The sequence below is a fragment of the Pedobacter sp. R20-19 genome (assembly GCF_000708265.2).
GTDB lineage: Bacteria > Bacteroidota > Bacteroidia > Sphingobacteriales > Sphingobacteriaceae > Pedobacter.
This window is the reverse complement of the sequence record NZ_JCKI01000005.1, coordinates 230,687-288,357: the sequence shown is the minus strand read 5'-3', so window position 1 is coordinate 288,357 and position 57,671 is coordinate 230,687. Positions and strand designations below refer to the sequence as shown.

Annotated in this window: 44 protein-coding genes (2 of these 44 running past the window's edge); 17 read left to right on the top strand and 27 right to left on the bottom strand. The window is 36.6% G+C overall.

Features of this window, described 5'->3' with window-relative positions; translation table 11 throughout:
* Both AN34_RS13075 and AN34_RS13070 read left to right on the top strand, forming a co-directional pair.
* Window positions 1-1,307, top strand: partial view of a lipopolysaccharide biosynthesis protein gene (locus AN34_RS13075; protein ID WP_029286125.1) — the 3' portion only. 220 nt of this gene lie to the left of the window's left edge; 1,307 of the gene's 1,527 nt are visible here — the last part of the coding sequence; its start codon lies beyond the left edge, outside the window; the stop codon is at window positions 1,305-1,307.
* The gene (locus AN34_RS13070) at window positions 1,304-2,035 is read left to right on the top strand and encodes a glycosyltransferase family 32 protein (RefSeq protein WP_029286124.1); all 732 of its coding nucleotides are present in this window, start codon (window positions 1,304-1,306) and stop codon (window positions 2,033-2,035) included. Before AN34_RS13075 ends, AN34_RS13070 begins: the two co-directional genes overlap by 4 nt.
* A 91-nt stretch (window positions 2,036-2,126) precedes the next feature.
* Here AN34_RS13070 and AN34_RS13065 read toward each other — a convergent pair whose 3' ends face one another.
* Complete coding sequence (locus AN34_RS13065; RefSeq protein WP_051666524.1) at window positions 2,127-3,962, bottom strand: hybrid sensor histidine kinase/response regulator; 1,836 nt, start codon at window positions 3,960-3,962, stop codon at window positions 2,127-2,129.
* A 620-nt stretch (window positions 3,963-4,582) separates the two neighbouring features.
* Here AN34_RS13065 and AN34_RS13060 point away from each other — a divergent pair.
* The 3 genes from AN34_RS13060 (at window position 4,583) to AN34_RS13050 (ending at window position 10,780) form a co-directional block, all read left to right on the top strand.
* The gene (locus tag AN34_RS13060; protein ID WP_029286121.1) at window positions 4,583-4,987 is read left to right on the top strand and encodes a response regulator transcription factor; all 405 of its coding nucleotides are present in this window, start codon (window positions 4,583-4,585) and stop codon (window positions 4,985-4,987) included.
* A complete protein-coding gene (locus tag AN34_RS13055) occupies window positions 4,987-6,171 on the top strand; it encodes a sugar transferase (protein WP_051666520.1) in 1,185 nt (394 codons plus the stop codon). Before AN34_RS13060 ends, AN34_RS13055 begins: the two co-directional genes overlap by 1 nt.
* 247 nt (window positions 6,172-6,418) lie before the next feature.
* Window positions 6,419-10,780, top strand: a complete 4,362-nt coding sequence (locus AN34_RS13050) for a PAS domain S-box protein (protein ID WP_036677154.1) — start codon at window positions 6,419-6,421, stop codon at window positions 10,778-10,780.
* Window positions 10,781-10,842: 62 nt separating this feature from the next.
* On the opposite strand, the gene AN34_RS13045 is transcribed toward AN34_RS13050, so the two are convergent.
* Complete coding sequence (locus tag AN34_RS13045) at window positions 10,843-11,682, bottom strand: PRC-barrel domain-containing protein (protein ID WP_157263306.1); 840 nt, start codon at window positions 11,680-11,682, stop codon at window positions 10,843-10,845.
* 383 nt (window positions 11,683-12,065) lie between these two features.
* Here AN34_RS13045 and AN34_RS13040 point away from each other — a divergent pair, with 383 nt between their 5' ends.
* From AN34_RS13040 to AN34_RS13030, 3 genes are all read left to right on the top strand, one after another.
* Entirely contained in the window at window positions 12,066-12,635 is a 570-nt protein-coding gene (locus AN34_RS13040) for a Crp/Fnr family transcriptional regulator (protein ID WP_029286113.1), read from the top strand.
* 79 nt (window positions 12,636-12,714) lie between these two features.
* Window positions 12,715-13,644 (top strand): alpha/beta fold hydrolase, encoded by a 930-nt coding sequence (locus AN34_RS13035; RefSeq protein ID WP_029286111.1) that lies wholly within the window; start codon window positions 12,715-12,717, stop codon window positions 13,642-13,644.
* 15 nt (window positions 13,645-13,659) lie between these two features.
* Window positions 13,660-14,556, top strand: coding sequence for an NmrA family NAD(P)-binding protein (locus tag AN34_RS13030; protein WP_029286108.1), 897 nt, complete (start codon window positions 13,660-13,662; stop codon window positions 14,554-14,556).
* Window positions 14,557-14,719: 163 nt separating this feature from the next.
* Here AN34_RS13030 and AN34_RS13025 read toward each other — a convergent pair whose 3' ends face one another.
* The 9 genes from AN34_RS13025 to AN34_RS21670 form a co-directional block, all read right to left on the bottom strand.
* Window positions 14,720-17,149 (bottom strand): outer membrane beta-barrel protein, encoded by a 2,430-nt coding sequence (locus tag AN34_RS13025; RefSeq protein WP_029286106.1) that lies wholly within the window; start codon window positions 17,147-17,149, stop codon window positions 14,720-14,722.
* Window positions 17,130-18,434: a radical SAM protein gene (locus tag AN34_RS13020; protein WP_082468398.1), complete on the bottom strand. Its 1,305-nt coding sequence runs from the start codon at window positions 18,432-18,434 to the stop codon at window positions 17,130-17,132. Before AN34_RS13020 ends, AN34_RS13025 begins: the two co-directional genes overlap by 20 nt.
* 22 nt (window positions 18,435-18,456) lie before the next feature.
* Complete coding sequence (locus tag AN34_RS13015) at window positions 18,457-18,987, bottom strand: hypothetical protein (protein WP_029286102.1); 531 nt, start codon at window positions 18,985-18,987, stop codon at window positions 18,457-18,459.
* A 9-nt stretch (window positions 18,988-18,996) separates the two neighbouring features.
* Window positions 18,997-21,192: a peptidase domain-containing ABC transporter gene (locus AN34_RS13010; RefSeq protein WP_029286100.1), complete on the bottom strand. Its 2,196-nt coding sequence runs from the start codon at window positions 21,190-21,192 to the stop codon at window positions 18,997-18,999.
* The gene (locus AN34_RS13005; protein WP_082468397.1) at window positions 21,185-22,465 is read right to left on the bottom strand and encodes a radical SAM protein; all 1,281 of its coding nucleotides are present in this window, start codon (window positions 22,463-22,465) and stop codon (window positions 21,185-21,187) included. The genes AN34_RS13010 and AN34_RS13005 overlap by 8 nt, the downstream gene beginning before the upstream one ends.
* Window positions 22,466-22,479: 14 nt before the next feature.
* The gene (locus AN34_RS13000; RefSeq protein WP_082468396.1) at window positions 22,480-23,742 is read right to left on the bottom strand and encodes a radical SAM protein; all 1,263 of its coding nucleotides are present in this window, start codon (window positions 23,740-23,742) and stop codon (window positions 22,480-22,482) included.
* Window positions 23,743-23,826: 84 nt separating this feature from the next.
* Complete coding sequence (locus AN34_RS12995; RefSeq protein WP_029286094.1) at window positions 23,827-24,213, bottom strand: hypothetical protein; 387 nt, start codon at window positions 24,211-24,213, stop codon at window positions 23,827-23,829.
* 8 nt (window positions 24,214-24,221) lie between these two features.
* On the bottom strand, window positions 24,222-25,256 hold the full coding sequence (locus AN34_RS12990; RefSeq protein WP_051666518.1) for a 2OG-Fe(II) oxygenase: 1,035 nt from the start codon (window positions 25,254-25,256) through the stop codon (window positions 24,222-24,224).
* A gap of 72 nt (window positions 25,257-25,328) precedes the next feature.
* The gene (locus AN34_RS21670) at window positions 25,329-25,505 is read right to left on the bottom strand and encodes a hypothetical protein (protein ID WP_157263305.1); all 177 of its coding nucleotides are present in this window, start codon (window positions 25,503-25,505) and stop codon (window positions 25,329-25,331) included.
* Between the two features lie 220 nt (window positions 25,506-25,725).
* On the opposite strand from AN34_RS21670, the gene AN34_RS12985 reads away from it, so the two are divergent.
* A complete protein-coding gene (locus AN34_RS12985) occupies window positions 25,726-26,448 on the top strand; it encodes a LytTR family DNA-binding domain-containing protein (protein ID WP_029286092.1) in 723 nt (240 codons plus the stop codon).
* Between the two features lie 195 nt (window positions 26,449-26,643).
* Here AN34_RS12985 and AN34_RS12980 read toward each other — a convergent pair whose 3' ends face one another.
* Window positions 26,644-26,910 carry a hypothetical protein gene (locus tag AN34_RS12980; RefSeq protein ID WP_029286090.1) on the bottom strand — a complete coding sequence of 89 codons (267 nt, stop codon included), beginning with the start codon at window positions 26,908-26,910 and terminating at the stop codon, window positions 26,644-26,646.
* A gap of 213 nt (window positions 26,911-27,123) precedes the next feature.
* On the opposite strand from AN34_RS12980, the gene AN34_RS12975 reads away from it, so the two are divergent.
* Entirely contained in the window at window positions 27,124-27,837 is a 714-nt protein-coding gene (locus AN34_RS12975) for a DUF3891 family protein (protein ID WP_029286088.1), read from the top strand.
* Between the two features lie 89 nt (window positions 27,838-27,926).
* Here AN34_RS12975 and AN34_RS12970 read toward each other — a convergent pair whose 3' ends face one another.
* From AN34_RS12970 to AN34_RS12930, 9 genes are all read right to left on the bottom strand, one after another.
* A complete protein-coding gene (locus AN34_RS12970) occupies window positions 27,927-29,882 on the bottom strand; it encodes a glycoside hydrolase family 97 protein (RefSeq protein WP_029286086.1) in 1,956 nt (651 codons plus the stop codon).
* A 230-nt stretch (window positions 29,883-30,112) separates the two neighbouring features.
* The gene (locus tag AN34_RS12965) at window positions 30,113-31,306 is read right to left on the bottom strand and encodes a glycoside hydrolase family 76 protein (protein ID WP_231625549.1); all 1,194 of its coding nucleotides are present in this window, start codon (window positions 31,304-31,306) and stop codon (window positions 30,113-30,115) included.
* Between the two features lie 146 nt (window positions 31,307-31,452).
* The gene (locus AN34_RS12960; protein WP_029286082.1) at window positions 31,453-33,807 is read right to left on the bottom strand and encodes a GH92 family glycosyl hydrolase; all 2,355 of its coding nucleotides are present in this window, start codon (window positions 33,805-33,807) and stop codon (window positions 31,453-31,455) included.
* 21 nt (window positions 33,808-33,828) lie between these two features.
* The gene (locus AN34_RS12955; RefSeq protein WP_029286080.1) at window positions 33,829-35,037 is read right to left on the bottom strand and encodes a glycoside hydrolase family 76 protein; all 1,209 of its coding nucleotides are present in this window, start codon (window positions 35,035-35,037) and stop codon (window positions 33,829-33,831) included.
* A gap of 49 nt (window positions 35,038-35,086) precedes the next feature.
* Entirely contained in the window at window positions 35,087-36,214 is a 1,128-nt protein-coding gene (locus tag AN34_RS12950; protein WP_029286078.1) for a SusE domain-containing protein, read from the bottom strand.
* Window positions 36,215-36,227: 13 nt separating this feature from the next.
* Window positions 36,228-37,850 (bottom strand): RagB/SusD family nutrient uptake outer membrane protein, encoded by a 1,623-nt coding sequence (locus AN34_RS12945; RefSeq protein WP_029286076.1) that lies wholly within the window; start codon window positions 37,848-37,850, stop codon window positions 36,228-36,230.
* Between the two features lie 23 nt (window positions 37,851-37,873).
* Window positions 37,874-41,026: a TonB-dependent receptor gene (locus tag AN34_RS12940; RefSeq protein WP_051666570.1), complete on the bottom strand. Its 3,153-nt coding sequence runs from the start codon at window positions 41,024-41,026 to the stop codon at window positions 37,874-37,876.
* Window positions 41,027-41,097: 71 nt separating this feature from the next.
* On the bottom strand, window positions 41,098-42,516 hold the full coding sequence (locus AN34_RS12935) for a sugar porter family MFS transporter (RefSeq protein WP_029286072.1): 1,419 nt from the start codon (window positions 42,514-42,516) through the stop codon (window positions 41,098-41,100).
* A 5-nt stretch (window positions 42,517-42,521) separates the two neighbouring features.
* On the bottom strand, window positions 42,522-44,297 hold the full coding sequence (locus tag AN34_RS12930) for a class I mannose-6-phosphate isomerase (protein WP_029286070.1): 1,776 nt from the start codon (window positions 44,295-44,297) through the stop codon (window positions 42,522-42,524).
* Between the two features lie 418 nt (window positions 44,298-44,715).
* Here AN34_RS12930 and AN34_RS12925 point away from each other — a divergent pair, with 418 nt between their 5' ends.
* Complete coding sequence (locus tag AN34_RS12925; RefSeq protein ID WP_029286068.1) at window positions 44,716-45,450, top strand: GntR family transcriptional regulator; 735 nt, start codon at window positions 44,716-44,718, stop codon at window positions 45,448-45,450.
* A 537-nt stretch (window positions 45,451-45,987) separates the two neighbouring features.
* On the top strand, window positions 45,988-46,659 hold the full coding sequence (locus AN34_RS12920) for a hypothetical protein (protein ID WP_029286066.1): 672 nt from the start codon (window positions 45,988-45,990) through the stop codon (window positions 46,657-46,659).
* 14 nt (window positions 46,660-46,673) lie between these two features.
* Here the strand turns inward: AN34_RS12920 and AN34_RS12915 are convergent, their stop codons facing one another.
* Window positions 46,674-47,390, bottom strand: a complete 717-nt coding sequence (locus AN34_RS12915; protein WP_029286064.1) for a DUF92 domain-containing protein — start codon at window positions 47,388-47,390, stop codon at window positions 46,674-46,676.
* A 570-nt stretch (window positions 47,391-47,960) separates the two neighbouring features.
* Between AN34_RS12915 and AN34_RS12905 the strand changes: the two genes are divergently transcribed.
* Both AN34_RS12905 and AN34_RS12900 read left to right on the top strand, forming a co-directional pair.
* Window positions 47,961-48,359: a response regulator gene (locus tag AN34_RS12905; protein ID WP_051666516.1), complete on the top strand. Its 399-nt coding sequence runs from the start codon at window positions 47,961-47,963 to the stop codon at window positions 48,357-48,359.
* Between the two features lie 240 nt (window positions 48,360-48,599).
* The gene (locus AN34_RS12900; protein WP_029286058.1) at window positions 48,600-49,667 is read left to right on the top strand and encodes a PAS domain-containing protein; all 1,068 of its coding nucleotides are present in this window, start codon (window positions 48,600-48,602) and stop codon (window positions 49,665-49,667) included.
* A 165-nt stretch (window positions 49,668-49,832) separates the two neighbouring features.
* Here AN34_RS12900 and AN34_RS12895 read toward each other — a convergent pair whose 3' ends face one another.
* On the bottom strand, window positions 49,833-50,951 hold the full coding sequence (locus AN34_RS12895; RefSeq protein WP_029286056.1) for a Gfo/Idh/MocA family protein: 1,119 nt from the start codon (window positions 50,949-50,951) through the stop codon (window positions 49,833-49,835).
* Between the two features lie 545 nt (window positions 50,952-51,496).
* On the opposite strand from AN34_RS12895, the gene AN34_RS12890 reads away from it, so the two are divergent.
* Window positions 51,497-52,549 (top strand): hypothetical protein, encoded by a 1,053-nt coding sequence (locus AN34_RS12890; protein ID WP_197285516.1) that lies wholly within the window; start codon window positions 51,497-51,499, stop codon window positions 52,547-52,549.
* 194 nt (window positions 52,550-52,743) lie between these two features.
* On the opposite strand, the gene mnmE is transcribed toward AN34_RS12890, so the two are convergent.
* Complete coding sequence (gene mnmE, locus AN34_RS12885; RefSeq protein WP_029286052.1) at window positions 52,744-54,102, bottom strand: tRNA uridine-5-carboxymethylaminomethyl(34) synthesis GTPase MnmE; 1,359 nt, start codon at window positions 54,100-54,102, stop codon at window positions 52,744-52,746.
* Between the two features lie 210 nt (window positions 54,103-54,312).
* Between mnmE and AN34_RS12880 the strand changes: the two genes are divergently transcribed.
* Entirely contained in the window at window positions 54,313-55,434 is a 1,122-nt protein-coding gene (locus tag AN34_RS12880; protein WP_029286050.1) for an AI-2E family transporter, read from the top strand.
* A 22-nt stretch (window positions 55,435-55,456) separates the two neighbouring features.
* Window positions 55,457-55,981 (top strand): hypothetical protein, encoded by a 525-nt coding sequence (locus tag AN34_RS12875; RefSeq protein ID WP_029286048.1) that lies wholly within the window; start codon window positions 55,457-55,459, stop codon window positions 55,979-55,981.
* 64 nt (window positions 55,982-56,045) lie between these two features.
* On the opposite strand, the gene AN34_RS12870 is transcribed toward AN34_RS12875, so the two are convergent.
* The 3 genes in view from AN34_RS12870 to argS are tightly spaced (at most 54 nt apart) and all read right to left on the bottom strand, a layout consistent with a single transcriptional unit that may run on beyond the window.
* Complete coding sequence (locus AN34_RS12870) at window positions 56,046-56,684, bottom strand: DNA-3-methyladenine glycosylase (protein ID WP_029286046.1); 639 nt, start codon at window positions 56,682-56,684, stop codon at window positions 56,046-56,048.
* Window position 56,685: 1 nt separating this feature from the next.
* On the bottom strand, window positions 56,686-57,450 hold the full coding sequence (locus tag AN34_RS12865; RefSeq protein ID WP_029286044.1) for a TSUP family transporter: 765 nt from the start codon (window positions 57,448-57,450) through the stop codon (window positions 56,686-56,688).
* 54 nt (window positions 57,451-57,504) lie between these two features.
* Window positions 57,505-57,671: the 3' end of an arginine--tRNA ligase gene (gene argS, locus AN34_RS12860; RefSeq protein ID WP_029286042.1), read on the bottom strand. It continues 1,606 nt past the right edge of the window; only the last 167 of its 1,773 coding nucleotides appear in the window; its start codon lies beyond the right edge, outside the window — the gene reads right to left on this strand; the stop codon is at window positions 57,505-57,507.

Genomic DNA, 57,671 nt, shown 5'->3' with positions numbered 1-57,671 from the left:
AAAAAGAAATTAAAGCGGTAAATACCTATTTCAATTCCATACTATTTGGCAACTTGCTAATTTCTTTCTTTTTCATTCTCGTAAGTGCATTATTCTGCTATTTCATTAGCCATATTCTCGACATTCCAACCCCTTTGTTTGCAGATGTAAGATTGCTTTTTATTTTCATGTTTATTAGTTTAATCATCAATGTATCATCGGCAGTTTTTTCTGTAACAGCATTTGCCCTCAATAGATTTGACAAGTTAGCATACATTAATATTGCTTCTAATATTATAAAACTTGGCACTATCATACTGCTATTTTATTTTTTCACACCTAAAATTTATTTTCTGGGTTTGGTTACAGCCATCCTATCGCTCTATACACTCATTGCAAACTATAGGCTTACCAAAAAACTACTGCCAGAAATCGCTATTGATTGGGCTTTCTTTTCAAAAAGTACATTATCTATAGTTGTTGGCGCTGGAATCTGGAATTCGATTATGGCCCTGTCCAATGTAATCAACACACAATTGGATTTATTGATTGCCAATCACTTTTTTGGTGCATCAGGTATGGGTTTTTTGTCTCTCACCAAATTTATCCCCAATGCAATTTATATCCTTCTTGGAATTATTGTTCCTATATTTTTACCAGAAATGTTTAAGGCTTATGCCCGAAACGATATGGCTAAGTTAAAGCAAACTTTAGATCAGTCATTTAAAGCCATATTTTTAGTGGTTTTAGTCCCATTGGCTGTCTTCTTTGTTTATGGAGAAGATTTTTTCCGTCTGTGGTTGCCCACTCAAGATGCCAGAGGGCTGCATATTCTTTCTGTTATTACGCTTGTGCCCTTTATTGTTCACGGAACCGTAGAAACTGTATATCATGTTTTTGTCATCACAAATAAATTAAAAATGGCCTCTGTTTGGGGGATTTTTATTTCTGTTTTAAATTATGTTTTAGTTATAATTCTTTGCTTGTACAGTAACTTAGGGGTATACGCTATACCTGTTGCAGCATTAATTAGTGGTGTATTTAGCCACCTAACTTTTACGCCACTGTATGCAGCATACTGTCTAGAAGAAAAGCGATGGTATTTTTTTATCAAAATAATTAAAGGTCTTGCTGGATTTATGCTGCTTTTACTAATCGCATACGGCTGGAAGAAACTAAATTTGTTTACAATTGATTCCTGGATGACGTTTTTAACCAATAGTGTGATTATTGGCGTAATACTTTTCTTAATTTCTCTTATAATTAAGTTTGAGCGTACAGAATTATACGAAGTTTACCAAAAATTAAAAAGGAAAGTTATACAATGATACCCAAAATTATACACTACTGCTGGTTTGGAAAAGGAGAAATGCCTGATCTCGTATTAAAATGTCTGGCCTCATGGAATCGTTATCTTCCTGAGTATGAAATTATGGTTTGGAATGAGGAAAAATTTGATGTTAACCTATATCAATATTCCAGAGAAGCATATCATGAACGTAAATTTGCATTTGTGTCTGATGTTTGCCGATTATATGCGCTTAAAACGATAGGCGGTATTTACCTGGATACCGATGTGGAATTTCTAAAACCATTGGATGATACAATGCTTACCAATGTCGCTTTTACAGGATTTGAAGATAATTTTTTATTGTCATCCGCAATTATGGGAAGCATTAAGGAAGGCTCCTGGATTAATGACTTAATTTCCTATTATAATAACAGAAGCTTTTACAAGGCTAGTGGAGCCTTAGATCTCAATCCAAATACAGAGAGTATAACAGCTTTCATGAAGGCAAAAAAAACACTTAAAACAGATAATACTTTACAAGTCTTGCCAGACTATTGCACGATTTATCCGAGCGATTATTTTAGTCCGAAAAGTTGGAAGACACTAAAAATAAATATCACCAAAAATACTTATAGCATTCATCATTTCGCGGCTTCATGGCTACAGCATTCATCTTACAGCCCATTAGGCAAATTAGCCAACTTTTTATTAGGAAAAAGGATTTCTGATTTTTTAGCTAAATACTATAGAAATCTTATTCGTTAAGAATTATAAAATCTTAATAGATCAGTATATTACCCATATAAACCAACCTCAGGGAACACCAATTAACCATAGATGGGATATCATTAATTGGCTATTGGCATCTTTCTTTTATTTCTAACTGTAATTCATCAAGTACCTGGTTAAGCACATGATTAACCTCATCAATCATTAAAATTAGCTCTGCCCTACTTACGTTTTCGCTCAACTCTTCAATATTTCTGATGGTACTGCGAATAGATTTGATTTCAAGATGATCTATTGTGGATTTTAATTTATGCGCTAATTTTGAAACCTGGGGAAGATCATTTTCCCTGAAAGAGGCATTAAGATTATTTAAGGCTTCAGGAACTTGCACACAAAACAACTCAATCATTTTAGTTACGAAATCTTCTCTTCCTTTACTAATTATCCTAAGGCCATCTAAACTATATAATGGTTCAATAAGCATAGGTTCTGAAATATGAATCTGTATTTTCTTCATCCAGCTATCTATTACGTCCACGAGAATTTCTTCATTAATAGGCTTGGTCAGGTAATCATCCATTCCTGCAGCAATACACCTTTCCCTTTCTCCCGAAACCACAGAAGCCGTAAGGGCGATGATTGTGCCAGGGTATCCCCGTTGCCTCAATATCCTGGTGGTTTCATATCCATCAAGTACAGGCATCTGAATATCCATCAGAATAATATCATATGCACTTTCTTTTACCATTTCAAGAGCCATTTCTCCATGCTCTGCATTTAATACCTGCGAACCATAGCTTAATAAAATTGTACTGGCAACTAGTCTGTTTGTTTCATTATCATCAACAATCAGGATTTTTCTACCAGCAAATAAATCTTCATTGTAATTAGATTTTACCTCTTTCACCAGATTCTTATCTGTTCCCTTTGGTAATTTAATTACAAAAGAAATCGCAGAACCTATCCCCTTTTTACTTTCCACCTTGAAATGCCCGCCCATTTGAGCAACTAGTTTCTGTGAAATGCTCAATCCCAAGCCTATCCCACTATATTGACGGGTTAGGGATTCATGTTCCTGGCTGAAATTATCGAAAATACGGTTTACAAATTCCGGCTCCATTCCGATTCCTGAATCCCTCACTAAAATTTCAATTTCCTGGCTGTTATCGTCATCTTTTAAAACAAAAGCAGTTAGTGATACAGAACCTTTTTCTGTAAATTTAATGGCATTGCTCAATAAGTTCATTATCACCTGGTTGATTCTATGAGGATCACCCATTAATACCGGAGCAATATTAATCTCGTTTGGAAGAATATAATCGATTTCTAAACCTTTTTTTTCAGCTTGATTTATCATTAATTCCATGGCTTCAGAAAAAACCTGAGGAAGATTGAAACCAACATGTTTTAGATCCAATTTTCCAGCGTCAATTTTTGAAAGATCCAAAATATCGTCAAAGATTAATAGAAGATTTTTTGATGCCGTTTGTATGGTCTGTATAAAATAATCCTGTTCATCGGTAAGCATGGTTTTAGAGAGCTGACCAGTCATGCTAATGATTGCATTCATAGGTGTTCTAATCTCATGACTTATATTGACAAGAAAAAGTTCTTTTATGTCTGATGATTTTTGAATCGCTGGATCAGCCGTAATCATTTCCTGACTATTGTTTAGCAAAAATTTTTCTCCGGCAAACAGAAATGAGTTTCCATTATCAAATTCTTCCCATTTTCCAGTCACCCATCCATTTATATCTTTTGAAGAAATCTTGGTATCATTGCCTGCAACTTCTTGATTAAATCGTTCAAAATGATCAGAAAATCTTCCACCAATACAATCTCCGCATTGTACTTTCAATACCTCACCCATTTGAATGATGTTTGAATTTGAATCTATTAACAAAAAGCAAGGAAAAAGTCTGTTTAATTGCGCAAGACTAAGGGATAAAAAATTGTTTTCCATTAATAGATGATTGAAAGATGTCTAAATTTATAAAAATACCAGTGAAATCAGAATTTAAAGAATATAATTCTGCTATACTACCCAAAAAATTATGCACTAAGTGTTTCTGAAAAAGGTTAAAGCAGTGCACAAGGTTCTGAATTTAAATTTAGTAGCATTTTAGTCATTAGCTGAATATCTTTTTGTTCATTTTAATCTATTTAATCAATATTTGACAATAAACAAGAAAGTTAGCTTTTAAGGTTTTTTATTAGTATTATTTTTAACTTTTAAAATACCAATCAAACAGATTCTTTTAATAAATATATTTTTTATGAAGCAAGCATAACTTTGTAATCAATAAGTTTGCTAGTAAATGAATATACTTAACAACTACAAGAAAGTATATTACTCCTTAGCGGAATAATTCAAAGATTAACGAGTAATTTTTCCTTATTATTGTAGTAAAACAGAAAAAGTTAATAGGATTTTCAGATTTTAAATGTATTTATTTACATTACACATTTAGTTGATCCAGATAACTAAAATCAGTTTGAGACTAACTTATTATTTATCACTACTTTACACTTAACTCTTTTTGGCATTTATCTGAAAAAAACTCTATAATACGTCCCTTCCAAATGAGTAAAATTAATAATCCCAGCATACACATCCTCCTTGTGGAAGATGATGAATTCATGCAAGCCGTACTTGACGAAATTCTTAACGTAAATTATCGTATAGATATTAGACCGGATGGCCTGAGTGCTTTAGCCTTTTTACAAGGTGGAAACATTCCAGACTTAATTATTTCGGATCTGAATACGCCAAACATGAACGGACTTCAATTAATAGAGCAACTTAAAGTAAGTGATTTTTTCAGTTCCCTCCCGATCATGATTTTATCAGGTGAAGAAAGTTCTGATAAGCGTATTAAATGTCTTGATGCGGGTGCGGATGATTTCGTTGTTAAGCCCTTTAACCCGGCAGAATTAGAGGCAAGAATAAAGATGGTATTAAGACGTGCAGGAAAAAGTTTGAGCTAATGGCAAATTCTGATATCCAAATCATAGCCCTTGTTGGTTTTGCTGATGATTTTTCACATTCTTTTCTTAAAGATTGTGATTTTGAAGGTAGGCAGCTGGTTCATTTTGATAATGGAATGATGCTTGTACAAGAATGGGAATCAAAAAACCTGGCAATTGTGGCCATAATTTCCAACAGTGAAATCTTATCTAACGGTGGTCTTTCTTTAATAGAAACACTAAAAAATAAGAAAATGCCTTCGGTCCCTTTTTTTCTAGTTTTAAGATATTTCAATCCCAATTTAAGAATATTGGCGCTCACAGCCGGTATTTCAGACGTATTTAAACTTCCGCTAAAAATAGAACGTTTGGAAAAACGTGTACTTTTCTATATTCATAATTGGAATTTACTAATTAAAGAACTACCGTTTCACACCAGGTCTGTCTATCATACTGGTTTGGTTAAGCGTATATTCGATATATGCTTTGCAGGCCTTGCACTAATTATTCTATTTCCATTATTCATTTTGGTGGCGCTTTCTATCCGGCTTGAATCTAAAGGACCGGCATTCTATTATTCCTTAAGAACAGGAACAGGATTTAAGATCTTTAAATTCTATAAATTCAGGTCCATGTATATCGATGCCGATCAGAAAGTTAAAGACCTGATGCATCTTAACCAATACAATATTGATCAGAAAAAGGAATTGGTTAATCAGGCAGATCCCGCACTTTGTGAAGCTTGTATGCAAACAGGGAAATGCCAGTATCCTATTTATGCGGATGGGGCAAAGTGGTGCGAAAAAGATGATGTTTATGTTAACTCTGTAAAAAATGGATCAGCATTTTTTAAAATCAATAACGATCCCAGAATTACGAAGGTGGGTAATTTCATTAGAAATACAAGCATTGATGAATTACCACAACTTTGGAATGTAATAAAGGGTGATATGAGCATTGTTGGCAACCGCCCTTTACCTATCTATGAAGCGGAGAAACTGACAACCGATAAATCCGTACTCAGGTTTGCCGCACCAGCCGGGTTAACCGGTTTATGGCAGGTAGAGAAACGTGGTAAAGGCAAAATGAGTGAAGAAGAACGTTTAATGCTGGATAACACTTATGCAAAAAACCAAAGTTTTATAAACGATATCAAACTTATATTAAGAACAATACCCGCAATTTTCCAGAAGGAAAGTGTATAAACAGATGATTAGCAATAGCATACAATTATTTTATATTTCTTTTTAAAAAGATTATATCATAACCATTTATAAAGCTATACCTATTATACATCAAATAAGTTTGCCAACTATTTTCGCTCTGTAGTTTACTCATCAATCAGTATTGGAATAGATTGGATCATATTAAACATCTGCAAGCTATCTTTTATAAAGCTACTTGCAGATAAATAAATTGGCTTAAATAAGTCGGCAAGTAGTCATTACCACTATGCAAAAAATTGAAATGGAAGAAAATGAATCAGCCCGCCTGCGTGCACTCTATAGTTACGATATTATTGACTCTGATAAGGAGCGTGATTTTGATAGGCTCACTGAAATTGCTGCCTTAATTGCCGATTGCGAAATCTCATTAATGTCCTTTATTGATAAAGACAGGGTTTGGTATAAATCAGCTAAAGGACTTTCGGTAGAGGAAGCACCAAGAGGATTTACTATGTGCGAACGCACCTTATTATCAAAAACGATCTATCTTGTAGAAAATACCCTCGATGACGAAAATTGGTGTACGCATCCCATGGTATTAGAAGGAGTTAAAGTGCGTTTCTATGCCGGATTTCCACTTATTGATCCTAATGGATTTACCCTTGGTTCATTTTGTGTGATCAGCACAAAACCAAAAAAATTATCCTTATCACAGCAACGACAACTTTCACTTTTGGTAGAAGAAGCAATATCTGTAATTGTAGACCGCAGGAAAAAGCATGAATATAAAAGCTTCAGTCGCCTGATTAAAGACTCTGAAGATCTGATCTGTATATTGGGTGAGGATTGGACTTTTAAAATGGCAAATCCATGCTTTAATAACCGCTTCGGTTGGAGCGAAGAAGATTTACAAGCTAAAAATATTTTTGATATTGTTCCACCCGAAGAACAGGATAAAGCGAAGCAATTTTGGTATAACATTAAGAACGGAGCGGTAGAAGAGCACAATACACACCAGGTAGCCATAAAGACAGGCGGATACCGGATGATTGAATGGAGCGCCACTACTGAAAAAACAGAAAAAAATATTTTTGCTATCGGCAGGGATGTTACGGCTGAAATAGAGAAAAACAAAGCCTTAAAAGTTAGCGAACAAAAATTAAAAGCATTTTTTGAAAGTTCGCAAGGGTTACTTTGTACGCATGATATACATGGTAAGTTAATTTCATTTAATCCTGTTGGCGCTAAAACATTAGGATATTCAACAGCAGATCTATGTAATAAAACTCTTTTTGACATTATCCCGGTAGACCGGCATGATGATTTACGTCAATACCTTACCGATATTTTAACAAAGGGCTTTTCTAAGGGCTATATGGTGGTTATACGTAAATCTGGTGAAGAGCGTTTGTGGCTATATGCTAACACACTACAACATGATCTTAATGGTGAGCCCTATATTGTTGGCAATGCTGTAGATATTACAGATCAAAAGAAATTAGAGAACGATCTCATTCATACAAAAAATTTACTGGAAGAAACCAGCTCCCTATCAAAGATAGGTGGATGGGAACTTAATTTGGTTGATCAGCAACTTTACTGGTCTAGTATTACTCGTGAAATCCATTCTGTACCTGATGGGTTTATTCCTACTAAAGAAAGTGCCATTCAATTTTACAAAAGCGGGGAAAGCAGAGATACCATTATGCAAGTGGTTAAAGATTGTTTGCATACAGGTAAAGACTGGGATCTGGAACTTCAAATTATCGATTATAACGGCAAGGAAATCTGGGTACGTACCAAAGGAAATGTACAATTTGTAAAAAATGCTCCGTTTCGCCTTTATGGTACCTTTCAAAATATAGATGAACAGAAACGTGCGCAGATCGAAGTAATTGCTTCTAAAAAACTATTAGATGATGTACTTTCTGCAGCTACGGGTGTGAGCATCATTGCTACCGATTTAGAGGGAACCATAACTGTATTTAATCAGGGATCAGAGCAATTACTTGGCTACTCTGCAGAAGAAATAATTGGAAAACAATCACCAATCATCTTTCACGATCCGAAAGAAGTGGATGAACTTTGTACAGATTTCAGTTCTTCGCTAGATTCCGAAGTTTCAGGATTTGGTTTTTATAAACAATGTGCAGATCACCCTCAAAAGGAAAGAACATTTACGTTTATTACCAAATCTGGAAAACGATTGAGGGTTTCATTATCAATTACGTCTATAAAAGATAGCAAAGGTAATATTATTGGTTATTTGGGTATTTCCATTGATATTACACAAAAAGAAGCGATTGAGAAGGAACTGGCTACAGAAAAGGCAATACTTATTGCTTTTATCGAAAATGCACCTGCATCAGTAGCTATGGTTGATGAAAATATGCACTTTTTAATTGCAAGTAAAACGTGGCTAAAAGACTATACACAAATTGAGGGAGATATTAAGGGATTATCATATTATGATGTTTTCCCTAATTTATCAGATGATCGCAAAGCTGTACACAAAGAAGTTCTCAAGGGAAGAGTAATTAAAAAAGATGAAGATGTATATGTAGACATTAAAACAAATATGCCGCATCATATTGCATGGGAAATGAGGCCGTGGTACAGAGCGGATCAATCTATCGGCGGAATGATGATCTTCACGCACAATATCTCCGCAAGTGTAAAACATCGGGATGAATTGACCGTAGCAAGATTACGTGCTGATCATGCTAACCTTGCTAAATCTGAATTTCTTGCCAATATGAGTCACGAGATCAGAACGCCATTAAATGGAGTGATAGGCTTTACCGATCTCGTACTAAAAACCCAACTAAATTCTACACAACAGCAATACCTGAAAATCGTTAATCAATCTGCTAATGCACTGTTGAGTATTATAAATGATATTTTAGATTTTTCAAAAATTGAAGCTGGCAAATTTGAACTTGATATAGAAAGGTGCGACCTTTATGAGATTGCTGAACAGGCATGTGACATTACGAATTACCAGATTCAGACCAAAAAACTTGAAATGCTGTTAAATGTTCAGCCAAATCTTCCAAGATTTATATGGACTGATGCCCTTCGCCTGAAACAAGTATTAATTAATCTTTTAGGCAACGCTGCAAAATTTACAACTATAGGAGAAATTGAACTTAGAATACAAGCGCTGAGTGAAAGTAATGGTCAGCATATGCTTCGGTTCAGTGTACGTGACACTGGAATCGGAATCGCAAAAGGAAGACAGGCCAAAATTTTTAATGCATTTTCACAAGAAGATTCTTCCACCACAAAAAAATATGGCGGAACAGGATTAGGATTAACGATTTCTAACAAATTGTTAAAAATGATGGACAGTCGTCTGCATCTGGAAAGTTCACTAGGTGAAGGCAGTATTTTCTATTTCGACTTAAATCTGCAATCTGAACAAGGAGATCCAATTGAATGGATAGGCCTCGAAAGTATTAGTAAAGTACTGATTGTAGATGATAATGATAACAATAGAGATATTTTAACTGATATGCTGCTTTTGAAAAACATCCAGTCTGATCATGCCCGAAATGGTTTTGAAGCCCTACAGTTTTTAGCTGAAGGCAGAACCTACGACGCTATTTTAATGGATTATCATATGCAGTATATGGATGGGATAGAAACTGCCGCTAAAATCAGGAATAATTTTATAAGTGCAGATGAGAAACTTCCTGTAATTCTGCTTCACAGTTCATCAGATGATGGCACTATTATTAAGGCATGTAATGAGTTAAAAATTGATAACCAGTTGCTTAAACCCATCAAAATGGACAAGCTTTACCTGGCTTTATCAAGGCTAAAAACAAAGGAAACCACGTTCTCCAAAAACATCGAAATTTCAGCACCATCAATTTCTTACCCAAACCAGGCGCATAAATTTTTGATTGTAGAAGATAATGAGGTCAATAGATTTCTAACCCGTTCATACATCGAAAAACTCTATCCACAAAGCATAATCATAGAAGCTGAGAATGGTTTGATAGGTATAGAACAATTTCAAAAGACGATGTTCAGCCTGGTTTTTATGGATATACAAATGCCAGAGATGAACGGTTATGAATGCTCAAAAAAAATCAGATTAATAGAAAAAGATAAAAGAACGCCAATTATTGCTTTAACTGCGGCAAATGTAAAAGGTGAAAGAGAAAAAAGCATTGCTGCAGGAATGGATGATTTTATTACTAAACCTGTATTAGAAGAGAATATTAAGGCTATATTAAACAAGTGGCTATTGGATACACACGAACTAAAATCAGACAAAAAGGATAGCGAAGCCAATAATGATTTGGTTCATTTTAATATTGAAAAACTGGAATCTTACTTTGGTAAGGATTCTGTAAAATTGAAGAAAATAATCGAAATCACTATTAATCAGCTTAATCTGGCATCTATTCAACTTACCAAAAATATTCAACCAGAGGACTCTGAAATGGTGCTCTCCTTATCACACAAATTGTATGGCATGTCTACCTCTGCGGGATTTATTACTTTAGCAGAAGTAAGCAGAGAATTGCAAAAAGTTGATGTAGCTGATTATTTATCCTTAAAGGCAGGCGCAGAAAACCTCAAAAGAGAAATAAAATTATTGATCTCCATATTGATTAACTATTCGCAGGAAGAGTAAATAATTACGTAAAAAGAAGGGCAAATGCTATAAACAATTGCCCTTCTTTTTGTAATTAAAGACTATAAATGATCTGATGATTCATTATGAACCCTGATGGCTTCACCTATCATCATAACAAATCGGTCGCCTAATTGGTCCATTGTTCTCCACCGTACACCTTGCTCGCCAGGTTCCGCATATATTACCCCAATCTTCTTTTCGTTATCAAAAATCCGGTAAGTACCATTTTCCTGAGGTTCAATACCAAAAGTTCCGTCAGCAGTATCAACTGAAAACTCCTGAAGCGTTGTGGCTAAATTGATTTCGTTTTCCCGGTTTGAAGGTAATATAGTCTCCTCGATATCTGTACGCTGATAAACTGCCTCAGTTTCTAACTCACTTTGATTAGATAATTCATCTACTTTATTGCTACTTGAGGTGTGGCGCTGCGCAACTACATTGCCCCTGTCAAAATGATGGTGGCGATAAAATTCGCCATGTTCTGTTTCTATAATATTATCAGCTACATCTAATGTAGAAGAAGCTGCTATAGCAGATCTGATTTGTAATTCGGTGTCTCTGGTTACCTCACCAATAATATAACGCGGCATAGCGGTAAACTGGCTTTCAGTCATCACCGGCAAAATTACTTCTTTTTTATCTTCTCCAAGACTTGCATAGCCAATAGGAATCAATATTGCTTTTTCATCATCAACTGAAACTGACTTGTCTAAATCTATGATAATATATCGGATCGCATTTTGCAATGGATCAAATAACAAATCTCTTACTTTACCCACTGGTGTACTATTTTCATCTCTTACCGGCCAGCCTGTAATGTCAGTCTCACCATCTATCACCCTATAATCTCCCTGAGATAATTCTTCGAGGTTCACATATTCAATTATTCCTGAATTCATAGTTTTTATATTTTTACGGGAATTCACTTTCCCTCCTCTTTCAAACAACACGTTGAAGAAATGGTTTTGCTTTTTACCCGGTTTCGGGATGTGGTTAGCAATTATGTCTTCTCCTTTTGGGCTATCTCTTTCTATTAAACCAGTGTGTTTATCACCTAAATCATCGATCTTTGTTCATTATGGATTGCCAATGATTACAATCAAATCCAGAACTGCAATAAGAAAAGATTAAAGGTAATAATGCGAGGTAATTAAAAATAAAAGTTGTGTTAAATAGATCTAAAATTGAGCTTTGATTTGCCTAATTTCACCCAATCAAAGCTGATCTTTTTGCACACGCAGCTCTGGTTACCTAACATACTTACACCAGTTTATTAATAAAAATGCAAACCGATAAATTAGTTGCTTTCATCAAAAGAATAGTTGCTATAGAAGAACATGAACTTCAGCTTATAATTTCTAAATGCAGATCAAAGACTATCTCAAAGGGAAAGCTGGTCTTAAGGAGTGGTCAAATTGCTAATCAATATTATTTTATTGTATCTGGTGGTTTACGTTTTTATTACCATTTAAACGATCAGGAAAATACCACCTGGGTATGTTTTCAAAATGAATTTTTCACAGAAATCTCAAGCCTTCACCCACAAAAACCAACACGGTTTAATATACAAGCGGTAGAAGATACCGAACTCATTATCATCGACAAAAAGGAAATGGATTTACTATACGCACACATTCCAGGTTGGGAAGAATTCGGCCGAAAGATATGGGAGGCTACTGCTGCGAGAATGGTAGACCAACTGTTGAATTTCCAAACATTATCAGCAGAAGAACGTTACCTGGAGTTTTTGCAAACACCAGAGTTATTGCAAAAGATACCTGTTAAGCAACTTGCATCCATTTTAGGGATAACACCAAATGCATTAAGCAGAATCCGAAAAAAAATCAGGTAACGATATTTCCTACCATTTGGTAGTTTCATGAATGGGTTGTCAGGCTAACTTTGAATCATCAAAACAAAAAGATCATAACATGATAAATCATTCAAAAATATCTCCAAACCCCCATTCCGATGAGGAGTTGATTAAACACCTTCCAGGATTTACCAACCATTATGCAGAGGTTAATGGAGTAAAACTACATTATGTAGAAGGTGGCACTGGTGCGCCACTCATTTGTTTGCCCGGCTGGCCGCAAACCTGGTATTCCTACCGTTCAGTTGCCATAGAACTTTCAAAAATATATCGGATAATTATTGTTGACATTAGAGGCATGGGAAATTCAGAAAAACCTGTTTCTGGCTTTGATAAAAAAACTATGGCTAAGGATATTATGGAACTGATCAAAGCGCTCCATTTAGAAAAGGTGAACATCATCGGCCATGATATTGGTGGCATGGTGGCCATGAGTCTCGCTTTTAATCACCCTCAATATATAGAAAAACTTATTATTGCTGATGGTATGCATCCCAATGAAGGCATGATGCAAATGCCGTTAATGCCTGCTCCAGGAACTTTTACAGAAAAAATGGATGCCAATATGCCTTATGCCTGGTGGATGAGTTTTAACCAGGTAAAAGGTTTGCCAGAGCAAATTCTCAAAGGTAGATTCAGATATTTGATCGATTGGCTTTTCCAGTATGTTATGATAGAGGATGCTAAAATGAGCGAATTGGAAAGAGCTGTTTATGCTGCTGCTTATAATGATAAAGAAAGTATAAGGGCAGCCAATGCCTGGTATCAAAGTTTTACGGAGGATATGGAAGATGCTAAATCTTATCAACCACTTTCAATGCCCGTATTGGGAATAGGCAGTTATGTAAGTTACAATTATATGAAGATGGCTATGCCGTACGTTTGCAAAAACAGTAATCTTAAAGGTATTCTAAACAGCGGTCATTACATGTTTGAGGAACACCCCGAAATAGTTATCGATCTGATAAAGAATTTTTTAACTGATTAATTTACACTACTGAATATGAAAAAAACAATTTTAGTTGCAGGTGCAACAGGTAATTTAGGATCAATGATCTGCAGTGAGCTGGTGAAACGGGGAGCAGTGGTGAAAGCACTTATCAGGGAAGAAAGTGATTTAGAAAAAACAGCAGTCCTGACTCAGGCTGGCGTAGAAGTAATAGCAGTAGATTATCATAATCCCGAAAGCCTAAAGAATGCATGTATAGGTGCGGACTGTGTGGTTTCAGCATTAGCAGGGCTCGCTGATGTGATTGTAGATACACAAAAGATTCTGCTGGATGCAGCATTAGAGGCAGGGGTCAAAAAGTTTATACCTTCCGATTTTTGTACAGATTACAATGTGTTGGTTCCGGGTGAAAACAGGAATTTTGATTTGAGAAGAGAATTTAAGCAATATATAGATCGCACGGCAATTCAGGCTACATCAATTTTTAATGGTGCATTTGCAGATATACTTAAATATAATACGCCTATCTTAAATTTAAAACATAAAACTATTGCCTATTGGGGTGATAAAGCAGATTGGAAACTTGATTTTACAACGATGGATGATACTGCTGCCTTTACCGCCGAAGTAGCGATGGAAGAGCATAGCCCTCGTTATTTTCATATTGCAAGCTTTCAAATCAGCGCCAATATGTTAAGTGAAGCCATTAAGTTAATTACAGGCCAGCATTTTAATGTTCAAAAGCTTTCGGATATGGATGAGTTTGCTGCAGCAATTAAAAAGCAACGTGCAGAAAATCCATCAGGAGAAATGGAGCTGTATGCCAAATGGCAGCAAGCACAATATATGTATTCCATGTATTCTACCCAACACACAATATTAGATAATGAAAACTATAAGCACATAGATTGGACAACAGCAACTCAGTACCTCAGGTCTTTTGTAAAATAAGGCTCATATTAAAAGCCTGTTGCGTTATTATTTAAGTAATAGATGATCTGAATGGGATTTAGCTTTAATAAGCCAGAAGTGGGCTGTAAAAATATTAAATTTTGAGATCAGGCATTACATAAAAATAAATTATCGCTCTCTTCACGTGCTCATTTCGCCATTGCTAATTTGTTTTTATGCGGCCACGCTCCTCTTTATTCATATTATTGATATTTTTATTTCTAACTTTTTTTGCACCAAAAGTATACGATAGATTTAACAACACACGCCTGGTATCGCGTCCACTTTTTAATTGATAATCCATGTTGGCATAATCAGTAATTACGCGGGTTATCCTGGTTTTAAAAACATCATCAAATGAAAGTTTGGCATTCAGCTTATTAGAAAAGAATTTCTTCTGAAGACCTGTATTCATAAAATACACCGGTTTAAAATAAAAGATTCCATTATAAGCCGCAGATCGGTAATTAAAGGATAAAGTGGCGTAAAAATTCTTACTTATTTCAAAATTTTGCTCCGTAAAAATATTCAATGTAAATTTAGCATTATCTAAAGTTTCACCAGAAAGTTCAGATTTATAATTATTCCTAAAGCCTTCCAGGTAAGTATAACTATCCCACCATTTTGTAAACGCAAAAGGCACCGACATACTTAAACTAAAATTCTTAAGTGTATTCAGGTTTTCTAAGGTTGAATAAGTTATTTTAGATTCATCATCTTGTTGTGTAATCTGTGTAATAACATCTTTGGTATTACTATAACCAGCAGTAAAGGTGATTTCTTTAAAAGTATAACTGAATTGAAAATTATCAGTAAATTGTGGTTTCAGATATGAATTACCTACGGTATAAGTATATTGATCATTATAATAAACAAAAGGATTAAGATCCTGATAATTTGGCCTGTCAATCCTTCGGGAATAGTTTAAATTAATTTGATTATTGGCATTTATTTCTTTTTGAATAAACACACTTGGAAATATATTAGTGTAAGACCGATTAACTTTTGTATCGTTGGTTATTGAATTCGCATTAGAATTGGTATGCTCAAGTCTCAAGCCTAATTGAATAGTATAATTTGCAATTTTCCTCGATAAATTTAAATATCCGGCATAAATATCTTCATTGTATTTAAAGTAATTAGACCGGTTTACATTACGAATAAATTCATTGTTTACGATAGTACCAAATTGATAATTATTGTCTGATTTAACATTAGAATATTTAGCGCCTGTTTCATAAGTAACAGCTAAAGGAAGCTGCCCGTTTAGGTCTGCCTGTGTAGTAAAAATATTAATTTTAGTGGGCGTAATATTTTGAACTAACTCCGGATTTCGCCGTGTATTACCATTTAAATCATAATAACTATTTAACAAGTTGCCTAACCCATCCCTGGTATAATTAGAATAATTAACTTCGGTATGCAGTTTACCCCCGCTGGTGTCAGTCTTAATTTCATAAGTTATTCCAGTCCCAAACAGCCTGGTTTTATTATTTTCTGCATTATTAACCAATATAGATGAATCTAAGCGGCTGGGCGGAGTTGCAATTTGGGTATTATTGATTTCATCAATTTTATTGCTATTGGAGAAACCATCTAAAGAAAATCCAATCTTGTTTTTTTCATTAAGATCAATTGTACCATTAAAATTATAGGTATGACCAGCATCTTTAATCTGGCCTTCACTTAACTGACTAAAATTATAAATGTTTTGGCTGTTTAAAACCCTACGATTTAAATCTGAAAACCGAAAAGTTTTATTATTGGTATAAAAATAAGATCCGGATAGACTAATATTTTTTTGATTTACGGCAAGGCTAATACCTTCATTGTTTAAAAGGTATTGACCAAAACCAACTGTTGAACTGATGGAGGCTGAATAAAGATCCCTGAGATTTTTTTTGGTATTGATGATGATGATTCCTGAATTTCCTGCAGCATCAAATTTTGCTGAAGGGTTAGCTATAATATCAACTGTACTAACGTTCGTGCTTGGCATAGATTTTAACATATTGGCAAGATCTGAAGCAGATAAGTAAGATTGCTTTCCATTGATGTATACCCTCACACCTTGTTTACCTCTCAATGAAATATTCCCGGTTGCATCCACAGTAAGTCCGGGAAGTTTTTGTAGCATGTCAATTACACTGCCACTATTACTCACGGGGCTATTTTCTACATTAACGGTTATCCTGTCATTTTTTTGAATAACAAAACGTTTTTTACCAACTACCTCAACATCCTTTAAAGTCGTTTTCTCTTCTCGTAAAATGATCTTTTCAAAATTTGGCGGATCGGAGATTGTAAAGTTATTGGAAACATAATTTTTGAAACCAACCAATGTAGTTATTAAGTATAATTGCTCTGTTGAACCAGTAGATAAGCTAAGTTGAAAATTTCCTGACTGATCTGTTACCGCATAAGTTACTAATGTAGAATCAGATGTTTTCCTGATGGCTACATTTACGTCTACTAAGGCCAGCCCCAGCCCATCAAATATCTGACCTTTGATAAGTTTTATTTGTGTATAACCTGAAAATGAAAGTGATAGAATAAAAAAAGTTAATAATAGTTTAGGCAATATTCTTCTCATAGATTTGATCGGCTTGTTTAAATTTCTCCAGCAGGGCCAGATAAGTAGGTTCGGCAGTTACATTCATTTTCTTGATGATGCTTTTTCTAACATCAAGATAGGTTAATTTTTTAATTTCCAGAACTGCTGTATCAACAGGATCAAGACAGTCAATAATCGCATTTTGGATATGAGTTATAATTCTCGTGAGGTCTTTGCAATATACGGAAGGGTTGTTAAATCCATTCTGCTTGCTGTATCTGTCAGGCAAAAAGCCACCTCCACACACATTTTTAATTGGGCAACAGCTACATTGTTTACATAACAATTGGTGGCTCATACTATAAACCTGAGCCAGTTCATTTTCCAGAGCTTCGTCAATATCATGTGTGGCTACATTAACGCCATTTTTTGTAAACCCATTTCCGCAGGCTTTTAGCGAATCAACAGCCTCAATCCCTCCGTTGGTTTCGATGACTAAGATTTCGTTTTTTTGTCCGCCCAGATATTCAAATGGCACATCCATACCTAAAATGCAAGCGATTATCACATCAAAAAAACGTATTTCAGGCCTTGGCTTTTTTTCATAGAACCACTGATCGAATATTTTAACGAGCCAATCCCCATATGGTGTAGCTTCGAAATTTATATCACCTTCATAAATACTTAAAGGCTTTTCCTCATGAATTTGATGAGGTAGAATAAAATCAACGCTTTGAACACCAAGGCTTTTAAAATGATTGTATACTTCCGTTGGATCTGATTCAACATTAATAACTGATAAAATATTTGGCGAATAATTTAATGCTTTAGAACGCTGTGCGATTTTTAAACCACTCACTATTGCCTTATATGATCCTCTTCCTGCGTGATCCACTCTAAATTTATCATTCGCCGCTGGTGTTCCATCTAAACTTACGGCTATGAAAATATTAAGTTTAGCGAACAGATCACACCATTCATCACTAATTAAAATACCATTTGTTTGTAAAGTATAGGATATCTGAATATGTGGGGGTAAAATTTCTTTAACTTTCTGAATGAATTTGATAAAAAATTCTGGCCCGGCGAGTAGCGGTTCACCTCCATGAAAACTAAAATCAAAAATCTTAATATCATGTTTAAGACAATGTTTTTTTATTCTGTTTAATAATGCATCTACTGTTTTGTCGGACATTACCTTGGGTTGTTTCTTGTAAGTATCATCCCCAACATTATACATGATACAGTACGAACAATTTAAATTACATCTACTCGCGATCTTTAAAACCACGAAATTACATTTTAACTTTGCTGCCTCTTCCATATTGCGCCTTCCTTAAATTAGTTTACCATAAACTTGCTTCAAGTTTATCTTTAATTGAAAATCTATCATTCGCCAATTCAACTGTAAATAGCTTCTGGGATAACTTACTATCCGTAATCAAAAACTTCTGCAGGTTAGGATTAGGAGTTATTTTTGCATCCGCAAAAATGTAGTTCTCTTTAGTTGATACACTCAGAATATTTCCGAAGAACTGATATTTTCCTGAAACATCTAAAAATGTGATATTTACTTTTTTAATATGACTTAAATAAAGTTTATTAAATTGATTAAGATCAAATTGAAGCTGACAGATTAGATTTTTATTATTTTTATTTAAAAAATCTGAGCCTGATAGGTTTGATTTATTTTTTGAAGTGATTATCCTTGCCTGTACAATAATATTTTTCGGATAGGGTGTAATGGAAATCATGGATCCTACGGCAATAATAGTCGATAATAAAATACCCAGGCAGTACCATAAAATTTTCTTTGGCACTCCCCCAATAAGTTCATTAACTTCATGTGTTGTAAAACTAAGTTTTGAAATTTCCATATGATCATGTTAATTTGCCAGTTCCAGTTGATTTTTTACAAGTTCGTAATAGGCACTGCGTTTGGTGGTTAAGGAAGAATGGTTTCCTTGCTCGATGATTTTTCCTTTTTCCATTACAATAATCTGATCTGCGTTTTTAACAGTACTTAAACGATGAGCTACCACCACAACCGTTCTTCCTTTAAAAAATTGATTTAAATTATTGATGATGACTTTCTCGTTGTTGGCATCCAGCGCATTTGTTGCCTCATCAAATAAGATCACATCAGGATATTTATAGATAGCCCTTGCAATAAGTAAACGTTGAGTTTGCCCCTGGCTAAGCCCTATGCCATCCTGACCTATCCGCGTATTATGTTCCAACGGGAGTGCACATATAAAGTCATTGCAATTGGCCAGGTTAATCGCATTTCTTAAATGATTTTCATTAATATGCTCCTCCAGCGCAATATTTCTTGCAATCGTATCGGCAAAAATAAACCCATTCTGCATCACTACCCCACATTTACTCCTCCATTCCGCGCTATCTAAATGATCAAGTTTGTGATCATCAATGGTGATAAGTCCCTTTTGCGGACTGTAAAATTTCAGAATTAACTTAAGTAATGTAGTCTTTCCACTGCCACTGGTACCCACAATAGCTGTTAATTTCCCTGCCGGAATTTTTAGTGAAAGATTTTCAATTACCGGCTTAGTTTGTCCAGGGTAACTAAAAGATACGTTATTAAAATTGATAGCCTTATGATCAATATCTGAGCTGAATATTGAAGGTAAATTTTCATCTTCCTCATCTTTTTTAAGATGAATTTCGCCTAACCTTTCTAAACTTATCTTCGCATCCTGAAGAGAATAAATGAAATCAATAAGATCATATATTGGTGCACTTATTTGGCCAAGAATATAGATGATGGCCATCATAACTCCAATGGTCATGTTACCATCTATAACCGCTTTTGCAGCAATAAAAGTAGTTAGTATAATCTGGAGCTGACCAATTAATCTTGACCCACCATGCTGCAACTGCTTTAAGGATACAATTTTTAAGTTAGTTTTAAATATTGCAGCTTGAATTTTTTGCCATTGCCAGCGTTTCATGCGCTCAATATTATTTAACTTAATTTCTTGCATACCCGTAATTAACTCAATAAGTATGTTTTGTTCGGAGGTTAATCTGGAAAAGAGCTTATTATTTAAATACCTTCTTTTTTTTAAAGAACTTAATACCAATGCAAATTCAACAACAGTTCCTGAAAACACGATGAGAAAAATAGTAAGATTATAATAAAAAAGTGTTCCACCCAGAACAAGCACAGAAAAAAAGGAGAATATGGATGTTAAAAGATAATTGGTAAAAAAATCTTCAATCCGCTTATGATCTCTGATTCTTTGTGTTAAATCACCTGTTAACTTAACATCGAAAAAAGAGATTGGAAGTTTCATCAGTTTAAAAAGAAAATCCGAAATAATGAAAATATTAATACGGACACTGATATGCACCATGATAATGGAGCGAATATATTCTACAGATACCAAGCTAACAATTAGGATAAGCTGAGAACATAAAATTAAATTGATGAAACCGATATTGCGGTTACCAATTCCATAATCTATAATGGATTGTGTTAAAAATGGAAATACAAGCTGAAGCAGGCTACCAACCAAAAGTGTTAGGCATACATAGATTAATGGTTTCTTAAACTGCATTAAATATTTAAGAATAAAACTGACGTTTGCCTTATTTACTGTTGTTTCTCCTGTTTGAGAAAAGAAATCGGGTGTCGGATCAAGAAGCAGTAGAATTCCCTTTTCAATTCCATGTACAATATCACAGCTCCAGCCTCTTAAGAACTCTTCATAACTGTAAGAAATTAAACCAAATGATGGATCAGCAACGTAAACTTTTTTATCTGATATTTTATAAATAACAATAAAGTGGTTCTGATTCCAGTGTGCAATTGCTGGTAATGGAGCTTCTGCCTTAAGTTTTTCAAAATCTACTTTCACTGCTAATGACCTGAAGCCAACATGCTCTCCAATTTGACTGATACCGTTAATAGATATACCCTCCTTAGAAAGATTTCCTTTTTCACGAAGGGTTTGGAGTGAATATTCCTTTCCATAAAATTTAGCCACCATACGTATACATGTAGGTCCGCAATCCTTAGAATCATATTGTTTATAAAATGGAAATTTCGATTTAAACATATTTATGGCTTTTATTACGGAATCCCATTAAATAATCCGTCCACTCTGGTTCACCTGATATTGCGTTTTTTTGTTCAATCATCAGCTGAGCTTCTTCATATCTTACCAATTGCAGATTTAGTTCTTCAAAAAGATGCGTTGGTATCTCTCCAAAAACTACATTTTGTATATGTGTAATCAACTTAAGCAGATCATTACAATAGATTGATGGATTATTAAACCCATTTTTATTACTAAACCTATGTGCTAAATAACCTCCCCCACAAATGTTTTTTACAGGGCAGTTCATACATTGTTTACAAAGCAATTTATGGCTCAGATTGCAAAGCTGTGCCAGCTCTTTATCAAAAGCATCACTTATTTTGCTGGTTAAAATATTGGCATTTATTTTAGTAAACCCATTTCCGCAAACTTTTAAAGAATCTATAGGTTCTATACCTCCGTCAGTTTCAATAACCAACACCTGGTGACTGCCTACGCCCAATGCGTCATTTCCTTCATCTGTTCCTCTACCTAAAATGAGCATCATAATGGTTTCAAAAAAACGAATTTTTGGCTTCTGGCCTTTCTCAAGAAACCATAGGTCAAATATTTTAATAAGCCAATCTGCATAAGGTGTCTGACTTTCAAGCAGTGAATCCCAACGTGGTGTATTATGCGTGCCATCAGGTAAAATGAAATCGACATAACCGATCTCAATTGATTTTAAGAAATTATAAGTGGTAAGAGGGTTTGTTCCAATATTAATAAATGTAACGATGCCAGGTTTATTATTTAAATAGGTATTGGCAGTTGCATAACCTTTTATAATTGCATCGAACGAGCCATTGCCTTTATGATCAAGCCTGTATTTATCATTCTCATTTTTATCTCCGTCAAGACTGATTCCAATACCGATATTTAACTTTTCAAATAACTCACACCATGCTTTTGTTATAAGCATTCCGTTTGTTTGAAGTTTGAAATTAGTTTTTATACCCTCTGGCAATATCTCTTTGGTATTATTAACAAAAAATTCATACAACTTTGGACTGGCCAGCAAGGGTTCTCCTCCATGAAATACAAAAGTGAATTCATCCAAATCATTTTCAATGCAATGATTTTTCACCTCTTTTATTGTGGATAAAATCACTTCTTTACTCATAAATTTAGGCTGATTTTTATAGGTACTATCACCCATATTGTACATATAGCAATAACTGCAATTTAAATTACACCTGCTGGCTATTTTTATTACAAGATGTTTGCATATTAATTTCCCGGTATTTACCATATTCCTGTGTTTGTTTAACCTGCAAATAATTCTAATTCCTTATCTTCTACTTCAAGCAGGTATTCATTTGCTTTCAACATTTTTTCCGCTTTTTCAAAGCTTAAGCGTATAACACCAGCTTCTTTTAATAATGCTTCAGGAATGGCATCAAATAATTTATTTTGAATGTGAGTTATTAATTTTAGCAAGTCTTTGCAATATATAGAGGGGTTATTAAAACCATTTACCTTGCTAAATCTATGTGGAAGATAGCCACCACCACAAATATTTAAAATGGGGCAAGCTTTACAAAACTGACATGTTTTCTGCCCACTAAGGTGGAATAACAAACCCAAATCGTTATCAAAAGCTTCATCAAGTTCATTACCAATAACATTGATTCCAATTTTGGTAAAACCATTTTTGCATATCTTCAATTGACCAACTGGCTCTATGCCACCATTGGTTTCAATTACCAGCAGTTCTTTGTTTGTACCGCCAAGTATATCGCATTGATCGCCTTTACCTAAGATTGCACTCACTAAAGATTCAAAAAGATTAACACCAAAAGGTTTTTTTTCGGCGAACCACATGTCAAAAATCTGAATGAGCCAATCAGCATATGGCTGATCGGAAAGGTAATCCGGTTTCAATGGAGGACTATCGTAATTGGCATCAGGTATAAGAAAATCTACATTATGTGGATTGATTTTTAGAAAATGATTATATACTTCAACAGGGTTTGATTTGATGTTGATCACCGATAAAAGTCCGGGTGGATTGAGCAATTTATCTGATGCCATAGCCGTTTCAATGCCCTTTATGATATCTTTATATGATCCTTTACCCGCATGATCTATACGGTACATATCATTAATTTCAGCTGTACCATCCAGACTAATGCCCAAATGAATATTTAATGTGCCTAGTAAATTACACCATTCATCATCCAGCAAGGTACCGTTGGTTTGAATGGAGAATATAGGTGTAGTGAAGGGAAGTAATATCTTATTTGCCTTGCTCACAAATTTTTCAAAAAATTGATGCCCTACCAGTAGTGGTTCACCACCATGAAAATTAAAATCGAAGACCTCAATACCATGTTTTACACAGTGATTTCTCACTTTTTCCAGTAAGGCATCAACTACCTGGTCAGACATTATTTTAGGCTGATTCCGGTAAGTACTATCACCAAGATTATACATATAACAATAGGTGCAATTTAAATTGCATCTACTGGCTATTTTTAGTACAAGCAAAGCGCATTTGGTTGCAACAGAACTATCTAAAGCTTTCATAAAATTGCGTTTATTTGGTGATATACAGATATAGAATACTTGTATCTGTAGTTAGAGAGTATTAAATCAGTGCTGAATGGATAACTATTTTGTATCCTTTAATAAGGAGACTTTAATCTGTGTTATAGCCTCGCCATTAAGGTATTTGTCTTTTATAACAGCTGTTTTATAACCATCTGCCGAAACAGATATAGATGTTTTTCCTCTACTCAAAAATAATCTGGTTGAGTGTCCGTATCCGTTATCAATTTTAACACCGTTAATGAATAGTTGATAGTTACCAATAGAGTCTCGTGTTTTTAAATCCACGCAACTTAAGGCAGTATTATAAATACCTAAAGGCTTTTCTCCTGACGATTTTATTTCAATCCGGCTTCCGGTATAATTGCTGACATGAATGGTTTTATTTTGTCCATGACCAAATAGATAGAAGGCAAAAATATTTAATATAGTAAACAGGTATTTCATCATGATTAGTTTTAGTGAAGGGGTTTATTTTTAATCCAGATATTCATCGCATATTTAACGCCTGAAATAACTGGCATTCCGCAATGCGCTGATTCTATTAATGGGTTTTGATTATCATCAAGATTGTAAAAAAGCAAAGCAGTTCCTTTTTTAGGTTTTATCTTTACATCAATCTCTGTAAAGGAAGTTTCACCACCTATAAAATCATCGTTAAGATAGACTAAAATGGTTTTACCCCTTTTATTAAATTGATCTCCATCAAAATGAGTCTTGTATTCTTGTCCGCTTGCATACCTTACACATTGTATTGCTTCCATTTGATGAATAGAAACCTGCGCAAATTCTGCAGCTTTTTCATAAATAAATTGGATAATAGATTGCTTATGATCATTTTTTAATACGGTACTGAAACTTGTTCTCAAAGCAGACTTTTCAGTGCTATCATCCTTATTTAAAAGTTCTACAAGGCTTCGCTCATAACCAGACTGTTCTTCAGAAATCCGAATCACCTCATCACACTCTTCAGTACTTAAAAAGTGATCTGTTAAATTTAATGTTGTGATGTATTTTTTTGCAGATTCATAACCAGGTGTAACGCTGAATTCATCTTCATTTAATCCATTAGACTCGAATTTACAGGTAATTATAAATCCAGTCCATCGCTTTTTCAGTTCGGTAATTGATTCAGTTTTTACAAGATTATCAGGTCCTAAATAAGTAATGTTTAAATCATGAACATGAAGTAACGTAATATATACCCCATTTTTTCCATTACAGGAAATATGCCCAATCGCTGGGAGTGTTTGGGAAAAGATTTCCTGTGTTTGAATCTCTTTCACTTTTGGAATTCCATTACACCTTACAAGCAGTTCTACCATGCTATAGAGCGAAATATTTGGAAAACCTGCTACCTCAATCATATAATTTCTAATTACATAACGAGGAATATGATGCCCGTAAAGAGCTAGTAAGTTATTGATCGCTACATAAGTATCATTAAATATGATATCGGAAGGAATATGAGTTGTTTCAGTATTTAATAACATATGATCAACAAAGCAAGATTTAAAAGATTTTAACAAGCAAGGCAAGTAAATCAGCCTTGCTTGCTGTGGTTCTTAAAGAGCAGTTTCTACTTCTTTTTCTTTTGGTTTAGTACCACTTCCCCAAGAAGCTTCAAACCATGCACCACCAACAACTTTTTCACCAAGATCTCTTAGCGTTTCGTTTTCGAAGGCTGCAAAAACTTTTTTTGCCACATCCTGCTTTTCAGGACTAATTGTGAAATTTTCCATAATTTCCAGTTTAATTAGTTAGGAGATTTATTAATTATAATAAAGATATACCTTCAATAACGTATAGAAAAATTTTGTCGTGAACAGCAATTATTTCAGACTAAAAGGACACAATGTTAGCGTAAAGGGAGAATTTACAAAACAATATTTGTAGTATTTAAATACTATCCATATATTAGTTTAATTCAAATTTGTATTATTATCACTATTTGCAAAGAAAATGAGAAATACATATACAAGTATTATTATAGATGATGAATCTTCATCACTAGATCTGATTTCAGATTATATGAGATCACATAACGATATTAAAGTGATTCATAAATTTAATAATCCATTAATGGCATTAAGTGAAATCAGGAAATTGAGTGCGCCTATTGATATTTTATTTATAGATATTGAAATGCCATCAATGAGTGGTATCGAATTGGCTACGTTGATTAAGCATAAAATCAAAAAACTGATATTTATTACCGCACATACAAAATATGCGTATGATACTTATGAGTTAAATGCAGATGGTTATTTATTAAAACCATTTTCTGAGTTGAAATTCTCACAAATTTTAAACAAAATCTTGCCACCACCTGATGATCAAATATTATGGGCAAAAGAGAACAACAATTTTATTTTACTCAAAGTTAAAAATCAAAGAAATAAGTTAATCAGGATTAACTTAAATGATGTTATTGCCATCGAATCACAGGATAAGGAAATTAAGGTTTATATGATGAATAATGAAGCAATTTTAGCCCGGAGTTCACTTTTACAAATGATTAAATTACTGGAGCATAAAAAGGATTTCATTCGTATTCATAAGTCATTTATCATCTCTCAACAGCATATCAAAGGAATTGAAAGAAAATATGTTTTCCTAAGTATGAATTTAAAACTGCCCATTGGAAGGTTATACAAGGATTTTTACCGTCAAATTTCAAATTGATATAAGAAGAAATTAATAATATTCATTAAAAATAGTCTTAAAAAACATTTAACTAAATTTCCAATCTTGCTAAGATATATCTACCAGTTGTCTTAGGAATTTCCTGACTAACAAGATCTATTATTTATCAATTAAACTGAAGGCTTTTAAAATGATTCAGCCAACCGTGTTTCAGAAGTTTTTTTCGAATTGACATTACTTTTTTCTATTGTCTTTTAATTCCTGAAAAGTCTGATAGAATGTTCCTTTTATCCACTGATTTCGCCTAAGGTCAATAAGATCTGTAGCAATGAGATAATCTCCGTTTTGGGTATTTAAGATTAGGGTAACATTATCACGAATTTGAGTTTGGAATTTTCCATTATCTGCATCGAGTTGTGATTTTGTACCCATTGCAAAAAAAGCGAAGCTGGCTAGTGATAAACCAATAAGTAGAGACTTAGTGTCTATAATAATTTTCATTTTAAACAAAGATTTGCGTGTATACACAAGATATCAAATTTGATTGGCATAATATATAATTCGGCTGAGACATCAAAAAAGTTACTGTTGACTTCAATATTATGGATTTCACTCAGAGTTCTTATTATATAATGATTAACCACTGCAGGCATTTTTTCAATTCCTTAAACTTAAATCTCAAGGTCACTGTTATAGACAGACAGAGGTAAACACATGATTATAAATTATACAGAAAAAGGATGGCAGATTATTACTCAAAGAGGACACGGATTACTTGCAGGGCAAATTTGTGCCAGATGGAAACTATCGGATCAACCTTCGAGATGGACAGAAACGTTAATTGCTACGGCTGAACATGATGATGTATACAATGAGTTTGAGCAAAATCCGCTGATAGATGAGAATGGCGCACCCATTAACTTCATAGAAACTCGGTTTGATTTGGATGCGTCCACACGATTGATGGAAATGGCCCTAACGAAAAACCGGTTCATTGCCCTTCTCATTAACAGACATGTGAGGTTTACCCATGGCCAGGACCCAATGGCTCAGGAATTCATTTCAACACTTAAGAAACAGGAAAGACTCTGGCTAAAAGAAGCTGAAGCTACTAAAAAAGAACTTGATATGGCATACGAGCTTTTGGAGTTTTGTGATGCATTCTCCCTACTCATTTGTCAATCATCTATTCCGCCTGAAGGTCGACGGATCGAAATTAGTTGTGGACCTGATGGCACCCCATATAACCTCTATCAAAATAAAAAATCCATCATCGTAGAACCATGGCCATTTGAAGTTAATCAGTTTGAGGTAAGTTTTGAAACCAGAACAATCAAGAAACTGCAATTCAAAAACGATGAAGAGTTCCGTTTAATGCTCAAAAAGTGTGCGGTTGAAAGGTTAACTATTGTGATCGCAAAAATGTAGTAAAATCTTAGCCTGTATTTAATAAAACTGAAATAATTTTTAACCAAGCGTGGGTGTTTATTTATCAATCATCTTAGTCTTTTCTTTAGTTACATTTCTGTGATCACAGCCGCAAAACCACCATTTCTACTCATTTTAATAGGAATAGCTGAACTAGAGTTTACATTCTGATCACTTTTTTTATAGTCCATTGCCTGACGGTTAGCATTTATTCCATCTGCATATGAAGTCATTTTGTACGGTTTACCTTTTATTAAAAAATTAAGATCAAGGGTAAGATCTCTCTGTTTACCATTAGTGATGCCACCAATAAACCATTTTTTACCTTTTCTTTTGGCTACTACAGCTAATTCACCAACTTCAGCTTTTACCGCTTTTGTTTCATCCCATGTAGTAGGTACCTGAGTAATAAAATCTGTACATTCCTGATTTTTGTAATACAATGTTGGGTTATCACAAAGCATTTGCACACCACTTTCAAAGAGCACAAAAAGTGCAAGCTGATATGCCCGGGTTCCTACACTGGCAGAATTTGGTCGTTTCCCACCGTAAACTTCAGGTTGCATATTAATCATTGCACCAGGTGTAAAATCCATAGGGCCAACTACATTCCTCATAAATGGCAAGTAAATGGTATTATCTGGTTGGCATCCTTCCATTTGTTCCATACCTCTCACGCCTTCATAAGAAATAACGTTGGGATATTTTTGCTCCAATCCCTTTGGACTGAATGATCCATGAAAGTCTACCAGAATGTTATATTTTGCTGCTTCACGTGCCACCCGTTCATAATAGTTCACCATCCATTGATCATTTCTATCCATAAAATCAATTTTTACGCCTTTAATTCCCCATTCTGCAAACCTTTTAAATAAATCCATATTTTTTTCTACAGTAAGCCAGGTTAGCCATAAAATAATATCTACCTTTTTTTCCTTACCATACCGAATAAGTTCATGAAGATCTACTTTTTTGTTTGGGATATAAGGGTTATAAACACTCTCCGCCCATCCTTCATCCATAATGATATAGGGAATGCCACTTTTGGATGCAAAATCAATGTAATACTTGTAGGTTTCCAGGTTAAATCCAGAAACAAAGTTAACGTCATCACCATAAGGAGATGCCGCATTCCACCATTCCCAGCTTACCTGTCCAGGTTTGATCCAATCCGTATTTTTTAATTCGGATTTTGGAGCAAGCTTTACCGGAAGTGTACTTTCCAATAATTCACGATCATCTTTTGAGATGATAAAATATCTCCAGGGATAAGTTCTTGTAGCGTTCGTTTCAGCGATATAATCAGCTTCCTTAGTGATCCGCATAAACCGATCTTCTTCTTGTTTATCTTCAAGTGCTACTTTTGAAAAGGCAGCTTCCATTCCCTTAACACTATTCCCTTTTAAGAAAAGACAAGGATAATCAGTAAGATCTGTTTCTGCAAAGAGGATTTTAAATCCTTTTTGGGTATCTATAAGTGCTGGCAATGTCGCCATTTGGTTAGACACTTTCCACTTTTTAGCAGCGATATGGAGGTAATTTGTTTCGTAATTTGAAGTAAAATCTTTAGCAGGCTGTACATGCAACAGGTAATCATCAGGTAGATTCACCATCAATTCTTCATTCATAATCTTCACCTTTCCATTTTTGTCGCCTTTAAAGTTAGTTATAAAACGATAGGCAATGCCATCATTATAGGCCCGAAACTCTACAGCATATCCATTGTTAAAATTCAACAGCACAGTATTGCACAGGTCATCTATTGTCGAAAATTTCATGGGGACTACAGGATTGAACTTCCGGGATATTTGCGAGAATTTACTACCCTGAACTTTTATGTTTTTGATGGAAGACAGATGACCAGCATCTATACCCAGGTTGCATTTTTCAAGAAGCAGAATATTGTCCCTGTAGATGCTGTAATAAATTCTATCCGATAGATTTATCTCTATCTTTACAGTTCCATCAGGAGATTTCAATTCAACCCCATAAACAGTGATCTTCACCATCACTGAGAACAATAAAAACAATAAAAACTTTTTCATATTGATGTCAACATCATGTATCATAGCATATGAACAACAATGCCAGATTTGATTTTTTACGATTATAAAATTTAATATCTAATTTGTGCTTCTTTAAAAGACCAATAATAATTCTCGGTAATGATTAAAACAAGTTTTAATGATCTCTTAAGCTGTCCTTCACTGTAAAAGTTACATCTATCAGGACCGTAATGTGCAGGTTTGGTTTCATCATACAGTCCACAAATAAATCAATTTTCGGGGGCTAACAAACTCATTCTGGCATACAGCTCTGCAATGCAAGCCTGATCAAGCAACCATTTGGGTCTCTTTTTTGACGCTTCATCAGTTGCCCATTTCGCTGTTAGAAAACCATACTGATCAGCTGATTTTTTCCATGCCTTATCTAAATCTGAGGCTACGGCATTGATGTAAACCTGATTTTGATTAAGGTGATAAAGTGCCTCATAACCGCGAAATAAAACCGTAACAAACCAGGGTAAATCGATATTGAAATGCCTGTCCAGGCTTTTATTCTGATTAGAGAAGAAACGATATGAATTTGCTGCCACGAGTTCAGCTTCCTTTAAATATTTTGATTCTTTGGTGAATTGATAAAGCAGTACGGAAGCTTCCAGCATTGATCCTGTATTGTAAGTATAGTAAACCTCATTCGGCTTACCATCCATTTTAACATCGTTGTAATAGATCCCATCCGGATTTCTAAGCGTATCATGCATCCAGTTATAAAACTTCTTACCCCAATTCAGGTAAACCGGATCATTTGTACATTGATATAGTTTCAATGCAGCCAGTGTAGACATTCCATTGCTGCAAGCTGGCTTCTGGTCTTTATGGCCTTCCAGCCAATACACTCCACCACCCAACTGATCATCCCATCCGCTTAAAATAAAATCAAAAACCTCCTTTGCTTTGGTGATATACTTTTGATCTTTTGTATTTAAATAAGCTTCCAGATAATCGATGCAAACCAGCGCGTTATCATCGTAATACCGGTCTGATTTTTCCAGTGTTGCCGGATAGGCCTGATAACCAACAGGTGTCCGGGTGGTATCACGGTAAGCCCAGACTCCAGTGGTTAGTGTATCCAGGTATTGATTATATTTCTGTTTTAAATCAGGAAACCGCACCAGCACATTTGCTGCGGAGAACATGCCTGAAAATGGCCACAGGAAACTAACCGCTTTGGCGTCTACATTTGCACCCTGAAAGTAATCCAGTGAAACCTTTTTTCCCGATGGATAATTCTCACTGAACAAACCAGGATATTGTTGCACCCGGTAATGCTGCCATATTTTTTGGAACATGGCATCTGCCCTATCTTTGTATAGTGCATTGTGTTTTGTCTCTTGGGCGGCTCCATTCAAGCAAAAAAACAGGCTTAAGAAGAAAAAGAATGGCTTCATCACGGAAATTTTTATCATTTTATGTATCCATTTATATTATGAATATGAATTAAGTTCAAATTCGTCATTGGAGGCACGAAGCAATCTCCTTTATAAGAAAGATTGCTTCGTCGCTGAAAAAGCTTCCTCGCAATGACGATGACAAAAGCATGGAAGCCTGATTTTTATTGTGCTGATGGCGGCGGCAATTTTACTCCCCAGTTTTGATTGGGTTGATTACCCATTTTTAAGGTCAATGTTCCACCCTTCATCAGTTCATCCCGGTAAAGCCATGCATTGTTCAGCACTTTACCGTTCCACGTTGCAGACTGTACATAAACGTTTTGCTCCGAATTATTACTGGTTTTGATCAGGAGTTTCTTCCCGTTACCGAGGCGGATTTCTGACTGATCAAAAACCGGACTTCCAATTTGAATGGTTGGTCGGGCATCGGTTAATCCTTTTACATCGAACAAACCAATGGAAGCCATTACATACCAGGAACCTAACTGACCCTGATCTTCATCCTGTCCATATCCGTAACCATGAATACTTTCGGTTCCATAAAACTCATCACAGATCGCCCTGGTCCATTTTTGTGTTAACCACGGGGAAGAAGAATAGTTAAAAAGCCAGCTGATGTGCAGGTTGGGCTGATTTCCATGATTATAAAGCGATTGAATTCCTGCAAAAGCATCAATCGTTTTGCCACCGCCGAAAGCATTTTTCTGCGAGGTTTCGAAAATATTATTCAGGCGTTCATTAAAAGTTTTTGTTCCTATTTCAGCAATTAGACCTTTTGGATTTTGAGGCACATAGAAAGTATATTGTGTGGCATTGCCTTCCTGAAAACCCCTCCAGGCTTCCAGGGGATTAAAATTATCAATAAACTTTCCATTCTGGTTTTTTGGCCTGATCAGTTTCAATTCCTGATCAAACAGTAATCGCCAGCCGTTCGATAAACCTATCAGCTTTTTATAATCTTCCGGTTTGCCCATTTGCTTGGCCAGCTGGGCCGCAGCAAAGGCACTGTAACTGTATTCCATGGTATGAGAGCCGGAAAAATGCGAACCAGTAGAATCCGTTTTATCGGCATCCAAATAAGGCACATAGCCGTTTTGCACAAAGCTTTTGGTATCGGTTTTCCCTGATCCCACCAACCTATTTTGATAATTCAGTTCATTACCCAATACTGCTTTGTAGGCTAAATTTAAATCATAATCCCGGATTCCGGCCTGATAAGCACCTGCTATAGCCAGACCTACAAAATTGGTTCCTACTCCCGATACAAAATTGCTATTGGCTATTCCGTCACCAAACCAACCGCGTTCTTTATAAATCTCCAGTTGCGTGTGTACAAAATCATTGTAATGCGAAGGATAAGATAAAGCCCAGAGTTGTGTAATGTTCCAAAAACCACCCCAAATGGCATCAGTATTCATAAAATTATAACTGAATTTACCATTTTGATCTTTTGGCAGTTGCCCTATAGTACCATCGTGCCTGGGAAAGTTTCCGTTGATGTCGCTGGCTATTCCCCTTCCCAGTAAGGCATGATACAATCCGGTGTAAAATTTCACCAGATTGGCCTGATTTTTACCTGAGACTTTGATTTTAGCCAACTCATTCTTCCATTCCAATTGAGCAGCTTTTTTAGCCCCATCAAAATTTAAATCAGCAGCTTCAGCCTGCAAATTGAGTTTTGCATTTTCAACCGAGGTATAGGATAAGCCTACTTTGATCTCTACACTTTCATTCGCTTTGGTTGGATAACCTAAAAACAATCCTGCTCCAATCCCTGAAGCTATTTTTGTATTGGTATTGGTTTTCTCCTGGTTGAAAGCACCTACACTGGCTGGCTTTTTATTAAGCTCGCCATAAAAATACATGGCTACCCGCCCACCTTCATCATAAGTTTTAACATATTTTGGATAGGTGATCACGAAACCTTCAAAATGCGTATCATCTGTCATTTTAATGGACGCATCTGTTACCGGACCGCTTTCTCCCTGAATGTTACCAATGGAAAGAATTATCCTCGACTGCTGATTTTCTGGAAAAGTGTACCTGTGGAAACCCACTCTTTTGGTGGCGGTAATCTCTGCCTTTATGTTAAAATCATCAAGCAATACCGCATAATAGCCAGGCTGGGCAATTTCATTTTTACGATCAAAAGCAGATCGATAACCACTTCCAGCCTGATCGAGCAAACCTGGCACCGTTTTGAGTTCACCTGCTGTGGGCATAAAACTTACTCCGCCTACCTGCCATTCGTGAAAATGCACAAAACCTTCAATGGAGTTGTGCCGTGTATCGTAGCCTACAGCTTCCCAGCCTTGCAGGTTTCCATAACTTCCATTCGTAGAAGGTGCAAGTTTAGCCATCCCGTAAGGCACGGCGGCAGGGGTATAAAAAAACCACCTGCTGTGCGCCGTTCCGATATTGGGATTAACATACTTCAATAGATCCTGTGCAAAAGCACACGGCACCACGAAGAGCGAGAGCATCAAAATAAGGAATGTTTTATTGGCCGTTTTCATAAAGTTATATCGTATAAAAAATTAATATTTAGAAAGGAGCGCCTGAATCCGCTGCATCCATGCCTGATCTACTGTTTCAATTTCGGGCGAACGGTTTTGCCCGTCAAAACCAGCGAAAAAATAATATCCGAAGGTAGTTTGATTCCGGTTAGCGATGTTTAACCTGTTGATATTTTCTTTTGCGTAGACCAGCCAGCTTTCATCTTTATCGGCTTCATACAGGCGAATCATGGCCTGCGATCCCCAGGCACACCATGCCGGGTTAATTCTGGTTTCATTGGTATTAAAAATATAACCTTTCCATGCAGCATTCCATAAAGTCATGTTCATGGCTTTTCCCAGGTTTTGCGCCCTGGTAAGATAAGCCGGATCATTCATAATTTTGCTGTACAAAATAAAAGCCTCTACCATGATGGCGTTATCATAGGTAAACTTATCCATATGTTTTTTGCCTTCGCCCGTACCATCAATTTTCCAGATGTATAAACCACTGATCGGGTCATACATTTTCGCATTCAGCCAATCATTCACCTGTTTGGCCCAATCCCGGTAAATGCTTTCTCCTGTTAAACTGTAAAGCTTTAAAAACAACTGCAGTGTGAGTCCATTGGTTTGGGTGGGTTTATCCGGTTTTAAAGTATTCCAGTAAAATCCGCCACCGTACACATTATCCCACAAGCCAGAATTGATTAACCAATCGCCGCAGGCTTTGGCTTTTGCCAGATAAGCTTGTTTGTCTGCGCCTGTCGTTACTTCATAGGCTTCCAGGTAAACCATTCCGCTCAGGGCGTTATCATCTACATATTTATCGCCACCAGCCCCGCTTCCATCCAGATTTACAGAAGCGAAATAGCCACCACGAAGATCTTTTTTATCCCACATGTTCTCCATAAATTTGAAAGTATTATTCATGTAGGCCAGGTGTTTGGTCTGTCCAATCCCTACCATGGCGGCATCAGCATAAATCTGACTCACGTTGTACCATTCATAACAATTGTTGGCATGGGTAGTGGTATTTGCACGGTAGCCGTAACTGGCAGTCAACAAATTATTCGTGGTAAAAGTATGTGTTTCTTGGGCCAGCTTCAGGTAATCAACCGATGCACCCGGGCCTGTAGTGGGTGGCACAACCGGGGGTGGCGTTACCGGAGCAACTGCCGAATCCTTTTTACAGGCGGCCCAAAAAAAGATGGACAAAATCAGCAAGGTATTTAAAATTATTTTTTTCATAAGTAGATTTTTAATCCACCGGTCTAAACCGATGGAGATAAAACATAGGTTATTGCGTAGTCACCGTATGGGTATAAGGTCCATCGGCATTAAGGCTTAGTACGACCTTAACATTCTTGTTATCAGCTGATGGATTAAACTTATAGGTGTTATTCCACTGATCATTGCTCACGGAGTTGAGGTAAAAATAAGCAGCACCCTGTCCCACCGGGCTCACATTATTTACATTACTGCTGCCCAGATAACGAATGCCTGCTGAAGTGTGCATGGCAAATTTATAGCGCTCATCTCTTCCCCATGAGAACTGATAAAATACAACAGGAATATTTCCCGATTGCCAGGTACCGTTGGAGGTATAAGTCAGCTGGCCTATTTCATTGCCGTAAGCCGACATGTATAAACCCAAACCCTGTACCTCAACAGCATCGGCCACGGTAGCCACGTTGAAATCATATTTTAAATAGTAAACTTTTGCAGCTCCGGTAACGGTAATGGTATTTGTGCCTTCTTTTACTAAAGCACCTTCGGTGAAGAATTTTCTGGCTGATGAGGTAGTTTGATCAACCAGTTGATAGGTACCTGGTTTAAGCGTGGTATAAATTTCGAAAATTCCCTCGTCCAGCTTTTTCATTTTAATAGCCTTGGTCTGATCATCGCCTGCTTCAGTCGCAGAGCCCGTGATATACAAGTTTGCGGGTAATTCCGCGAAGCCAGCCGGGCGCTCCACTTGCAGGATCCTGCTTTCCTGCCCGGTCTTTTTGTTGGTGGCTTTAGATGCAATCACCGTCCATTTAATATTTCCGGTACTCGAAGAATTGATCCCGCATAATGCGGCAATTTTGGTCAGGTCTTTATGCGTAATGGTTACCTGGGGTTGAACACCCGCAGCATCTGACAGCACTTTATACGCGGGTTTGGAGAAATCACCACTTTCCTTATCGAAAGCCACTTCGTATAGAATTAAGCCACCATCCTCTGCACTTGCAGCTGTCCATTTAAATTGTTGAGTAGCTTGGGCATCGGCAGGCGTTAATTTGATGCTTTGTTGATTTTGAGGCAAAGTTAAACTCCCTATAGAACTTAGATTTTCATTTAAATCTTTCTCCTCTTTTTTGCAGGAGCTGAGGGCGATAAAGAATAGCGCCAGCAAAACGAATGTTGTTTTCAGATTTTTCATATTGCTTGATATTTTAATAACCAGGATTTTGAGTTAAGTTTTTGTTCAGGCCGATCTCACTGGATGGAATTGCCCATAAATAATCTCTCTGCGGATTAAACTTGCGCTGCTGTGTGCGGATATAGCCATTGTCGATGTTTTGATCGGCAGCAAATTTGGCTCCGTGTGCGAAACCATTCATCGTGGTTTCGGCTAGTTTCCATCTTCTTAGATCATCCAATCTTAATCCTTCCATGGCCATTTCTGCCCGGCGTTCCCTACGGATCACATTGGTTAAATCGCCGCCAGGAAAATTCAATGCGGCAGCATCCGTAAAACCAGCTCTTGCGCGGAGTGCACCGATGGTTTTTGCCCAAACAGCGGCATCCATCTGTCCTAAGCTATTTTTAGCTTCTGCATAGGTAAGCAACACTTCGGCATATCTGAATAAATGCAGGTTATTGCCTGAAACGAAACTCGATAAGGCACTTGGATCGAAATATTTTCTCCAGTAATATGCTGTTGCAGACGCACTTTGCGAACCTGGCGAATATTCATCAAGCCCGGGCTGAACCGGATCGGTACCCGGTTTAATATAAATGGTTTTGGTGCTGTTATTCGGATTCACCCAGCTGTATCGATCATAAACAACAGTAGCCGTAAGCCGCGGATCGCGGTTGATGTAGGGGTTACTTTCCACATATCCAGATCCTGCTTCCTTAATACCTTTTCCGTTAAGCATCACATAGTCGTCTACCAACTCTTGTGTGGGTGCCATGTTGCTCACCCGGCCGCCTACAGTTCTCGGAGCAAAATCCCAGAAATTCTGCCAGGTTCTGATGGTGGGTACATATTGCAGCGATAATATACTCTCGTTATTGGTTTTATTTGTAGCCGGATCGCTAAACAATGCACTATAGTTTGGCGTGAGTGAGTAAGTTCCATAAGTTGCCTGGTTATTGATCAGTTTCTCACAAACCGCAATCACTTCTGCCGTTTTATTCCCTTCATATAATAAAGTTCTCATTTGCAAAGCCAGTGCAGCACCCTTAGTAATTCTGCCATTTTCATTTTCTGGAAGCTGGTCTTTACTCGGAAGATTAGGTATAGCACTTTCCAGCTGACTGATGATAAAAGCATTTACCGCAGCTTTTGATGTACGCGGAATCACCTGCGCTTCTTCAGGGCTCAGGTCATGATCCGGAAGCGGTACATCACCATACCATTTGGTTAAGTTAAACAGTGCGAAAGCCCTCATAAACTGGTTTTCTGCTTTCATCCTGACAATGGTAGCCGCCGGAAGTGTTTTATTCTGATCTACATTTTCCAGAAAAATATTGACCGATTTAATCGTGCTGTAATAACTGGCCCAATCACCTCTGAATTTCCCGGTAAGCGATGTGGCATTCCCGCTGGCAATCAAATTCAGGTCTCCAGAAGGTGAATATGCATTATCAGAAAGTGCTTCAGGCTCAAAGAATAATGAACTGTTGTACAGCAGACTATAATTGTTGTTTAAGGCGTTATTGACGTTTACATCAACCGTCCAGAAAGTTAAATCTGAAAACCGGTCGGTTGGCGCAATATCCAGTTTTTTACAACCCGCAAATACAAAGATTGCGATGGCTGTCAGGAAGATTTTATTTAGGTGTTTCATTTTATTTATGCTAACCATGATCATTAAAAAGTTATATCTAATCCGGCACCGTAAAAAATAGGAAGCGGATATGAGCGGGCACTGTTGGAGCCCGAACCCAAACTTACATTGTTTCCAAATTCTGAAGTTTCCGGATCTATGAATTTAAGTTTACTGAGGGTGAACAAATTTTGCCCGATAAGCGAAACCCTGAAACGTTCGATACCAAATTTCTTCGACACAGTTTGAGGCACCGTATAGCCAATGTTTACATTTTTTAACCGTACGTAAGCGGCATCATATTTATACAGATCTGATCCGGTACGCCAGTTATTGGTATTGGAGGGCGAACCAATATTGGCGAAAATTGGATAACGGGCATCCGGATTGCTGGGTGTCCAGTGATCGGTCATGTGTTCATATACAGTTGCGCCGTATCCATAATGAAAAGGTTCAACCAATTCTCCTCGTAAGAAGGTTTCACGCTTACCTACACCCTGAATAAAGAGTTGAAGATCAAAACCTTTAACGGCTAAACGATAAGTAAAACCAAAAGTATATCTTGGAAAAGGATTACCTAAAACGGTTTTATCATTGGCATCTATAATTCCATCGTTATTCAGGTCTTTGAATTTAACATCGCCAGGCACGACCGGATTGCCGGCAATTTTTGGTGAGTTGTTGATGTCTGTCTGATTTTGGAAAAAACCATTGGTTTCGTAGCCATAATATTGGGTAATGGGTTCACCAATTCTTCTGATCAATTGAAATACATCCTGATTGATGATTTGCTCCGTAGCTCCACCTGATAACTGAAGCAATTTATTCTGGTTATCGGCAACATTTACGCTGAAACTTTGGGTTACATTTTCGCCACGGAGGTTATAGGTTAAGGAAGCTTCCCATCCTTTACTCCTCACTTTAGCCACGTTGAAATCTGGCGTTGCTGCACCAAAAATGGCCGGAATATCTTGTCTGGGTTGTAAAATATCCCGGGTTACCTTATTAAAATAATCAAAAGATGCAGTTAGGCGGTTATCAAAAAAGCCTGCATCAATACCAATGTTTAAGGTTGATGCCTTTTCCCAGGTTAAATCTCTATTGGACAAAAGTGTTCCCGCACCACCAACAGGCACATTATTAAATCCATAAGCACTGGCGTAATTGAAATAGGTAGTCTGGTATTGGAAATTGCCCACATTCTGGTTCCCCAATACACCGTATGATGCCCGAAGCTTTAAATTACTCACTGTATTTTTGAGCGGTTCCATAAAGGATTCCTGGGTAATGATCCAGCCGGCACTTACCGATGGGAAAAAGCTTCCGCGGTTGCCTTTGGCAAATTTTGAAGAAGCATCATACCTCGCTGTAGCTTCAAACAGGTATTTATCCTGGTAGGCATAATTTAATCTTCCGAATAAAGAGAGTAAACTGTTGGAATTGATGGCCAGACTGTTGCTTGAATTGATCGGATCAACCAGTGTTCCGGTAGTTGGCGTACCCAGCAACTGATCCGTTAGTGTTTTCTGCAATTGAAATCCACGCTGAGAAAAGTTTTCACTAGATGCGCCCAGTTGAACTTTAAAATCATGTGCGGCTATTTTTTTACCATACTCCAGATATAACTTCGTATTGAAAAGCTGCGATTTACTGTTTCCATCTAATACGGAACGGTCATCGCCATATACACCTGAAGGTAAATAATTCACCTGTGTACGTCGGAAAAATGTTCCGTTATTTTGTAAGGTTCCGCCAAATTCGCCGGTTAGTTTCAGGTCATTGGTAATGCTGAACTGGCCATTAAATGCACCAAAAATTTCATCATTATCTGCCTGGTTATAACCGCCTTTTTCTAATACGCCATATTCATTGTATTGAGAAGCTATAGGGTTGGTTAAATAATTACCGTTTTCATCCTGCCAGTTATAATTTAAAGGCACGCGGTTGGCATCAGCAAAAATATTATTATCGCCAACGCTATTGGTTTTGTTCCGGGTTTTGGTGTAAAGGAGGATAAAATTGGTTTTAAATTTTCCGATTACGTTGCTTTGGTTCAGGCGTAAATTGTACTTCTGATAGCCAAAATCGGGTCCGTCTCCACCATTACCAATAAAATTACTTCCCTGATCCTGGTAACCCGCAGAAACATAAAAGGAGCTTTTTTCACCACCGCCAACAATGCTAAAGTTGTGCGATTGTTGTGGTGCGGTGCGTAAAAGGTGTTCAATATCCCAGGTACCATTGCCCTGATCTTTCAATTGCTGAATCTGATCTGGTGTATAAGCCGGACTTAGTCCAGAGTTAACCAGCGATTCATTTTTATAGTAAGCGTTTTCCCATGCCGGAACTTTTTCAACCAGCACATTGGCATCCTGAATACCGTAACTTCCATTGTAGGAAACAGCTGTTTTTTGGTTGAGTTTTCCACCTTTAGTGGTCACCAATATTACGCCATTTGCTGCTCTTGAACCATAAATGGCTGCTGAACCTGCATCTTTTAATACGGTTACACTGGCAATGTCATTCGGGTTGAGCGTATTTAAATTACCACCTACAATTCCATCCACCACTACCAGCGGAGTATTATCACCCAAAGTTCCTACGCCACGGATATTCACTGTTACGTTACTTCCCGGATTTAATGAACTTTGCTGAATAATTAAATTTGGGGACTCTCCCTGAAGGGCCTGATAAACATTGAGTACAGGTTTGTTCTCTATATTTTTAGCATCGATGGTGTTGATCGCTCCTGTTACCGAAACCCTTTTTTGCACACCATAACCCACAACTACTACATCATCTAATGCATTGTTTCCATCGGCCTTCATTTGCACATTGATCGTGGTACGACCACCAATCGCTACATCCTGACTTACATAGCCTAAATAAGAAAAGGTAAGATTGCTGTTCGCCAGATTATCCGGCACAGAAAGAGTATAAAGCCCGTTGGCATCGGTTACGGCCCCTATTGTAGTACCTTTTATTTGCACACTTACACCAGGAAGCCCGATTCCTTTTTCATCAACAACTTTTCCTTTCACGGTAATATTAACCATAATCAGGCGATGGGTGGAAACAGGTACGGTTGCCGCTAAAAGAAAATGAGGAATAAATGCAATCAAAACGACTGCAATGGGTACGAATGGCCAGTGAGGCAATCGCCTCATTTTTTTAAGTTGGTAAAGTTTAAGTCTCATAACATTTGGATAGGTTAAGATGCCTTTACGCATCTGGATAATTTGGTTAGTTTTTTATGGATGGGTATTGGTTATTTTAAGGTCTTAGCATGATCGGCCTGCCAATGCGCATCTATTTCTTCGAGCGATCGGCCTTTGGTTTCAGGGATCAGTTTCCAGGTGAGGTATAATGCCGGAGAACAGCAGATGGCGAAAATCCAGAAAGTCCAGGCGGAGCCGAGCCCTTCCAACATTAAAGGCGTGAGTTGTCCGACAAAGAAATTTCCGATCCAAAGGGTAAGTGTTGCCAGAGACATCGCCTTGCCCCTGATGCCGTTGGGGAAAATCTCTCCGATCACCACCCAGCATACCGGGCCAAAAGAAAATGCAAAACAGGCAATGAAGGCCAAGATGAAGATCAAGATCCATGGACCTGAAATTATTCCTGCCTGAAAAAGAATACCAATAATGACCAATGATAAAACTGCGCCACCAATACCAACGTAAAGCAAAGGTTTCCTCCCCCATTTATCGACGATAAAAATGGCCACAAAAGTAAAAATCACATTGATTAAACCTATAGTGACCTGTCCGCCTAAAGCATTATTTAAGGTAAAACCTGCCTGTTCTAAAATCCTCGGACCATAATAGATCACGGCATTAATGCCGCAAACCTGCGACAAAAAAGGCAATAACAGTCCGATCCATAAGGCTTTACGATATACTGGTTTAAAAAGTGTTTTGAGCGAGGCATCTTCTTCCATTTCATTTTGCGATAAAAAGGCATTTACTTCTTTATTGGCCGCCTGTTCTCCATCTATCTTGATGAGAATACTTTTAGCCCGTGCCATTTGGCCTTTGGTAAGTAACCATCTTGGCGACTCCGGAACCAGGAATAACGATAATAAGAAGATTAAGGCTGGTACTCCTCCTAAGCCTAACATGGCTCGCCATACTTCTGCAGAAAATATTTTTTCCGCCTGTCCTCCGGCAAAATGATCACCCGCATGACTGGCCAGAAAAGCATTGCTAAAATACGCAGCCACTATTCCAATGGTTAGGGCGAGCTGATAAAGCGAAACCATGGTTCCACGAAGTCTTGATGGTGCAAACTCCGAGATGTAAAGCGGAGAAACCATCGAGGCCACGCCAATCCCTATCCCACCAACGAGTCGGAAAACAATCAGCATAGAAAAACTGCTGGCGTACATACAGCCCATTGCCGAAACGAGAAACAAAAATGCTGATAGGATCAAGACGATTTTTCTGCCATAATGATCACTGAGTTTCCCGGAGATACTTACGCCAATGATGCAACCCAAAAGCGCACAACTCACAAACCATCCTTCGCTTACGGCGTTGAGTCCAAAGTCACCTTTCACCAAACTGATGGTTCCGGAAATCACTGCAGTATCAAAACCAAAAAGAAACCCGCCAAGAGCGGCAACCAGGCAAACAAGGTATAAATAAGTTTTGCTGTTTTTAACAGCAATATGTTGGTTAGTGTTCATGAGGCTTATTTTAAGAATGCTTTAATCACTTTTGCCCTTTCTGCGCCCTTATTGATGATTTTATAACTTCCTGCGGCCGCCGGAATCACGAATGTTTCTGCAAAAGGAAAGTTCATTATCGTGCCATCAGCAGATTCAACGGTAATGGCTGTTCCTTCTACCAGCATCAATACGTGGCAAACATTTTCTGTTTGGACTTCGATTTCGTTGTCAAACTCCAATCGGTGAACATCGTAAAAATGATCCTGATGGGTTGGTAAGTGATAACAAGTCATGTCATCACGTTCAAAAAACACCGAAGGTTTAGAAATTAATTCTTGTTGTACCTTGTCTCCTTTTCTACTGAAATTTAGATTTTTAAAAGCATGATCAATATTAATCGGACGAGGTTTTCCATTTAAATCCAGCCTCACCCAGTCATACATTTTAAAAGTAAAAATGTAAGGTGTAGCACTGATTTCGAGTACCAGATTTTGTGCTCCAGCACTATGAACGGTTCCGTTTGGAATTAGAAACAAATCATGTTTTTTGGCTTGGTGAACTTGAACGTATTTTTCAATGTCGATTTCCTCATTATTGAGATTGCTGTTTTCTAAAGTTTTTCTGAATTCAGCTGCATCAATATCTTCCTGGAAACCGAGGTAAACAGTTGCGTCATCTTTACAGTCCAAAATATAGTAGGTTTCATCCTGCGTGATGTTTTCACCGAATTCGTTCTGGATATATTCAAGGCTTGGATGGCATTGGATAGAAAGATTTCCTCCATCAAAAGTATCAAGGAAGTCAAATCGAATAGGAAATTCATTTCCAAAATTTGCGGCATGCTTTCCCAAAACGTTTTCATTATGAGTAAACATCAGTGCATCAAAAGAAACTTCTAAAAGCCAGCCATCGCTTTCGAAAACAATACCGTTTTCTGGTACGATCAGTTCGAAAGACCAGGCATAGTTCACCTCGTTCCGATCGAGTTGAGGCATGTGTTCTTTCATCCATTGCCCACCCCAGGCACCTGGTGCAAACCAAGGGCGAGCCCGAAAAACAGACGATGACATTTTAGTCAGCCCATCACGAAGATCTTTTCCATAGGCCCAATTCACCTCATCTTCCCACTGTGCATCTACAAAAACATCAATAGCGTTGACGAGGTCCTTTTTATGTTGATTTAATACCACCCAATCCACAAAATAAAAACGTTTGTACATTTCCATTTGCGCTTCAGGTTCACTCGTCCCCAAATTGTAAATAGAACCTGCACTCATTCTATGCTGAAGTTCATTTTTTGGCAGGTCTACATATATTAAGCTAGCATTCCAGTTTGCTAACGAAGCGCCACAGCCGATAATGATGTTAATATCAGCAGTTGAATCTTTTCTTACTGCATTTAAAGCAACAGTATCAAAATAATCCGAAAGCGTTAATGTTGTTTTCCTGCCCCAAACTGAATCTTCTGCGCCAAGGAAAGGGGCTATTATGGCATTTAACTCCGCTTCGCTTTTAAAAAATGAAGCCGTATAGATAATGTTTACAGAAAATTGTCTGGAACTTAGTTCCTGAGATAATGCTGTGATCAGGCGATTCCAGAATACACCCACATAACCATCAATTACAACCGTTTTTTGTTCAATGATGTAATCGCAAAGCGATGAATAGCCATTGAATATTTTTTGATCGCCAAGCGGATAATAGGGATAAATATCATAACCTTCGGGTTGATGTATTGCACTAATATGATCAGGCATAATCTCCTGAGCTGTTTTTCTTATTGGTTCTTCTATCGACATAAATAGCTGTAATGGTGGTATCGGATATATTTAGATGTTCTTTAAGTCCGTTATTGTATATACATAAGTACTGCAATCATTATATTCAAGTTAAAGTTCAAACTTAAAATTGGATGATATCAATAATCAGGAGACAATTTTTTCATGGATAAATTACCATCCAAATGATTATGAGCGGTTAGATTGTGAAATTGGTTTAACATCTGTATCAGGTCTTATTAAAATTTGGTTAGATCACACATTTAATAGTATGTATATACAAATTTATAGTTTAAAATTTTATCTCCAAGTATTTTCCTAATTATTTTTGATGGTTAATATTGTTCACCTGGATAGATCTTCTAATGATTATTCACTATGAAGTATTATGTACAGACATGCCCATGTCAGCTATTTTTTTTTTAATATTGTGATGATTATGAAACTTAAAATCGATCATAAAAGCCAAATTCCTTTACACATTCAGGCAGAAGAACTGTTGAGGAGGTTAATAGAATCACCTGAATATATAGATGGAAAATTATTGCCTAATGAAGTAGAGCTCTCCAAAATTCTCAGTATTTCCCGCACCACGCTTCGCCAGTCTATCAACAAATTGGTTTATGATGGTCTGCTCACCAGAAAAAAAGGGGTTGGCACTCGGGTGGTGGAATCAAAATCATTAAGCTCAAAATCTAAAAACTGGATGAGCTTTTCGCAGGAAATGAGCGCAAGGGGAATTCCGATCAAAAATTTCGAATTACATGTAAGCTGGGTCCTGCCAGAAAAGCGGATCGCCAGTTTCTTTGGAATAAAAGAAGATAAGAAAATACTGAAGTTGGTAAGACTCAGAGGCCGACCTGAAGGACCATTCGTTTATTTCGAATCTTATTTCCATCCTTTGGTTGGCCTTACCGGAGAGGAAGATTATAAAGCCCCCTTATATGAGATGCTGGAAAAAGCTCACGGCATCATTGCCATGATTTCGAAGGAAGAAATCAGTGCGCTGCTGGCAGATGAGTTTATTGCTGAAAAATTAGAAACGCCCATTGGTGCACCCATTCTTTTTCGTAAAAGATTTGTATATGATATCAACGAAAAACCGATAGAATACAATCTCGGTTACTATAAGGCAGATAGTTTTGTTTATACAGTAGAAAGCCGAAGAGAATAAGAAACTGAAATAAAAAACCCGAAAGGTTAAGGAATTGCTATTGCTATAATATCATGTATGTTTAAAATACATGATATCATCATGCTTTTAATTAAAAAATTAAATGCGTAAATCGTAAAATGTTTAAATAAACGTTGGTTATGAAAGTGTAAATAGCACTGCTTAGCCATCTCCGTATATGTTTGGTTTCTATGGTAAAGAATACGATGATATTGTGCCATGATCAAAAACCTAAGCTAAATTGCCTAAACCTTGTGTTAATTCTATTGGTAAATAATGATATTGAGAAGAGTATGCGATTTTCATTTTGACAAATATCAACAAGTGACGCAAAACATTTATATGTATGTTTACTAAGACTATATTTGTGCCTTTAAGTTAAAGTTGTCCCGCTATCTTATTCATTACCCTGATTACCATAGGTAAGGTATAGTTTGATGTTGCCATCACTTCAGTTAAAGTGATGATCACATTAGATTGGCCTATCATAACCAAGGTGTAAGGATTATAAGTTTTAAATAGCACCTATAAAAACATATGGAAAGTACCCTCAACATGCCTGACACCAATTTACGCATTCCATTCTTGGAAACGGCAGACATTGGAAAGGATATGGATTTAGGGCATAATTGGTTTAAAGCAACTAGTGCTATAAATGACAACAAATTAAAAAACTTTTCTCCAGTTTATCGACAGTTACGTACTGAGATTACAGAAAAGGAATTCATATTTCTCAACACCTCTTTTACGGATATGAATTTGCTTGTAAAATGTTTGAATGAAGAAATGAAAAACATTTTATTTGTTGTTGAAGAAGAGGTAAAAAAACTTAAAACAAGGCTAAAACAATTGCAGGAATTTTACCCGAAAATAGTAGCATCAAGTGAAAATAGCATCAGCGTAAAAGCAGTTGAAACTATAGATGAAATATTAGCTATTCAGCATGAGCTCAACAACCTACAAAACCATAAAAGATATAATATACTTTCAGATCGTTTAGCAAGGGCAAGCACACTTATAGGTGATAAACTGAATGAACATGAAATCGTCCATTTAGTCGAACTTGGATTAATAGAGGAAATTAAATATTCTTTTAACGATATATTCACGAATTACAGGTCTATCCTTTCAGAAAAAGATATTCATCAAAAAGCCTATTGTTATTCGCCGTTGGGATTAGCATTTATGGAAGCCTGGCAAGAAAGGTAATTATGGGTGATGATTTAGAGTAAAAGCCTTCCCATAAGCAACATCACCAACATTGCAGCCAATGTATTTAAGAAATTAACGCCATTATTTCCGATTATCGCCTTGCGTTCTAGTAAAGCCCCCAAAACAGAATCGGTAAGGTTTCCCAGCGTTCCTGCAAGAACAATTAAAAGAAAGCTAATGTCCCAACCCCATCCAAATGCATAAATGATTGAGATGATACAGCTTCCTGCAATACCAATTAAGGTACCTTCCAGACTAATCACTCCATCCATTCCGCAATGATCAGGCTTAAAGGATATAATATTGAAAAAGCGTTTACCATAAACCATACCCAGTTCGGAAGATAAAGTATCTGATGTAGCCGAAGCAAAAGCTGCCGCTATTGCTGGAAACATGAAATAATTTAATTGAGGAAAAAATAAGATAATTATACCTGCAATTGCTGCCGCTCCGGCATTGGCTAGCACCTGCCATACGTTACGACATTTTTCAGTTTCCTTCTGATGAACACAGGCTTTCTTTATGGACTGATGCCAGGTTGTAGCAGCAGAACCCAGGATAAAAAATGTACTCATCATAGCTAAACCGGGGTAACCTGATGCGCTATAGATAATAAATGCCAGCAACCCGCCGGTAAAAGCAGCCATTAAGGTCAGTTTTTTTGCAAGAATGCTATAGGTCATTCCAGAAGCAATAATGATATACATGGGGATGTCGCCATTGAACATAAAGCAAATATATACGAAATTTATTTGCGGCTATGTGTATTTTAGTAAACGTAATCAATCTGTTTAAGGCCAAACCGATCAACAGTTTGATTCAAGAAAAATGCGAAATATGTGCCTTCACCTGTTAACCAATATATAATACGCACCTACTAAATACATTTTACACAACACTATTTAGCTTAATCCATCTTACGTTTTGATTTATCTTCAATCTAAAACTTTTTAAAGATCAAATTTATTTGTAGAAACCTGGATGTAATTCCTTTAAAGTAGCAAAGCAATAGGACGCTCTATCAAATTTTAGATTTGTCCCTAAAAAACGATTATCTCATTTTGAAATTGAAGGATTATTACCTAAAGCCATCTGTAAAGGGCTGGTTAAATGGCAGGAACTGCCAGTTTACCGCCGAACAGGTTAGTACTTGTGGATTGCCGCCACCCTTCTTTATTATACCACCTATCAAAGAAAGTTGTCGGATTGATTTGTATTTGATGGAACAAAAAGAAAGATTTTAATTATTAGAAAACAAATACCAACTCACAAAGGTTAATAAACCAACATCTAAATAAATGAATAAAAGAGTTTTAGTGATTGATGATGACCCATTCGCATTGTATATCAATCAGGAAGTAATAGAACCGCTCGTCACACCAACCCTGAATACATATACCCGGGCTGGAGATGCATTGGAAGTGCTGCAAGAAAACCACGCTAAAGATATGCACAGTCTTATTTTTCTGGATTTAAATATGCCGGAAATGAATGGGTGGGAATTTCTTGATAAAATTAGCGAATTTCCTATCAGGCCAGATGTATTTGTGGTAATCATTACCTCATCGATTGATCAGCGAGATTATAAAAGAGCTTTACAGCATCCAAATGTTGTTGATTTTATTGTAAAACCAATTCATCCGAAGCTTATCCAAGACCTCGCTCAAAATCAGCAAATCTCCACTTTTTTTAAATAGAGATAGCGCTAACAACTATACTGTCTTACTTGAAGTACGCTGGAGTATAAACCAATCATTATACCCGCTATAATGATCTAAAAAAGATTGTTTTATGCTATATTGATTGATTATTATGCTTTGCCAAAAAAATAGCATAAACACTGCTGATTTTTAATCGACGTTAAAACAGAAAAACATATTAACTTTGCATCAATAAAATAACGCTTGTATCACGCCATATGAAACTTCGGGAGGATAATGGAAAGTAAATATCTTGATGAGTTTAAAAATATCGACTTTTTCCAAACTGAAGAATTTCAAACCATCATCGACCTAGCTGTTGAGATATCAGGTAAAAAGATCGCACTCCTAATCCTTCAGGATGAACGTTATAAATTAAGCACAGGCGCTGGTTATGATCAAATCGATTTTCCCGCAATTAGAAATACGTTCAATCAATCCAAAATAAAAGCGACCGACATATTCATTATTCCAGATGTACAAAAAGAGGTATTTGCATCTCAGGCAATTATAGCCGGAGCGATGGAGATCCGTTTTTATGCGTCTTTGGCAATAGTTTCAAAAGAAGGATATGTCTTGGGCGAACTCTGTTTATTCGATTCCAGCGTTGGTGATTTGTCCGGGAATCAAAAAAAAGCATTAAATATGCTATCCAAACAGGTTATCTACTTAATGGATATGAAAAAGAGTCAGAAATTGTTAAGAGAAGAGTTAGCAATTACGGAACGACAGCGAACGGCCTTAAAGCAAATTGCCTTCATTCAGTCACACGAAATTCGGCACCCCCTTACCACCATCATGTCTTTGGTGAACCTGGCCGAGAAAGGTTTATTTAAATTGAACCAAAAGTGGATTGCCATGCTATCGGATGCCGCCAACACACTGGATGAACGCATCAGGGCAATTGTAAATGAAACTTACACAGAAAAAGATATTAAACTGGTCAGATTTAACAGAATGGTGCAGGAGATTGAAGACTATGCGATATTATTGCTGGATGAAGATGGAAAAATCGAAAATTGGAATTTAGGAGCAGAATTGGTAAAGGGATATAAGCAAGGTGAGATCATCGGCAGAAATTTCAGTGTTTTCTATCGCCCGGAAGATATCGCTAACGGCAAACCGCAAAGTCTTATAGACAAGGCCAAGGAATTTGGCAAAGCTAAAGATGAAGGCTGGCGTGTTCGTAAAAATGGCACTCATTTTTGGGCTAATGTGTTAATTACAGCGATACACGATGTAGATGGCAAAGTAATTGGCTTTACCAAAGTCACAAAAGACCTTGGTGAAATTGGTAACAGATAGCATGATTATTCACTATCCAGTCATATCTCTTCTGAAGGTTAGTGGTTTTAATTGGAGATCATCCAATCTTATATAATTCAATAAATAAATACCGCTATACACAGACACATTCGCTGGGCAAATGGCAGCTTTTAACTGATAAATCGGTCTTAATGGGATTTTAAGTTAGATCGTTAATTTGACTTTTTTTTCAGTTTTTACAGCCTGGTAAATCGCATCAATGATCTTAAGGTCTTTTAAGGCTTCTTCACCATTTACCGGAACTATTGGTTGCTTATCTTCAAAGATAATAGTGGCCATTTCATCCATTTGTACAGTTTGATGCGTAGTAACAGGTTGATTAAGTTCACCTTGATGTGTTTTACCCTTAATCGGACCATAACCTGTAGAAGGTTGCATTTCTGCAAACCCTTTGTCGCCACTAATAAAAAATCTGTCCAGGTGATTGATGTTATAGCTAGACAGGCAAGAGGCTATTGCACCACCCGGGAAACCCATTTGAAATTGAATGGTTTCATCTACACCCTCTTTGAACTTTACAGGGTCGGTCTTCGTTTCCTGTGCGGTAACCCAAACCGGCTCTTCTCCTATCATATATCTTGCCCCATTAAGCGCATAGATTCCAATATCCATCATTGATCCCCCACCAGCAAGTGCTTTGTTTAATCGCCACTGTTTCGGATCCCCTGCTTTAAATCCACATTGCCCCTGGAAAAACATGACCTTACCGAATTCGCCCGCATTTCTCATTCGGATTACTTCCAGCGTCCGGGGTTCAAAATGCATTCTATAGCCAACCAATAGCTTTACATTTGCTTTTTTACAAGCATCAATCATCTCCTGCCCTTCTTTCGCATTTAATGCCATCGGTTTTTCGCATATGGCATGCTTTCCAGCTTTTGCCACACGGATAACCTGACCATGGTGTAATGCATTTGGGGTAATCACATAAATTGCATCGATATCTGGATTATTTTTTACCTGATCAAAATTTTCATAGTTGTAGCAATTTTTTTCTGGAATTTTGTACTTCATTTGCCAGTCTTTGATTTTTGAAGGCGTACCACTAATTACACCTACCAGCTTCGCCTTGGTGCAGGCTTTCATGGCTTCTGCCACACGAGTGGCATATCCACCCAAGCCCATAATGGCAACTCTAAGTACCCTACCTTCATAAGGCTGTTCAATTTGGTCTGGAGCGTTTGCAAACGCTATTACAGAACTCAATTGCAGCATCAATGCCGATGCACCCATTTTTTGTAGAAAATCTCGTCTAGTATTCATCCGGCGGTTATTTAATGATTCAACAACGTATGAGATTACCTTTTTGCTCCATACTTGATTGATTTACATGATGATACTTAACACTAATCTGAGACATTTGGTTTTTGAGATGTGATTTACAGTATGATTTGATTACATATAATTACCAGTGGAATTCAAAAATGATCGGAATGGAAATAGCATTTGCTGGATCATTAAAGACGAATCATTCAAGATTTTTTAAAATCGTAAAAGTAGTATTAAAGACTTTAAAAAATCTTAATATTTATAATTTTATAAATATCTAATACGCATTAGTTTACATGTTTAATAAAATCCGGAAGGTTAATTTTAAGCCTCACAAATGAAGAAGCACTTAGGGAAAACATCAGTAAATTTAAAGTGATCGTCTTTCACATTCGCTTCTGGGCATCAATAGAAGTTTACCTATTGATACTATTTATACAGCAATAACCAAAAGCAATCATACACTAAAAAATACCTTGTCGCGTTTCAGTATTATGTTTTAAATTTCTAAAATATGAATTTTAAAAGCCTCTTCTATAATGACGATAAAAAATCCATTAATAAAAGCAAGTTTTATTATTTGTTGGTTATACTTTGTACCTCCTGTTTCTGCTCAACAAGTAAAAAAATCAGATAGATATAATGATGCTTATAAAAAATATTTAAATGCAAAATGTCCTGTAAAGAGCAGTAATATTAAGCATTTTGTATATTTCTCAAGAAATAGAGCGCGTATAAAAAATCATCCTTTTTTAAAGATTCCAAAATTTAAGGGAGCACAAATAATGTATTCTTGGAAGCAGTTGGAGCCTGAGAAAGGAAAGTATAATTTTTCTATTATTAAAGAGGATTATGCATATCTTCTCTCACATGGCAAAAAACTTTTTATTCAACTGCAAGATGGTACGTTTGATTCAAAATATGATGCTGTTCCAAAATATTTAAAAACGAATGAATACGATGGAGGATCTGTCATACAGTATGCTGAAAACAAACCAGATGGATGGGTTGCTAAAAGATGGAATGCTAAGGTACAGAATCGCTTTGCATTATTGCTTAAGGTACTTGGAAAAGATTTCGATGGAAAGATTGAGGGGATTAATCTGCAGGAAACTTCATTAGGAGACATTAAAGATCCCAGCTTTTCTCCCAAAGCCTACACCGAAGGTTTGAAAATAAATATGCTTGCCCTGAAACAGGCTTTTCCAATTTCAACAACAATGCAATATGCTAATTTCATACCTGGTGAGTGGCTTCCTTTTGATGACAAGGGATATCTTAGAAGTATTTATGAATATGGAGAGAAAATTGGTGTTGGCTTAGGTGGACCAGATTTAATGGTTCATAAGAAAGCACAGTTAAATCATGCCTTAGCACTATTGCATGAAAGTAAATATAATGTACCAATAGGAATTGCTGTTCAGGATGGTAACTATATTGGAGAGACTAACAGTAATAAAGTTAAGGATCATAAAAATATTGTACCCCTTCTCGAAGCCTTCGCAAATGATTTTTTAAAGGTCAATTATATGTTTTGGGTAAACCAAGAACCATATTTCACTACAGATGTTATACCTTGTTTTTTACCTTAATTTGGTAAGTGTCGTTAAGCGCAATGATTTCTCCTCTTTTTGTAGAATTTAAAAAAAATAAGAATGAGGAACAAATAGGGAACAAAAACAAACAAATTAACACAAAATAAAAGAGTAATATAAATAAAACTAATATTTACAACCACCTAAAATTCAGCTATTTATTTGTTTTTTTTTTGTTTTATTGTGATGTTTTATTTACCAATACAAAACTTCGTAAAAATATTCTCGAGCAAATCATCAGTTGTAACCGTCCCTGTAATCTCGCCTAAATAATGCAGGGCCTGTTTAATATCCATCGCTAAAAAATCAGAAGTAACCGGATTATCTACATTATCGAGCACGCGTTGCAAAGCACTTTCAGTTTGTTTAAGTGCTTCTACGTGGCGGATATTGGTCACCAAAGTCTCGCTGGTGTTAATATGGTGTAAATTCACCTGTTCCAGTAAGGTAGTTTTCAGCTCATCTATCCCTATCTTTTCTCTAGCAGATAAAAAAACGACTTCCAAAGCTTCAAAAGCTTTGCGTTGTTCAGCAGAAATTAAGTCTGCCTTATTCAGTAAAATCAGGTACGGGATTTCCAATTGTTTCAAACCCCTCACCTGTTCTTCAATTTCTGTAGTAGTTTGGGCAGCATCAGCCATGTAAATGATGAGCTTCGCCTGTTTCATTTTCTCCAGGGTACGTTCCACACCCAGAGCTTCAATAATATCGGCTGTATCGCGGATTCCGGCAGTATCGATAAACCGGAATACTACACCACCAATGGTCAGTTCATCTTCAATAGTATCACGGGTGGTACCGGCAATATCTGAAACAATTGCCCTTTCTTCGTTCAGTAAAGCATTTAAAAGCGTTGATTTTCCCACGTTTGGTTTCCCTGCAATGACAATTGGAACCCCGTTTTTAATTACGTTGCCCATTTCGAAAGAAGAAATTAACCTTCGCAACACATGGTTTATTTTATTAACTAATTTGGTTAGCTGCTCACGGTTGGCAAATTCTACATCTTCTTCCGCAAAATCCAGCTCCAGTTCAATCATTGAAGCAAAATGGATAAGTTGTTCACGTAAAGCTTTAAGTTCGTTTGCAAAGCCACCACGCATCTGCTGCATGGCTACATCGTGTGAGGCTTTAGAATTTGAAGCGATTAAATCTGCCACTGCTTCTGCCTGACTTAAATCAAATGCGCCATTTAAAAAAGCCCTCAAAGTAAATTCACCAGGCTTTGCTGCTCTCGCTCCTTTACTGATGAGCAGGTTAATAATTTGCTGAATAATATAGTTCGATCCATGACAGGAAATTTCTACTACATTCTCTTTCGTATAGGATTTTGGGGCAACAAATAAGCCTGCAACCACTTCATCAACAATATGTTCCCCATCTTTGATCAAGCCAAAATGAAGCGTGTGTGAAGCCTGCTGTGCTAAATCTTTTCCCGCGAAAACTTCATTGGTAAGTGAAATGGCTTCAGGGCCTGAAAGGCGAATAACGCCGATAGCACCTGATCCTGAGGGTGTAGATAACGCGATAATAGTATCCTGATCGTTCATTTTCAATTTAAAAAATGTAAAATTAAAGCTTATTAATGGCTTTATCGTGTTTGAGAAGTAATTTTTCCATAAGAAAATTGTAAAGGTAAAAATGCTATGTAGCCCTAAACACCTAATCATCTAAACCCCTAACCAACTAACCTCACGTTTTCCCATAATAAAAACATTTTCTTAAGGAGCGTGTTTACAAATCAATCAGATAAACCACATATGATGAATAATTTTCCGCTAACTGTAAAGCGATCAATAGAACTCTTAGGATTGATGGCCGTTGTGACTGTAATGGTCATTGCAAAAGACATTATTATGCCCATGTTAATGGCATTTTTTATCAGTATCATGCTGCTTCCAGTATATCGTTTTCTAAAAAGAAAAAAAGTTCCGGAAACATTATCCATCGTTTTACCCATTCTCCTGGTGGCTTTGTTTGTTGCCTTAATTGTTTGGTTTTTCTCCAATCAAATCGGAATGCTGGTTAAAGATTTCCCGCAAATCAAAGCAAATGTTACCCAACACATCAATTCATTAAGCGATTGGGTGAGCAGAATTACCCATTATAACGATAAACAGCAAAAGGCTTTCATTCAGGATAAAAGCGATGATTTAATGAATATGGGCACCTCGTTAGCTGGTGGTGCGGCAGTTACTTTAAGTGGAATATTTGTATTTATCGGGTTATTGCCGATTTACATTTATTTAATGCTTTTCTATAAAGACATCTTGCTAAGATTCATTTTTATGTGGTTCAAAACAGATGACCATCCAAAGGTAAAAGAAGCCATTTACGAAACAGAATCTATCATAAAAAGTTACCTGATTGGTTTGTTAATCCAAATCACATACATGACCATTCTACTGGGTGGAATTTTAATGCTTGTAGGCATTAAACACGCCTTATTAATCGGTGTAATCTTTGCCATTTTAAATCTAATCCCTTATGTGGGTGCCTTAATCGGAAACCTCATTGGTGTGTTGTTAACCTTAACTTCTTCTCAGGAATTGTGGCCAGTAATTACAGTCTTGGGCGTTATCGCTTTAGTTCAGTTTTTAGATAATAATATCCTGATGCCGAGAATTGTAGGCTCAAAAGTTAAAATAAATGCGTTATTTGCCATTCTTGGTGTATTTATTGGCGGAAGTATTGCAGGTGTCTCCGGAATGTTTCTGGCCTTGCCAATTGTTGCGGTGTTAAAAATTGTATTCGATCGTACGGAATCATTCAAACAATGGGGTGTGCTTTTAGGTGATGAAAGACCATCAAGAAGTCCGATGACATTTCCTGCCTTTAGAAAAAAGAAACCCATAGAAACCAAATCTGGTACTGAAAAATAATTAAATTAATACCCCATAAAATATGAAAAAGATAAGTCTGATCATTGCAGTTTGTAGCATCTTATTTTCTGCATGCAACAGTTTTAAAAGTAAAGAAAAAGCCACTGGCGCGCAAGATACTACCTTGGTATCAGAAGGAAAGGCTGAAAAAAAGATAGACCCAGTAACTGGTAAACTATCCGTAATTGGTGAGCCTAAACTCGGCGGACCAATCAATATGCGTTTCTCAGTTTATAATAACACAGATACCGTTGCTAAATTTTGCATCTGGCACACACCTTTTGAAAAATTAATGAGTAAATATCTTGATGTTGCTTTAGAGGATTATACGCCAATCGATTATAAAGGTGCGATGGCGAAGCGAATCATGCCCCCTCCTGCAGATAGTTATAAGAAATTAAATGCCGGAGATAGTACTAGTGCAGATTTTAATCTGGCGGATGCTTATGCCATCACTAAAGCTGGAAATTACACCATTAAATACAATTCAGCTACTGTAAGTGGAATTGTGGTGACCGATAGTTTAAAAATTTACATCGGCAATTAATATCTTATTGAATTTTTGATAGAGAAGCATCGTTGATTGATCTCAGCGATGCTTTTTAATTAGATCAGATTTTTACTTTTCGCTCCTCCAGGTAAAAATGCCAAAGCATCATTACGGCCAGGGTTCGGTAGGGTTTCCAAACTTTTGAAAACGCTAATAAATCTTCCTTTTTAGTATCCTTAGGTAGCTTCTTTAAACTTTTTATGGCATTTACAACTGCAAGATCTCCTATCGGAAATATATCACAATGATGCAGAATAAACGACAAATAAATATCAACCGTCCAATCACCTATACCCTTTACATTTTTAAGTTGAAGGCGAATTTCATGATCAGGAAGTGATGCCAATGCATTTAATGATAATGCTCCATTAACTATTTTCTGAGCGAGATCACGAACATATATGCTTTTCTGGCGACTGAAATAACAAGCCTTTAGTTCTTCATCAGTCAATAACAGAAAGGATTCTGGATTAATTTCTCCGATTTTAACTTTCAATTTATTTAAGGCAGCCAAGGCTGAAGCCAGTGAAACCTGTTGCTCAAGGATGATGTGCACAAGCGATTCAAAAGTATTGGGCCTCGACCAAAATGGTGGATAGCCATATTGATTTAAAATGCCCGCTAAATCTGGGTCTTGTTCTGCCAATAAATCGCAAAGCTGATGGTAATTATTAATATCAAAAACGGCAAACATGGACATCTTACCTTAATAAAATATCATAAGCGAACCTTAATATGGTTCCAAATACGACAATTAGGAAAAATACCCGAACAAATCTATTGCCTTTTAGCAAAGCTAAACGCGTTCCGAAATATGCACCACCTACATTAAAAAACGCCATGGGTATGGCATATTGAAAAAGAATATGCCCGGTAAAACTGAAATAAATAATAGCAGCCATATTAGTAGCTATATTTACAATCTTTGCATGCGCGCTGGCACCGATAAAGTCAAATCCCAATATGGCAATAAAAACCAAAATCAAAAAAGAGCCTGTTCCAGGGCCAATTAAGCCATCATAAAAGCCAATAACCAAACCAAATAGCGCAGCCATGAATAACTGCTTTTTTACAGAATGATTTTTTTCCTGATGAATGCCAAATTGTTTATTGAAATAAGTATAGAGCGCAACCAGTATCAGCACAGCCAGAATGACGGGCTTTATTACAGCATTATCAATCCGGCTGACCAAAAACGCACCTAAGAGTGCTGCTATAAAAGCCATCGCAGCACATACCAATAATACCTTATAGTTGAATTTAACTTGCTTAGAATATTTGAAAGCCGCTAAGGTGGTGCCAGCGAGAGAAGGAATTTTAGTGGTCCCCAATAAGGTGGCAACAGGGTAATGCGGTAAAATGAGCAAGGTGGCAGGCGTTTGCAATAAACCTCCGCCACCTACAATAGCATCTATAAAACCTGCAGCAAAAGCAGCCAGGCAAAGTAAAATTAATTCATTTATCAATGAAATTTCTCTTTTTGATCAGCACCTCTATTCTCTATTTCCAATTCTCTTATCCTACATACGCTCTGGCGAAGTAATTCCTAAAATCAACATCCCGGCATGAATTATATCTGCAGTTTTTTTACAAAGATTTAAACGGAATTGTTTGGTTTCGCCTTCTTCCGTCTTTACAATTGGTGGCACATCATGATAAAATTTATTAAATAATTTAGCCAGTTCAT

Bases quoted from the DNA above. Each gene is read 5' to 3' on its own strand.
- AN34_RS13070 (WP_029286124.1), top strand. From the start codon at position 1,304: ATGATACCCAAAATTATACACTACTGCTGGTTTGGAAAAGGAGAAATG.
- AN34_RS13065 (WP_051666524.1), bottom strand. From the start codon at position 3,962: ATGGAAAACAATTTTTTATCCCTTAGTCTTGCGCAATTAAACAGACTT.
- AN34_RS13060 (WP_029286121.1), top strand. From the start codon at position 4,583: ATGAGTAAAATTAATAATCCCAGCATACACATCCTCCTTGTGGAAGAT.
- AN34_RS13055 (WP_051666520.1), top strand. From the start codon at position 4,987: ATGGCAAATTCTGATATCCAAATCATAGCCCTTGTTGGTTTTGCTGAT.
- AN34_RS13050 (WP_036677154.1), top strand. From the start codon at position 6,419: ATGCAAAAAATTGAAATGGAAGAAAATGAATCAGCCCGCCTGCGTGCA.
- AN34_RS13045 (WP_157263306.1), bottom strand. From the start codon at position 11,682: ATGAATTCAGGAATAATTGAATATGTGAACCTCGAAGAATTATCTCAG.
- AN34_RS13040 (WP_029286113.1), top strand. From the start codon at position 12,066: ATGCAAACCGATAAATTAGTTGCTTTCATCAAAAGAATAGTTGCTATA.
- AN34_RS13035 (WP_029286111.1), top strand. From the start codon at position 12,715: ATGATAAATCATTCAAAAATATCTCCAAACCCCCATTCCGATGAGGAG.
- AN34_RS13030 (WP_029286108.1), top strand. From the start codon at position 13,660: ATGAAAAAAACAATTTTAGTTGCAGGTGCAACAGGTAATTTAGGATCA.
- AN34_RS13025 (WP_029286106.1), bottom strand. From the start codon at position 17,149: ATGAGAAGAATATTGCCTAAACTATTATTAACTTTTTTTATTCTATCA.
- AN34_RS13020 (WP_082468398.1), bottom strand. From the start codon at position 18,434: ATGGAAGAGGCAGCAAAGTTAAAATGTAATTTCGTGGTTTTAAAGATC.
- AN34_RS13015 (WP_029286102.1), bottom strand. From the start codon at position 18,987: ATGGAAATTTCAAAACTTAGTTTTACAACACATGAAGTTAATGAACTT.
- AN34_RS13010 (WP_029286100.1), bottom strand. From the start codon at position 21,192: ATGTTTAAATCGAAATTTCCATTTTATAAACAATATGATTCTAAGGAT.
- AN34_RS13005 (WP_082468397.1), bottom strand. From the start codon at position 22,465: ATGGTAAATACCGGGAAATTAATATGCAAACATCTTGTAATAAAAATA.
- AN34_RS13000 (WP_082468396.1), bottom strand. From the start codon at position 23,742: ATGAAAGCTTTAGATAGTTCTGTTGCAACCAAATGCGCTTTGCTTGTA.
- AN34_RS12995 (WP_029286094.1), bottom strand. From the start codon at position 24,213: ATGATGAAATACCTGTTTACTATATTAAATATTTTTGCCTTCTATCTA.
- AN34_RS12990 (WP_051666518.1), bottom strand. From the start codon at position 25,256: ATGTTATTAAATACTGAAACAACTCATATTCCTTCCGATATCATATTT.
- AN34_RS21670 (WP_157263305.1), bottom strand. From the start codon at position 25,505: ATGGAAAATTTCACAATTAGTCCTGAAAAGCAGGATGTGGCAAAAAAA.
- AN34_RS12985 (WP_029286092.1), top strand. From the start codon at position 25,726: ATGAGAAATACATATACAAGTATTATTATAGATGATGAATCTTCATCA.
- AN34_RS12980 (WP_029286090.1), bottom strand. From the start codon at position 26,910: ATGAAAATTATTATAGACACTAAGTCTCTACTTATTGGTTTATCACTA.
- AN34_RS12975 (WP_029286088.1), top strand. From the start codon at position 27,124: ATGATTATAAATTATACAGAAAAAGGATGGCAGATTATTACTCAAAGA.
- AN34_RS12970 (WP_029286086.1), bottom strand. From the start codon at position 29,882: ATGAAAAAGTTTTTATTGTTTTTATTGTTCTCAGTGATGGTGAAGATC.
- AN34_RS12965 (WP_231625549.1), bottom strand. From the start codon at position 31,306: ATGATAAAAATTTCCGTGATGAAGCCATTCTTTTTCTTCTTAAGCCTG.
- AN34_RS12960 (WP_029286082.1), bottom strand. From the start codon at position 33,807: ATGAAAACGGCCAATAAAACATTCCTTATTTTGATGCTCTCGCTCTTC.
- AN34_RS12955 (WP_029286080.1), bottom strand. From the start codon at position 35,037: ATGAAAAAAATAATTTTAAATACCTTGCTGATTTTGTCCATCTTTTTT.
- AN34_RS12950 (WP_029286078.1), bottom strand. From the start codon at position 36,214: ATGAAAAATCTGAAAACAACATTCGTTTTGCTGGCGCTATTCTTTATC.
- AN34_RS12945 (WP_029286076.1), bottom strand. From the start codon at position 37,850: ATGAAACACCTAAATAAAATCTTCCTGACAGCCATCGCAATCTTTGTA.
- AN34_RS12940 (WP_051666570.1), bottom strand. From the start codon at position 41,026: ATGAGACTTAAACTTTACCAACTTAAAAAAATGAGGCGATTGCCTCAC.
- AN34_RS12935 (WP_029286072.1), bottom strand. From the start codon at position 42,516: ATGAACACTAACCAACATATTGCTGTTAAAAACAGCAAAACTTATTTA.
- AN34_RS12930 (WP_029286070.1), bottom strand. From the start codon at position 44,297: ATGTCGATAGAAGAACCAATAAGAAAAACAGCTCAGGAGATTATGCCT.
- AN34_RS12925 (WP_029286068.1), top strand. From the start codon at position 44,716: ATGAAACTTAAAATCGATCATAAAAGCCAAATTCCTTTACACATTCAG.
- AN34_RS12920 (WP_029286066.1), top strand. From the start codon at position 45,988: ATGGAAAGTACCCTCAACATGCCTGACACCAATTTACGCATTCCATTC.
- AN34_RS12915 (WP_029286064.1), bottom strand. From the start codon at position 47,390: ATGTTCAATGGCGACATCCCCATGTATATCATTATTGCTTCTGGAATG.
- AN34_RS12905 (WP_051666516.1), top strand. From the start codon at position 47,961: ATGAATAAAAGAGTTTTAGTGATTGATGATGACCCATTCGCATTGTAT.
- AN34_RS12900 (WP_029286058.1), top strand. From the start codon at position 48,600: ATGGAAAGTAAATATCTTGATGAGTTTAAAAATATCGACTTTTTCCAA.
- AN34_RS12895 (WP_029286056.1), bottom strand. From the start codon at position 50,951: ATGAATACTAGACGAGATTTTCTACAAAAAATGGGTGCATCGGCATTG.
- AN34_RS12890 (WP_197285516.1), top strand. From the start codon at position 51,497: ATGACGATAAAAAATCCATTAATAAAAGCAAGTTTTATTATTTGTTGG.
- mnmE (WP_029286052.1), bottom strand. From the start codon at position 54,102: ATGAACGATCAGGATACTATTATCGCGTTATCTACACCCTCAGGATCA.
- AN34_RS12880 (WP_029286050.1), top strand. From the start codon at position 54,313: ATGATGAATAATTTTCCGCTAACTGTAAAGCGATCAATAGAACTCTTA.
- AN34_RS12875 (WP_029286048.1), top strand. From the start codon at position 55,457: ATGAAAAAGATAAGTCTGATCATTGCAGTTTGTAGCATCTTATTTTCT.
- AN34_RS12870 (WP_029286046.1), bottom strand. From the start codon at position 56,684: ATGTCCATGTTTGCCGTTTTTGATATTAATAATTACCATCAGCTTTGC.